The sequence below is a fragment of the Roseovarius sp. MBR-6 genome (assembly GCF_040547525.1).
GTDB lineage: Bacteria > Pseudomonadota > Alphaproteobacteria > Rhodobacterales > Rhodobacteraceae > Roseovarius.
This window is the reverse complement of sequence record NZ_JBEPPW010000002.1, coordinates 1-56,528: the sequence shown is the minus strand read 5'-3', so window position 1 is coordinate 56,528 and position 56,528 is coordinate 1. Positions and strand designations below refer to the sequence as shown.

Genomic DNA, 56,528 nt, shown 5'->3' with positions numbered 1-56,528 from the left:
GTGACTTCGTCCACCCACGGCGCGTGTTTAGCATATGTCACACAAGGGCCAGCGAAAAATCTTGCCGCGCGGGCAGGGGAAAGATCGCGCCGCGCTCACCCTCTTGCACGCGCCCCGACCCTCGCCTAGCGTGCGCACGGACGCCCTGACGGAGATCGCCATGCACCTTCCCCTGACCGAGACCGACGCGCTTTTCTACCTTCACCATGGGCCGTCGCGGGATGGGGCCGCCACCTTCGTTTTCGTCAACGCGCTGACGGGGTCCACCGATGCCTGGGAAGCGGCGGTAGCGCCCGCGCTGCGCGCGCAGGGCTTCGGCACGCTGAGCTACAATTTTCGCGGGCAGGCGGACTCGCCCTTCGATCCGGCGCTGGCGCTGACCGAAAGGGTGATCGTCGCGGATCTGGAGCGGTTGCTGGCCGAGGTTTCCCCCGCGCGGCCCATCCTTGTGGGCCTCTCCATCGGCGGGCTTTACGCCGCGCGCGCGGTGCTGAACGGTGCGCAGGTGCAGGGTCTCGTGCTGCTCAACACGTTGCGCGAGATCGGGCCGCGCATCGACTGGGTCAATACCGCCATGGCGCAAATCGTCGAACATGGTGGCGTGTCGCTCTTTCTTGACGCGCTCTTTCCGCTGCTGGTCAACGGCGATTTCGCCGCGAAGGCGCGGGGCAATTTTCTCAAGGGCGGCTATGCGCCGCTGCCACCCGAGCATGGCCACATGAACCTGATGCGCAACGCCGCCCATGCCGACTGGGCGCTCGATTACAGCACCCTCACCCTGCCGGTTCTGGTCATCACCGGGCTTCAGGACCGCGTCTTTCTGGACCGCGAGGTGGTGGACCGGCTCTACGCCACCCTGCCCGATGCACGGCGCGAGGACTGGGCCGAGGCGGGCCACCTGCTACCACAGGAAGCGCCCGACCGGCTGGCCGCAAGCCTTGCGCGCTTCGGCGCGGAGACCTGCCAATGAACATCCCCGAGAAATGGGCCTATCCGGCGGTGATGATCGGCGTCGCGGGGCATGCAAGCAGCGAGTTTTTCGCCAAGCTTTCGGGCGTGGCAGGGCCGGAAACAAGCGTCTGGCGTTACCTGCTGGGCGGCTTCGGCCTCATCCTCTGGGCGCTCTGGGGCCGGGACAGCCGCGACCTGATCACGCCGCTGCGCAAGGAGGGGCTCAATATCGTCTGGCTGTCGCTGATGGGCGTCACCGTCACCTATCTCTTCTTTCACTGGGCGCTCGATTACGCGACCGTCATTCAGGTGGCCACGGTCACCACCACGATCCCGATCTTTGTCGGCATCGCCAACTGGGTGGTGAACGGCGTGCATCCCGGCACGGTCAAGATGATCACCGGCCTGCTTGCGGTGCTGGGCATTGCGGTATTGCTGACCGATGGCGCGCTGGCCGCGCTGGCGGGCGAGGCGGGCACGCTGCCGGGCGTGCTTCTGGCCATGGGCTGCGCCGCGCTCGGCTCGTTTTACGCGGTGCTGATCAAGCCGGTGATGGGGCGCCACGGCGGGCTCAAGATCATCGCGCTCACGATGATGATCGGCGGCATCGGCCTGTGGTTTCTGGTGGGCGCGGCCTGGGGGACATGGGTCAACCCCCTCAGCATCGTCGAGAAACCGGCACTTGCGGCCTGGTCGCTGGTGGTGCTCGCGCTCTGGAACACCACGATCACGCAACTCATGTGGTTCGGCGGGCTGTCGGCGGCACCCGACATCACCCGCGCCTCCTATCTCTTCTTTCTCAAGCCGATCATCGCGGCGGCGCTGGCGATCCTGATCCTCGGCTCCTACCCGACGCTGTTGCAGGTGCTGGCCATCGTGCTCGTCACCGCCTGCGTGGTGGTCGAGCTTTACTGGCCACGCCTGCGCGCGCTCGGGCGGTCCTGATCGTCGCGTGACACAAGCTGCCCTGTGCTGTGCACTGGGCCGCTCTTGGGCTGAAGGGGAACGATGCGCGGCGGCGCGTTCCGCGCCTTTGTTCCGCGCGAAGGCAAGACGTCAACGACAGAAACAGGCTATTCACCCCGTCAGCACGCGCGCAAAACGCCTTGTCTCAGGCCGCCCGCGTCTCGATCACCGCGCTTTGCTCCAGCGTGCGGTGGACCGGGCAGCGGTCGGCGATCTCCATCAGGCGCGCGCGCTGTTCCTCGCTCAGGTCGCCCTCAAGCCGGATGGTGCGCACGAAACGGTCCACCTTGGCCTCGGCGCGGCTGTCGGCGTCCTGCGCATGAACCTTGTGGTGGCAGATATCGACGCTGACATGGGCAAGCGGCCAGTCCTTGCGCCGCGCATACATGCGGATGGTCATCGAGGTGCAGGCCCCCAGCCCCGCGGCGAGAAACCCGTAGGGCGACATGCCGCGATCGGTGCCGCCATAGGCCGCAGGTTCATCGGCCAGCATGTGATGCGAGGGGCCCGCGTTCACGTCCTGCAAGAAACCCTGCGCGTCGGCCTCGCTCACCCGAACGATCCCTTCGGGTGCGCCGGGCGGAGGGGCGGGCGGCGCAAGGTCGAGATACCGCGTGGCCCAGGCTGCGATCACCTTTGCTGCGTATTCGGCGTCACCGGCATCGGTGATGAGGTGGTCGGCATCGTCGAGGGTGACAAAGCTCTTGGGGTGTTTCGCGGCCTTGAAGATCTCGGCGGCGTTCTCGACGCCGACGGTTGCGTCGCGCGGCGCGTGCATCACCAGAAGGGCGCGGCCCAGCCCCGCGATCTTGTCGCGCAGGGTCTCGGCCTGCACATCGCGGACGAAATCCCGGCCAATGCGGATGGGCCGCCCGCCAAGCGTCACCTCGGCCGCGCCCTCCTCTTCGATCCGCTCAAGCGCGCCTGCGAAATTATGGGTGACATGGCCGGGATCGAAGGGCGCGCCGATGGTGACGACCGCGCGCACGCTCTTGATTCGTCCCGCCGCCGCCAGCGCCGCCGCGCCGCCAAGGCTGTGTCCGACAAGCAAGCCGGGGGCCATGCCGCGCGCCGAAAGTGCCTCGGCGGCGCGCTCCAGATCCTGCACGTTCGAGGTAAAGGACGTGTTCTCGAACTCGCCCCCAGAATGGCCCAGCCCGGTGAAGTCAAAGCGCAGCACGGCAATGCCCGCCCCCGCGAGCCGCGCCGCGATGCGCCGCGCGGCGGGGATGTCCTTGGAGCAGGTAAAGCAATGCGCGAAAAGCGCCGTTGCCAGATGCGGCCCCTCGGGCAGGTCGAGACGGGCCGCAAGTTCGTGGCCGTCATGGCCGGTGAAGGTCAGGCGTTCGGTGGGCATTGCGCATCCTTTGTCGCTTGTCGTCCGGGAGAGTAAGCAGCCCGCCCCGCGTCCGCCACCCTTGGCCCCCGAAGGTCACGCGATGGTGAGGGATGCCGGGGATTCGCTTCAAATACTTCGCATTTCGCGGGCGGCGCACCACCCGCTGTTAACCTGCTTCGGCCATCCTGTGAGCGGGGAACAGGAAAGGGCGGGTCATGTCCTGGCAGGTGCGCACGGGTGCCGATGTCTGGCGCTTTACGGCGGTGATCTCGGGGATCGTTCTTCTGGGCAGCATCGGGTTGCGCTTTACCGTGTTGCCGATGGATCTGGCGACGCGGACGCTTTTGCCCGGATCGGCCATGGCGCTTGTGCTCGCGGCCCCGATCGCGTGGTTCGTGGGCCAGCGGATGCGCGAGGTGGCCCGCCTGGGTGACCGGCTCGAACATGCGCTGCATCACGACATGCTGACCGGGGTTCACACAAGGCTCAGCTTTTATCAGCGGGCCGGGGCAATGAACGGCGGCACCTGTGCCGTGATCGTCACCGATATCGACAATTTCAAGGGGTTCAACGACCGCTATGGTCATTTCGCGGGCGATCAGGCGCTGCGACAGTTCGCGGCCATGCTGACCGCCAATTGCCGTGCCGCCGATCTTGTCGCGCGCTTCGGCGGTGAGGAATTCGTCATCGTCATCATGGGGGCCGGGGCCGATGAGGGGCTTGCCGTTGCCGAACGGCTGGCCGCGCGGGTGCGCGCCAGCCCGATCTTCTTCGGCGAGCATACGCTGCGCCTGACGGCGAGTTTCGGGGTCGCCACCCTGCCGCCCGGCGGCGACATGGACAGTGCCATCCAGCAGGCCGACCGCGCCCTTTACCGCGCCAAGCATGCGGGGCGCGACCGGGCCTTCATGTTCGATCCCGCGCAGGACGGCGCGGCGATCCCGATGGGCACGGCGGCGGAATAAGAGGATCAGCCACCATCAACCCCGGCCCATCAACACCTGATCGAACGGGTAGCGCGTCAGGTTCTCGTATCCTGTTTCGGTGATGAGGACCTGATCCTCCAGCTTGATCGAGAAATCGCCGCCGACCTCGCCCACCAGCGCCTCGACACAGAGCACCATGCCCGGCTCGAGCACGTAATCGAACGCCCCCGGCACGGCCATGTCGGGATAGGCCACCAGTGGCCACTCGTCGCACAGACCCACACCATGCATCATGCAGCCATATTTCTGCGCCTGGAATTTTTCGGCCAGTCGGTGACAGTTGGCGCTCAGCTCCGGGATGCCGATACCGGGGCGGAGCAGGTCCATATTCGCCATGATATGCTCATGTGCGTGCTGCATTGCCGCGACCATGTCGGGCCGGGGGGCGGCATCGCCGATCCACCATGTCCGGCTGATATCGACGCAGATCCCGTAGCTGCCGATCAGGTCGGTATCGAAGGCCACGATCTCGTTCATCTTCACCACGCGCGGCCCGCATTCCTGAAACCACGGATTGGTGCGCGGCCCCGAGGCCAGCAGCCGCGTCTCGATCCATTCGCCGCCGCGCCGGATGTTCTCGGCATGGAGCACGGCCCAGATATCGTCTTCGCAGGTCCTGCCGTCGCCGACAGTCGCGCGGGCAAAATCCTCCATCACGCGCACGGCGGCCTCGCAGGCATGGACCGCGCAGCGCATCGCCCGGATCTCGTCGGGACCCTTGACGGCGCGGGTCTTTTCGGTGACCTCCTCGCCCTCCATGATCATGAGCCCCTGCGCCTCGAGCGCGCGCAGCCCGTGCAGCATCACCTTGTCCACCGCCAGCCGCCGGTTGCCGGGGCTATGCTCGGCCAAGAGCGCGGCAACCTCGCGGGCAAAGACATCGGCGGCCACATCCACCTTGTCGCCCCGGTCGAAATAGAAAAGATCCGCGCCCGAGCGCACCTCGGCCACGAGCGGGTTGAAGGACGAAAGAAACGGCGCGTTCTTGTAATCCCAGAGCACCATATGCCCGTCGGCGCACAGGAGCAGCGCGCGAAACGGGTTGTGCGTGTTCCAAAGCTGCATGTTGGTCGAATCGGTGGCATAGCGGATGTTGAGCGGATCAAAGAGCAGGAGGCCGGCATAGTCGCGCGCCACAACCGCCGCCGTCAGCCGCGCCCAGCGGTGCCGGCGCATCGCCTGCAAATCGGGCAACTCCAGTCCTGCCGCCGCCCATTCGTCATAGGCCAGCCGCGTCGGCCCGATCTCGACCCGGTCGGGATCGTCAGGCGTGTTGTCGCCCCGGCGCGGGCCGCAGGTCGGGTCGATCTTGCGCGTATCGCGGTAAGGGGTGTTCATGACAGGGCCTCCCCCGGCCATGGTCGGACGGTCGCGCGCGGCCCGCACCCTCGGTTGCGACATGGCGCGGGGTCGTTTTCGGCGCAGGTGACGCAGGGTCGCGCTTGTGCCGCGGCGCGGCGCGGAGATGATCGCGGCCGAGACCCGAAGGGAGAGGACCATGACCACCATCATCGAGGACTATGTGACGCGCCTCACCCCGCTCGCGCGCGGGCGCATCAAGGGGGTGGCGCGGCTCGACATCGCGGGTCACGGCAGCGTTCTTCTGACCGAGGCAGGCGCAGAGGCCGGGGACGGCCCCGCCGATGTGGTGCTGAGCGCGCGCGACGAGGTGTTCCGCGCGATCCTTGCGGGCGAACAGAACCCGGTGATGGCCTACATGTCCGGCAAGCTCAAGGTCGAGGGCAACGTGCAGCGCGCGCTCAAGGTATCGGGCATCCTGACGGCGGGCTGATCCGTCGCAACACCGGCCCTTGCCATCATCCGCGCCGCTTGAGGTCGCGCCCGTCCGGCACCGGGACGCGATATCGTTTCAAGGCGGCGGCCACTCTGACCGCGCGCGGATCGCGCCTGTTTCGGTTTGCCGAGACGGGGACGCGCAAGGCTTGCCCTTCTGCCCTGCACACGCGACACTATCGCCGAAGAGGCAAGAGGTGACACATGGCCGGGCTGGAAGAACGGATCGCGCAAGCGCGGGGCGACGTGCCCGCCGATCTGGTGTTGCGCGGCGGCACGGTCTTTGACCTTGTCACCGGGGCGATGATCGCGGGGGATGTGGCGATTTGCGACGACACGATCGTGGGCATCGGCGCGGACTATGACGGTCTGCGCGTGATCGACGTGGCGGGCCTCATCCTTGTGCCGGGTTTCATCGACACGCATCTGCATGTGGAAAGCTCATTGGTCACGCCGCTGGAGTTTGACCGCTGCGTGACGCCCCATGGCGTGACCACGGCGATCTGTGACCCGCACGAGATTGCCAATGTGCTGGGCGTGGACGGCATCCGCTATTTTCAGGAGGCAAGCACGCGGACGGTGATGGATCTGCGGGTGCAGCTATCGTCCTGCGTGCCCTCGACGGATATGGAAACCTCCGGCGCGGCGATCGGGGCCGAGGATCTGCGCGCCCTGATGGGGCATCCGTCGGGTATCGGGCTGGCGGAGGTGATGAACTATCCCGGTGTGATCCACCGCGATCCCGGCATGATGGCCAAGCTGCGGCTCTTCGAGGGGGGGCATGTGGACGGCCATTGTCCGCAGCTTTCGGGGCGCGATCTCAACGCCTATTGCGCGGCCGGCATCCGGACGGAACATGAGGCGACCACCGAAGCCGAGGCGCGCGAGAAGCTGCAAAAGGGGATGCGCGTGCTGATCCGGGAGGGCTCGGTCAGCAAGGATCTGGATGCGCTGAGCGGTCTGCTCACGGAGGTGACGGCACCCTACATGTGCCTGTGCACCGATGACCGCAATCCGCTCGATATCGCCGAGGAGGGGCATCTCGACCACATGATCCGGGCGCTCATCGCGCGTGGTGCAAGCCCGCTGGCCGCCTATCGCGCGGCGTCCTTGTCGGGCGCGGAGGCGTTCGGGCTGCGCGACCGGGGGCTCATTGCGCCGGGGCGGCGGGCGGATATCGTGGCCGTGGGGTCGCTTGCGGCCTGCGACGTGCGGCGGGTGATCTGCGGCGGCGTGGTAGCGGATGCGGCGGCTTTTGCCGCGCGCGGGGACGTGGCCCCGGTGGGGCGGCACTCGGTGCGCGCGCCGCGCGTGACCGCAGAGGCGTTCCGGGCGGCGGGCAACCGCGAGGCGACGGATGTGATCGGCATTCTCGAGGGCAAGATCCTCACCGCGCATCTGCACGAGGATGTGCCGATCAGCGATGGCGACAAGCGGCCGGACCCGGCCCGCGATCTGGCGCGCATCACCGTGATCGAGCGGCATGGCAAGAACGGCAACATCGCCAACGGCTTTGTGCGTGGCTTCGGGTTGCAGGCGGGGGCGATAGCCTCGACCGTCTGTCACGATCACCACAACATCGCCTGCGTCGGCGTCGATTACGCCGACATGGCGCTGGCGGCCAATCGCCTGTCAGAGATCGAGGGCGGTTTCGTGGTGGTGCGGGACGGTGCGGTGCTGGCGGAATTGCCGCTGCCGGTGGCGGGGCTGATGAGCCTCGCGCCGTTTGAGGAGGTGCGCGACCGGCTGGTGGACCTGCGCGCGGCCGCGGTGTCGCTGGGCGTCACGCTGCGCGAGCCATTCCTGCAACTGGCCTTTCTCGCGCTGCCGGTGATTCCCGCGCTCAAGATCACCGACCGGGGGCTGGTCGATGTGGCGCGGTTCGAGTTGATCGGGTAGCCCCCGCCGCGCATGACACGGCGGGGCTGATGCCTCAATTCGGGATCTGCCCGGTGATCCCCTCGACATAGAAATCCATGCCCAGAAGCGTGCCGTCATCGGCCACTTCGCCCTCGGCGAGCCAGACGCTGCCATCCTGTTTGTTGAGCGGGCCGGTGAAGGGGTGATACGCGCCGCTCGCCATGGCGTCTTTCAATGCCAGCGCCTCGGCTTTCACCTCGGCGGGCACGGCATCGGATATCTCGCCGATGCCGACCATGCCGGGGCCGATCCCGTCCCAGGTCTCGGTCGTCTCCCAGGTGCCGTCGATCACCGCCTGGGTGCGGGCGATATAGTAGGGGGCCCAGTTGTCGATGATCGAGGAGACGCGCGGGAAGGGCGCGTATTCGGCCATGTCCGAGGCCTGCCCGAAGGTCACGACATTGCCGGCCTTCTCAGCGGCGGCCTGCGGGGCGGTCGAATCGGTATGTTGCAGGATCACATCCGCGCCCTGCTCGATCAGCGCCTGCGCGGCGTCGGCCTCTTTCGCCGGATCGAACCACGTGTAGGCCCAGATGATCTTGAACTCGACATCGGGGTTGGCCTTTTTCGCGTGGATATAGGCCGAGTTGATGCCGCGAATGACCTCGGGGATGGGGTAGGAGGCGATATAGCCGATGATGTTGGATTTGGTCATCTTGCCCGCGATATGGCCCTGCACCGCGCGCCCCTCGTAGAACCGCGCCGAATAGGTGCTGACATTGGGCGCGGTCTTGTAGCCGGTGGCGTGCTCGAATTTCACATTGGGGAATTTCGCGGCCGCAGCCAGCGTCGGCTCCATGAAACCGAACGAGGTGGTAAAGATCAGGTCTGCCCCCTGAAGAGCCATCTGCGTGATCGCGCGTTCGGCATCGGCGCCCTCGGGCACGCTCTCCTGGTAGACGGTTTCGACCCGGTCGCCGAAATGCGCCTCGACGGCGAGGCGGCCCTTGTCGTGCTCGTAGGTCCAGCCGCCATCGCCGATGGGGCCGACATAGATAAAGCCCACCTTGGTCTTGTCCTGCGCGACCGCCCCGGTCGCAAGGCCGAGCGCAAGCGTGGCTGTGGTCAACAGATGTCTGAGGTTCATTCTGGGTCTCCCTGTTGTGATATTATTGCGAGGCGTGAAAGACGCGGCCCAAGGATGCGGGCGCGCGGGATTTGTCGCGCGCCATGATGACCAGCACGAGGATGGTGATCAAGTAGGGCGACATCGAAAGATATTCGACCGGGATGGCAAGCCCCGCCGCCTGAAGGTTGAGCTGCAACACCGTGACCCCGCCGAAGAGCCACGCCCCCAGCAGCACGCGGCCCGCCTTCCACGACGCGAACACCACCAGCGCCAGCGCGATCCAGCCCGCGCCCGAGGTCATGCCCTCCGTCCATTGCGGCACGCGGATGAGGCTGATATAGGCCCCGCCCAGCCCCGCGCAGGCCCCGCCGAAGAGGATCGCCAGCACCCGCACCCGCACCACGCGATAGCCAAGCGCATGGGCGGCGTCGTGGTTCTCGCCCACCGCGCGCAGGATCAGCCCGGCGCGGGTATATTTCAGCACCGCCCAGACCACCGCGACCAGCGCCAGCGCCAGATAGACCATCAGATCGTGGGAAAAGAGCACCCGCCCCAGAAAGGGCAGGTCGCTGAGCGGCCCGAAATCGAGCCGGGGCACTGGCGGCGGCTTGATGCCCTGATAGCCCTGCCCCAGAAGCGACGACAGCCCCAACCCGAAGAGCGTCAGCGCCAGACCGCTCGCCACCTGGTTGGCCAGCGCCAGTTGCGTGAGCGCCGTGAACAGCAGCGCCAACACCGCGCCGCCCGCCGCCGCCGCCACGAAGCCCATCAGCGGCGAGCCGGAATTGACCGCCACGGCAAAGCCGCAGATCGCGCCGGTGATCATCATCCCCTCGACGCCGAGATTGAGCACGCCCGCGCGCTCCACCACCAACTCGCCAAGCGCGGCGAGCAGAATGGGCGTCGCCGCCACGATGATCGCTGCCAACAAAAGGGACGGGTCGATCGCGCCCATCACGCCGCCTCCCTCTTGTGCACACGGATGCGGTAATTCGTCAGCAGGTCCACCGCCAGCAGGAAAAACAAGAGCATCCCCTGGAAAAGCTGGATCGCGGCAGCGGGCAGGCCCAGCGTCGATTGCGCCATTTCGCCACCGATATAGGTAAGCGCCATCAGAAGGCCCGCCAGCGCGATCCCCACCGGGTGCAAGCGGCCCAGAAAGGCCACGATGATCGCGGTAAAGCCATAGCCCACGTTGAAATCAATGCTGATCTGGCCTGCGGGGCCTGCCACTTCGAACATGCCCGCCAGCCCCGCGAACGCCCCCGCGGTGCCAAGGCAGAACACCACCAGCCGACCGGGGCGCACACCTGCAAAGCGCGCCGCGCGCGGGGCCTGCCCGGCCAGGCGGATGTGAAAGCCAAGGCTGTGACGCGAGAGCAGGATATAGGCCGCGATCACCGCGATAAGCGCCGCGGCCACCCCCCAATGCATCCCCGTTCCGGCGATCAACTCGGCATTATGGGCGCTATCGTATTGGCGCAGGTTGCGCGAACCGGGAAAGCCGCGCCCCTCGGGGTTTTTCATCAGCCCGAGCGCCATGGCGGCCAGCAATTGTTCGGCCACGTAGACGAGCATCAACGACACGAGGATTTCGTTGGTGCCAAAGCGCAGCTTGAGCAGGGCCGGGATCATCGCCCAGGCCCAGCCGCCGAGCGCGCCCGCCAGCACCATCAGGGGAAAAATCAGCGCGCTTTCATACGGATAAAAAGCCAGCGCCACGCCCGCGCCCGCCAGCGCGCCGACGATGTATTGCCCTTCAGCGCCGATATTCCAGATGCCCGCCCGAAACCCGAGGCTGAGACCGATGGCGATGAGGATGAGGGGGGCGGCCTTGATCAGGAGTTGCGGGCGGTAATAGAACGAGAACTCGCCGAAGAGCGGCTGCCAGAAGATCGTGGCGATGGCCTCGACCGGGTCCTTGCCCAGCGCGGCAAAAAGTGCGCCGCCCGCGATCATGGTGATCAGCACCGCCAGCGGCGGGGTGGCGAAGGTCCAGAGCCGCGAGGGCTGCGGGCGTTTCTCCAGCCTCAGCATGGCGCGGGCCTCGTCGTCGCAGGGGGGCGCTGCCCCCGTCGCCCTGCGGGCGCCTCCCCCGGGATATTTCGGGCCAGAAGAATCCGGGCGCGGGCATGGCGTTTCTTCTGGCGGCAAATATCCCCGCCGGAGGCCCCGGTCTCTTTGTGCAAGAGCTCAGACACGCGCCACCTCCATGCCATGCGCGCCGCCCATCATCAGGCCGATCTCGTCGAGGCTCAGGCTGGCGGTGGGCCGCGCCTCCGACAGGCGCCCCTCGTTGAGCGCGGCAAAGCGGTCGGTGATTTCCAGAAGTTCGTCGAGATCCTGGCTGATGCACAGGATCGCAGCCCCTTGCACCGCGAGGTCGATCAATGCCTGACGGATGGCAGCGGCGGCGGCGGCATCGACGCCCCAGGTGGGCTGATTGACCACCAGCACGCGGGGGCGTTGCAGCACCTCGCGCCCGATCACGAATTTCTGGAGGTTGCCCCCCGACAGCGCCCGCGCCGCCGTTTCCGGCCCCGGCGTGCGCACATCGAAGTCCGCGATCACGCGGGCGGCAAAGGCGCGCGCCGCCCCCCAGCGGATAAAGCCGTGGCGTGTGAGCCCCTCGCGCGTGGCGGCGCTGAGCAAGGCGTTTTCCGTCAGGCTCATGTCCGGGGCGGCGGCGTGGCCGAGGCGTTCCTCGGGTGCCGCGAGCAGGCCCCGCGCCCGACGCGCGTTGGGACCAAGCCGCCCGACGGGCGCGCCGTCAAGCCGGATCGTGTCCGGATCGGTCAGCCGTTCGCCCGAGAGCGCGGCCAGAACCTCGTCCTGGCCGTTGCCTGCCACCCCGCCGATGCCGAGGATCTCGCCCTGCCGCAGGGTGAAGGAGACGTCGCGCAGCGCGGTGCCGAAGGCCGAGGGGGCAGGCAGCGAGAGCGCGGTCACCTCCAGTGCGATCTCGCCCGTGCTCTGCCCGGCGCGGCGCGGCGCGGCGAAACTTGCGCCCACCATCGCCTCGGCCATCTCGCGCGCCGAGGTCTCCTGCGGCACGCAGGTGCCGACATTGCGACCATGGCGCAGGATGGTGGCGGCGTCGCAGAGCGTGCGGATTTCCTCGAGCTTGTGCGAGATGTAGAGGATCGCGACCCCCTCGGCTGTCAGTTTGCGCAGGGTGGCAAAGAGGATCTCCACCTCCTGCGGGGTCAGGACCGAGGTGGGCTCGTCCATGATCAGAAGACGCGGGTCTTGCAGCAGGCAGCGGATGATCTCGACCCGCTGCCGTTCGCCCGCCGACAGATCGCCGGTGAGGCGCGCGGGATCGAGCGGCAGCCCGTAGGTCTGCGACACTGCGCGGATACGCGCGGCAAGGGTGCGCATCGGCGGTGGCGCTTCCATGCCGAGCGCCACGTTCTCGGCCACGCTGAGCGCGTCGAAGAGCGAGAAATGCTGGAACACCATCGCCACCCCCGCCGCCCGCGCCGCCGAAGGATTGGCGGGCGCATAGGGCGCGCCGCGCAAGGACATCGTGCCGCTGTCGGGCTTCACCAGCCCGTAGATCATCTTGACCAGAGTGGATTTGCCCGCCCCGTTCTCGCCCAGAAGCGCGTGCACCTCGCCTGCGCGGATATCGAAGGACACCGCGTCATTGGCGATGACACCCGGATAGGCCTTGGTGAGGCCATTGATGCTGAGCAAAGGCGTGGTCACGCGCGTCTGTCCCCGCCCCTTGGCGGGGCCGCTCCCTGTGTTTGGCAGACCCTAGACCAGCCTTTGGGGGTTCGGCAATGGATTGTGGTGCAGGCAGGCTTTCGTTCCCGCAAGGCTGCGGCTAGTCTGCCCATATGTCCGGCAACCCCCGATTCATTCACCTCCGGGTGCATACCGAATATTCGCTCCTCGAAGGGGCGGTGCGGCTCAAGAAACTGCCGGGTCTTTGCGAAAAGGCGGGGATGCCCGCCGTCGCCGTCACCGACACCAACAACATGTTCGCCGCATTGGAATTTTCCGTCGCGGCGCAGGGTGCGGGCGTGCAGCCGATCATGGGCTGTCAGGTCGATCTGGCCTATCAGGAGGCGGCACCGGGCGAGCGCGCCAAGCCGCCTGCGCCGGTGGTCCTGCTGGCGCAGAACGAGGCGGGTTACGGCAACCTGATGAAGCTCAATTCCCGCCTCTACCTGCGCGGCGATGGCAGCCTGCCGCATGTGACGGCGGAAGAGCTTGCCACCCATGCCGAGGGGGTGATCTGCCTGACGGGCGGCCCCGATGGCCCGGTGGGGCGGCTCTTGCAGGGCGGGCAGCGTCCGGCGGCGGAAGCGCTCATGGCGCGGCTCAAGGCGGCGTTCGGCGACCGTCTTTACGTGGAGGTGCAGCGCCATCCCGGCGAGGGCGGCGCGCCGGAGGCGGAGCGGCTGAGCGAGCGGGGCCTGATCGAGATGGCCTATGCCATGGACCTGCCGCTTGTCGCCACCAACGATGTCCATTTCCCCGAGGCGCGCATGTATGAGGCGCATGATGCGCTCTTGTGCGTGGCCGAGGGGGCCTATGTCGACCAGAGCGCGCCGCGCCGCCGCCTCACGCCGCAGCATTATTTCAAAAGCCAGGAGGAGATGGCCGCGCTTTTCGCCGACCTGCCCGAGGCGCTGGAAAACACGGTCGAGATCGCGCGGCGCTGTGCCTTCGGTGCGTATAAGCGCGATCCGATCCTGCCGCGCTTCGCCGATGACGAGGTGGACGAATTGCGCCGTCAGGCGCGCGAGGGGCTGGCGGCGCGGCTCTCTGTCATCCCCCATGCCGCGCCGGTGGAAGACTATGAAAAACGGCTCGAATTCGAGCTGGGGGTCATCGAGGGGATGGGCTTTCCGGGCTATTTCCTGATCGTCGCCGATTTCATCAAATGGGCCAAGGAGCAGGATATTCCCGTGGGTCCCGGGCGCGGCTCGGGCGCGGGCAGCCTCGTGGCCTATGCGCTGACCATCACGGACCTTGACCCGCTGCGCTACAGCCTGCTCTTCGAGCGGTTCCTGAACCCCGAGCGCGTGTCGATGCCCGATTTCGACATCGATTTCTGCATGGACCGCCGCGAGGAAGTGATCCGCTATGTGCAGGAGAAATACGGCCAGGACCGGGTGGGGCAGATCATCACCTTCGGCGCGCTTTTGTCCAAGGCGGCGGTGCGCGATCTGGGGCGGGTCTTGCAGATGCCTTACGGCCAGGTGGACCGGCTGTCGAAGATGATCCCCGTCGAAGGGGTCAAGCCCGTTTCCATCGAGAAGGCCTTGGCCGACGAGCCGCGCCTGCGCGACGCGGCGCAGGCCGAGGAGGTGGTCAAACGGCTTCTGGACTATGGCCAGCAGGTCGAGGGGCTGCTCAGGAACGCCTCGACCCATGCCGCGGGCGTGGTGATCGGGGATCGCCCGCTCGATGAGCTGGTGCCGCTCTACCGCGATCCGCGCTCGGACATGCCCGCGACGCAATTCAACATGAAATGGGTGGAGCAGGCGGGGCTCGTGAAGTTCGACTTTCTCGGTCTCAAGACGCTGACCGTCATTCAGAACGCCATTGCGCAGATCCGCGCCGGGGGGCGTGACCTGCATATGGCCGCCGACGGCAGCACGATCTATCAGCCCGCGCCGGGGGCCGAGAACGATATCGGGCAGATCCCGCTCGATGATGCAAAGACCTACGAGATGTATGCCCGCGCGCGCACGGTCGCGGTGTTCCAGGTGGAAAGCTCGGGCATGATGGACGCACTCAAACGGATGCGCCCGACCTGCATCGAGGATATCGTGGCGCTTGTCGCGCTCTACCGGCCCGGACCGATGGAGAACATACCGACCTATTGCGAGGTCAAGAACGGGCTGCGCGAGATCGAAAGCATCCATCCGCTGATCGACGATATCCTCGAAGAGACCCAGGGCATCATCGTCTATCAGGAACAGGTGATGCAGATCGCGCAGGTCATGGCGGGCTACAGCCTTGGCGGCGCGGACCTGTTGCGCCGCGCCATGGGCAAGAAGATCAAGGAGGCGATGGACGCCGAGCGGCCCAAGTTCGAGGCCGGTGCCATGGCCAATGGCGTGGACAAGCGCAAGGCGCGCGAGGTCTTTGACCTGCTGGAGAAATTCGCCAATTACGGCTTCAACAAGTCGCACGCCGCGGCCTATGCGGTGGTGAGCTATCAGACCGCGTGGCTCAAGGCCAATCACCCGGTCGAGTTCATGGCCGGCGTGATGAATTGCGACATTCACCTCACCGACAAGCTGGCGGTCTATTTCGAGGAGGTGAAGAAGGGGCTGGGCCTGCCCTGGGCGCCGCCTTGCGTGAACCGCTCCGAGGCCGTTTTCGTGGTGCGCGCGGGTGTGCTGCACTATGCGCTCGGCGCGCTCAAGAATGTCGGTGTCGAGGCGATGCGCCTCATTGTCGAGGGGCGGGGCGAGAGCGCCTTTGCCACGCTGTACGATGTCGCGCGGCGCGTCGATCTCAAGCGGGTGGGCAAGCGCCCGCTGGAAATGCTGGCGCGGGCAGGGGCGTTCGATGTGCTCGACCGCAATCGCCGCCGCGTGTTCGAGAGCATCGAGGCGCTGATGAGCTATTCGGCGGCGATCCATGAGCAGAAGGCATCCGATCAGGTCTCGCTCTTCGGCGAGGCGGGGGACGATCTGCCCGAGCCGCGTCTGGCCCCCGTCGAGGACTGGCTGCCCGCCGAGCGTCTGACCGAGGAGTTCAAGGCGGTGGGCTTTTACCTCTCGGGTCATCCGCTCGACGATTACATGACCGTGCTCAGGCGGCAGGACGTGCGCGCGCTCGACGAGGTTCTGGCGCGGGCGGCGCAGGGGCCGTGCATCGTCAAGATGGCCGGTGTCGTGGCCGGTCGGCAGGAGCGCAAATCGGCGCGCGGCAACCGCTTTGCCTTTGCGCAACTGAGCGACCCGACCGGCGGCTACGAGATCACGCTCTTCTCCGAAGTGCTGGAGAAGTCGCGCGACTATCTGGAAGCCGGCGCGCAGGTGGTGATTCAGGCCGAGGCGACGATGGAGGCGGAACAGCTCAAACTGCTCTGTCGCTCGGTGATGCCGGTGGACGGGATGGTGCAGGATGCGGGCGCCGTGGGCCTGCGCATCTTTGTCGATCAGGCCGAGGCGATTGCCTCGGTCGCGGCGGTGCTGAACGGCGCGGTGCGGGCCGTGCGCGGCACGCGCCCCGGCCCGATCCATTTCCGCCTTCTGGGCGCGGGCCTGCCCGGCGAGGTGGAGATCGACAGCGGCACCGAGTTTCCCGTCACCCCGCAGGTCAAGGGCGCGATCCGAAGCCTCTCCGGCGTGGTCATGGTCGAGGAAATCTGAACGCGGTTAAGCCGGTGTTAACCGGGTTTGTGCCTCAGTCGGGCGATGCGCTGGATTGTCGTTTTCCTTCTCGTGGCTGCCTGCAACGTGCCAAGCCCCGCCTTTCGCGGGTTGGCCCCCGAGCGGGTGAGCGTGGGCGGCAGCGTGTTCGATATCCGCATCAAGGGACGGCACGCGCAGGCGATCCGGATCAACCGGGAATGGGCACCGCGCACGGGTTCGGTGGCCCCTCGCGCGGCGGCGGCCATCGCGGCGCTGAGCGGCTGTGACGCACCCCGCCTCTGGGGCGATCAGGCGATGATCGAGGCGGTGCTCATCTGCACGGCAGAGGCGCGCGCCCATCGTGGCGTCGCGCGGCCCCATGTCTGCCGCGCGGTGCCCACGCAGCGGCGGCTGACCGAAATGGCCTGTCAGCCGGTGGCGAGCGGCTTTTCCATGAAAAGCGAACTTGGCGCGTCCGGGTAATTACCGAACGGCCCGCGCAGGGCAAAGCCGTGGCGGGCATAGAGCCGCTGCGCGTCGAGGAGCAGATTGCCCGTCTCGAGCCGCAGGCAGGGCAGGCCGTGTGCGCGCGCCTCGGCCTCGATCCGGGTCAGCAGCGCGCCCGCGACGCCCTGCCCGCGCGCCTCCTCGGCCACGAACATGGATTTCACCTCGCCATAGCCCTCGCGCAGCGCAAGTGCGCCGGTGCCGAGCGTCTCCGCGCCCCGCCTTGCCACGAAAAAGCGGATGTCGGGGGCGGCGAGCGCGTTGACATCGAGAAAGAAATTGTCCTCGGGCGGGAAGAGCGCCCGCATCAGGGCATGGGACCGGTGCAAAAGCGCGGTGGCCCCCGCGTCGTGCGGGTCGGCTGGAGACACGGTCAGGGCGGGCTGGGTCATGGCGGCTTTCCGACGGGGTGGCGGCAGGCTAGGGCCACCCGTGTGCTTGCACAACCCCGCAATATGCTGTGTATAAGGGCGCGATCCCGCCCATATGCTGTGGTTGTGTGTTGACACCCCAGCCCCTCGCCCTGCACTCTGACGAGTCAACGGAATCACCTAACCCGGACCCGCGCGCGTGCAGTTCACCAAGCTCAGACTGACCGGCTTCAAGAGCTTCGTCGATCCCACCGACCTTGTCATCTCGGGCGGGCTGACGGGGGTTGTGGGGCCCAATGGCTGTGGCAAGTCGAACCTTCTGGAGGCGCTGCGCTGGGTCATGGGCGAGAACCGCGCCTCTGCCATGCGCGGCGACGGCATGGAGGACGTGATCTTTGCCGGGGCGGCGACGCGGCCTGCGCGCAATTTCGCCGAAGTGGTCATGCACATCGACAATTCCGAGCGTCTGGCTCCGGCCGGGTTCAACGAGGCCGACCATCTCGAGATCACCCGCCGGATCACCCGCGATGTCGGCAGTGCCTACAAGGTCAACGGCAAGGAGGTGCGCGCGCGCGATGTGCAGATGCTTTTCGCCGATGCGTCCACGGGCGCGCATTCGCCCGCGCTGGTGCGGCAAGGGCAGATATCGGAACTGATCAACGCGCGACCCAAGGCGCGGCGGCGGATTCTGGAAGAGGCGGCGGGCATTTCCGGCCTCTACCAGCGACGGCATGAGGCGGAGCTGAAGCTGCGCGGCGCGGAGACGAACCTGACCCGCGTCGATGATGTGGTCGAGCAGATGGCGGCGCAACTGGCGCAACTTGCGCGGCAGGCGAAACAGGCGGCACGCTATCGCCAGATCGGCGAGGATTTGCGGCTGGCCGAGGGCCTCTTGCTCTGGCGGCGCTGGCGCGAGGCGGAAGAGGCGCGCAGTCAGGCCGCCGAGGCGCTGCGTGCCCGCACGGTCGATGCCTCGCGCGCCGAAGGTGCTGCGCGAGAGGCCACGCGCGCCCGTGTCGCCGCCGACGATGCCCTGCCCGCCAAGCGCGAAGAAGAGGCCATCGCGGGTGCGATCCTGCAACGGCTGACGGTGCAGCGTGACACATTGGCCCAGCAGGAGGCGGGCGCGCGCGAGCGCATCGCCACGCTGAGCGCGCGCATCGCGCAGCTTGAGCGCGACATGGAGCGCGAGGCGGGCCTCAACCGCGATGCCCATGACACCATCGCGCGGCTTGACTGGGAGGCGGGCGAGCTTGCCAAGGGGGCCGAAGGGCACGAGGCGCGGCTGGCGGCGGCGCAGGACGAGGCGCGCGATGCGGCGCGCGTGTTGCAAGAGCGCGAGAGCGATCTGGGCCAGGTAACCGAGGACATGGCGCGGCTCTCGGCGCGGCACCAATCGGCGCAGCGCCTGATCGAGGATCACCGCAAGACGCTGGCGCGCAGCGAGGCCGAGGCCGAACGCGCCCGCGCCGCGCGCGCGCAGGCGCAGGAGGCGCTGACGCGCGCCGAGGCGGATCACGCCGGGGCATTGCGGGCCGAGACCGAGGCGCACGAGGCGGCAGAGGCCGCCGAGGCGGCGCTGGCGGCAGCGGACGAGGCGCGCAGCTTGACCGCCGCGCGCGAGGCCGAGGCGCGCGCCGCCCGATCCGAGGCCGACGGCGAACTGGGCGCGCTGCGCGCCGAGGCGAACGCGCTGTTGCGGCTTGTCGAGCGCGACACCGCCGAAGGCGGGCAGATCATGGACCGGCTTCAGGTGCAGCACGGCTTTGAAAAGGCGCTGGGCGCGGCGCTGGCCGACGATCTGCGCGCGCCCGAGGTGGCGGCGGACGGGCCGTCGGGCTGGGCGCTTCTGCCCGGCTATGGTGTGCCGCAGCCGCTGCCCGAGGGGGTTACGGCGCTGAGCAATCATGTCTCGGTGCCCGAGGTGCTGGCGCGGCGCATGGCGCAGATCGGCCTTGTCGAGCCGGAGGATGCCGCGCGGCTGCAACCGCTCCTGAAACCCGGTCAGCGGCTGGTGAGCCGCGCGGGCGACCTGTGGCGCTGGGACGGGTTCCGCGCCTGGGCCGAGGATGCGCCGAGCGCGGCCGCCCTGCGGCTCGAACAGATCAACCGGCTGGAGGCGCTCAAGCAGCAGCTTGAAGACGCGAGCGCACGGGCGGACGGGGCGACGCGCGCGCATGAGGCGTTGCGCGCCGATCTGAGCGCCCGCACCGAGGCCGACCGCGCCGCCCGCGCCGCGCGCCGCGAGGCCGATGCGGCGGTCAATGCCGCGAGCCGTGCGCTGAGCCGGGCCGAGGCCGACCGCAACCTTGCCGCGTCCCGGCTCGACTCCTCTGGCCTTGCCGTCACCCGCCACGAGGATGAGGCGATGGCCGCGCGCACCGCGCTGTCGGAGTCCGAGGCGGTTCTGACGGGTTTGGATGATCTGACGGCGGCGCGGGCTGAGCTCGAAGATATCCGCATCACCGTCGAGGCCGCGCGCATGACGATGATGACGCGGCGCTCGGCGGCGGAGGAATTGCGCCGCGAGGGCGAGCGGCGCACCGCGCGGCGGCAGGAAATCGCCAAGGAGGTCAGCGGCTGGCGGCACCGGCTGGAGACGGCGGAAAAGCGCAGCGCGGAACTGGCCGAACGCAAGGCGGCCTCGGAAGCGGAGTTGAGCGCGGCGCGCGACGCGCCCGACCTGCTCGCGGCCAAGCGTGCGGAGTTGTCCGATGAAATCGCCCGCGCCGAAGCACGGCGCGCGGCGGCCGCCGATGCTCTCTCGACGGCCGAGGGCGTGGCACGGCAGGCGGCGGTAACCGAACGCGAGGCCGAGCGGCTGGCATCAGAAGCGCGCGAGGCGCGGGCGCGCGCCGAGGCGCGGGCAGAGGCCGCCCGCGAGACCCGCGATCTGGCCGCCGAACGCATCTCCGAAGCGGTCGAGATGACACCCGACGCGCTGCTTGAAAGCCTTGGGGCCGATCCCGACACCCTGCCCGCCTCGGAGGCGATCGAGGCCGATGTGGCGCGGCTCCGGCGGCAACGCGAGGCGCTTGGCGCGGTCAACCTGCGCGCCGAGGAGGATGCCCGCGAGGTCGAGGCCGAGCATAGCGCGCTGGTCAAGGAAAAGACCGATCTGGAAGAGGCGATCCGCACGCTGCGCAACGGGATTGCCAGCCTCAACCGCGAGGGGCGCGAGCGGCTCTTGACCGCGTTCGAGCAGGTCAATTCCAATTTCACGCTGCTGTTTCGCCATCTCTTCGGCGGCGGCGAGGCCAATCTGGTGCTGGTCGAGAGCGACGATCCATTGGAGGCGGGGCTGGAGATCCTGTGCCAGCCGCCGGGCAAGAAGCTCTCGACGCTGAGCCTCTTGTCGGGGGGCGAGCAGACGCTGACGGCGCTGGCGCTGATCTTCGCGGTGTTTCTGGCCAATCCCGCGCCGATCTGCGTGCTGGATGAGGTGGACGCGCCGCTTGACGATGCCAACGTGACGCGGTTCTGCGACCTTCTGGACGAGATGTGCCGCCGCACCGCGACGCGGTTCCTCATCATCACCCACCATGCCGTGACGATGAGCCGGATGGACCGGCTTTTCGGTGTGACCATGGCCGAGCAGGGGGTGAGCCAGCTTGTCTCGGTCGATCTGCGCAAGGCCGAACAAATGGTCGCCTGAGGTGGCGGGCGGGCCGGATTTCAGCCACGAGCAGGCCGCGCGCGCGCTTGGTCATCTTCGCATCGCCGGTGTGGACGAGGTCGGGCGCGGGCCGCTGGCGGGGCCGGTGACGGCGGCGGCGGTGATCCTCGATCCTGACAACATTCCCGAGGGGCTGAACGATTCCAAGGCGTTGAGCGCGGCGCGGCGCGCCGTGCTTGCCGCGCGGATCCGCGCCGTGGCGGAGGTATCGGTCGCCCATGCCTCGGTCGAGGAGGTTGACCGCCTCAACATCCTGCGCGCCGCGCATCTGGCGATGGAGCGGGCCATCGCGGGCCTCGATCCGGCGGCGGATTTCGCGCTGATCGACGGCAATCTTGTCCCGCGTAGCCTCATGCTTCCGGCGCGGGCAATCGTGAAGGGCGACGCGCTCTGCCTCTCGATCGCGGCGGCCTCGATCGTGGCCAAGGAGGTGCGCGATGCGCTGATGCGGGATTTGGCGCAACAGTGTCCCGGCTATGGCTGGGAGAAGAACGCCGGTTACCCGTCAAAGGCGCATAAGCAGGCCCTCCTAGATTTGGGGGCGACCCCCCATCATAGGCGTTCGTTCCGGCCCGTCCACAATATCTTGTATCAAGAAAAATAACTAACCATCTGATTCAAAAAAGAAATTGACCGCGAATCAGGTTTGACTCATTCTCTGACCCAACGACCAGAGCGCCAAAGCGCCGGGACAGAGGCAGAGAATGACAATCATGACGAGACCCAAGGGCGCGCCCGCGCTCCCCCTCAACACGATCCTTTCCGGCGATTGCATCGAGGCGATGAACGGCCTTCCCGAGGCCAGCATCGACCTGATCTTTGCCGATCCCCCCTATAATCTTCAGCTCAAGGGCGATCTTCACCGGCCCGACAACAGCGCGGTGGACGCGGTGGATGACGCCTGGGACCGGTTCGACAGTTTCGCCACCTATGACCGGTTCACGCGTGACTGGCTGGCGGCGGCGCGGCGGCTGCTCAAGCCCAATGGCGCGCTCTGGGTGATCGGGTCTTATCACAATATCTACCGCGTGGGGGCCGCATTGCAGGATGCGGGGTTCTGGATCCTCAACGATGTCGTGTGGCGCAAGGCCAACCCGATGCCGAACTTTCGCGGCAAGCGGCTGACCAATGCGCATGAGACGCTGATCTGGGCCAGCCGCGAGGAGGGGGCGAAATACACCTTCAACTACGAGGCACTGAAATCGCTCAACGAGGGGGTGCAGATGCGCAGCGACTGGGTGCTGCCCATTTGCACCGGGCACGAACGGCTGAAGGACGCGCAGGGCGACAAGGCGCATCCGACGCAAAAGCCCGAGAGCCTGTTGCACCGGGTGATCGTGGGCACGACCAATCCGGGCGATGTGGTGCTCGATCCGTTCTTCGGAACCGGCACCACCGGCGCGGTCGCCAAGATGCTGGGGCGCGATTATATCGGGATCGAGCGCGAGGCGTCCTATCGCGCCGTGGCCGAGAAGCGGCTGGCGGCTGTGCGCCGCTATGACCGCGAGGCGCTTTTGGTGTCCGCCTCGAAGCGGTCGGAACCGCGCGTGCCCTTCGGCACGCTGGTCGAGCGCGGGATGCTGCGCCCCGGCGAGGTGCTGACCTCGGTCAATGGCAAGGCGGCGGCCAAGGTCCGCGCCGATGGCACGCTCGTGGCCGATGGCGTCAACGGCTCGATCCATCAGGTCGGCGCGCATCTCGAGGGTGCGCCCTCGTGCAACGGCTGGACCTATTGGTGTTTTCGCCGCGACGGCAAGAGCGTGCCCATCGACGTGCTGCGCCAGCAGATCCGCTCGGAGATGGGCGAGCGGCCCAACTGATCCGGAAACACCGCCGATGTCCGGGGCCTGACTTTCCCGGACATCCTTACCTCACCCCGTCGCGCCGGTCGTGACGGGGCTTTTTCGTGGCCTCAGACCGCCGCCAGCCGTCGCGCGGCCAGCCAGCTTGCCAGCGCCATGACCCCGGCCGTGGCAAGGCAGAGCGGCAGGCCGCCCGCCTGATAGCTCAGGCCCGACAGGAGCGTGCCGATGAGCCGACCGGCGGCGTTGGCCATGTAGTAGAAGCCCACATCGCGGGTGATCCGGTCCGCCGCGCCGAAGGCGAGGATCAGATAGGAATGGACCGAGGAATTGATGGCAAAGACAAAGCCGAAAAGGAGAAGCCCGGCCACCAGCGTGCCCGTGAGCCACGGTGCCGGACCACCCGCGAAGAGCGCGCCAAGCGCCAACGCAAAGGGGATCGGCACCAGCCACCCCGCCCAGCGGATCGCGCGCGCGGTGATCGCGCTCTCGGGTTGTGATCTCGCCCCCAGAAGGCGGGGGGCAAGCGCCTGCACCCCGCCATAGGCGATGATCCAGAGCGCCATGAAGCCGCCCACCAGAAAGAACGCCTCGCGCCGCCCCGCGTCGGTGCCGTCCGACAGCACCATCTGGAAATAGACCGGCACGCCCACCACGAACCACACGTCGCGCGCGCCGAAAAGGAACATCCGCGCAAGGCTGAGCCGGTTGACGCGCGGATCGGCAGAGCGCCAGCCGCCCCAGGCCTCGGCGGATTTCATGCGTCCCGGCAGACCGGCGGGCAGGAAGAGCACCACCGCCGCAAGGATGACCGCGAGAAGAGCGGCCATGCCCCAGACGGCCGCGTTGAACCCCGCAAGGCCGAGGAGCGCCGCGCCAAGGAAAAAGCCCGCGCCCTTGACCGCGTTCTTGGAGCCGGTGAGCCAGGCCACCCAACGGAACAGCCCGCCGTCGCCCGAAGGTGCCAGCAGCTTGACGGCGGATTTCGAGGACATCTTGGCCAGATCCTTGGCCACGCCCGAGATGCCCTGCACCGCCATGACGAAGGCGACCGAGGCAGCGATGCTCCATGCCGGGTCAAGCTGTGCAAGGGCCACAAGCGCGCCGATCTGAAGCGCAAGCCCGCCATAGAGCGTCGCCGCCAGCCCGAAGCGCGCGGCAAGCCACCCCGCCGCAAGGTTGGTCACGATCCCCGCCACCTCGTAGAGCAGGAAGAGCCAGGCCAGTTGCACAGGCGTGAAGCCGAGCGTGTTGAAATGCAAGAGAACGAGCATCCGCAGCGCGCCATCCGACAGCATGAAGGCCCAATAGGCCGCCGTGACGGCCGCATAGGCGCGCAGCGGATTGGCGGTCTGCGTCACAGCGTGGCCGCGACCATGCGGGCGATGTCGCCCAGACGGCAGGCATAGCCCCATTCGTTGTCATACCACGCATAGACCTTCACCTGCGTGCCGTTCACGACCATGGTCGAGGGCCCGTCTATGACCGAGGAGCGCGGATCGTTGGTATAGTCGGACGACACGAGCGGGCGCGTCTCGAATCCGAGGATACCGGCAAGCGGCCCGTCGGCTGCGGCCCGGAAGAGCGCGTTGACCTCTTCCACGGTGGTTTCGCGGGCCATCTCGAACACGCAATCGGTCAGCGAGGCATTGAGCAGCGGCACGCGCACGGCATGGCCGTTCAGGCGCCCCTTGAGGTCGGGATAGATGAGCGTGATCGCCGTGGCGCTGCCGGTGGTGGTGGGAATGAGGTTGGTGAGCGCCGAGCGCGCGCGGCGCATGTCCTTCGCCGGGCGGTCGACGATGGTCTGGGTATTGGTCACGTCATGTATCGTGGTGATCGCGCCGTGACGGATGCCGATGGCCTCGTGCAGGACCTTGACCACCGGTGCCAGGCAATTGGTGGTGCAGGAGGCGGCGGTGATGACGCGCTGCGTGCCGTCGTAAAGGTGATGATTGACGCCATAGACAAGGTTGAGCGCGCCGCCGTCCTTGACCGGGGCGCTGACCACAACCTTCTTGACCCCGGCGTCGAAATAGGGGGCGAGTTTCGCCCCGGCCTTGAACACGCCGGTGCAGTCGATCACCAGATCGACGCCCATCTCGGCGAGCGGCAGGGCCGCGATGGCCCGCTCATGGGTGAGGCGGACGGTCCGGCCATCCAGCACCAGGGCACCGGGAGCATGGCCCACCGGGGTGCGCCAGCGGCCATGGACCGAGTCGAACTCCATCAGGAGGGCGTGCTGTTCGGCATCGCCCACGGGATCGTTCAGCAGCACGATCTCGCCACCGCTGCCGCTGTCGATCAGGTCGCGCAGAACAAGCTTTCCGATGCGGCCAAGGCCGTTGAGGGCAATCCGGGGCATGGGATGTCAGGCTTTCTCTTGGGTTGCGGCGTCGGTGCCGATCTCGTCCACGCGGGCCTGAAGCGCCAGGCGGCTCAGGCTCTCGAAGGGCAGTTCGACAAAGGCGGTGATCCGGCGGCGCAGCGCGGCATAGGTCTGGGCAAAGACCAGCGCCTTTTCCGCCTCGGTGCCGGTGGCCTTGACCGGGTCGGGCAGGCCCCAATGGCCGGTGATGGGCTGGCCGGGCCAGGGCGGGCATTCCTCGCCCGCTGCCGTGTCGCAGACGGTAAAGACGAAATCCATCACCGGCGCGCCTTCGGCCTGAAACTCGGAGACATGCTTGGAGCGCATGTCCTCCACGCGGTGCCCGTTGCGCCGCAGGATGTCGAGCGCCAAGGGGTTGAGCGTGGAGTTGGGGTTGTAGCCGGCGGAAAACGCCTGAAACCGACCCTTGCTCAGATCGCGCAGCAGCGCCTCGGCAAAGATCGAGCGGGCCGAATTGCCCGAGCAAATGAAGAGGACGTTGAACCTGTCGGTCATGGGGCTGTCCTTTGTGGCGAGGAGGGGGGCGATGAGATCGGGCCGCGCGCGTCCCACATCGAGCGCGAGATAGCCGATCAGCGCCTCGGTGGCGTCAAGATCGACCGAATAGAGCAGCGTGCGCCCCTGCCGTCTGGAACGGATCAACCCGCAGGCGGCAAGGTCGGAGAGGTGATGCGAGAGGGTGTTCTGTTTCAGGCCAAGCGCCGCGGCGATATCCGTGGGGCGCTGGCCGTGCGGCGCAAAGCGCATGAGTAGCCGGAACACCGCAAGGCGCGCCGGATGGCCAAGCGTGGCGAAGGCGAGAGAAGCATCATTTATTTCCATAATTCCCGATTAATGGAAATCAAACATGTTTCAAGTGAAGGTTTCGTGACATCACGCCCCTGGCGGCGGTCCGAGCGAGGCGCGGCAGGCGATGCTTGTCTCCAGTTTCACGCTCGGCCCCGGATCTTTGCCCGCGCAAAGCGTGATAAGCATCTGTGCCGCGCGGCGGCCCATCTGGCGGTGGGGCACATGCACCGTGGTAAGCGCGGGCGTGACGATCCCCGCCAGTTCGATATCGTCAAAGCCGGTGACCGAGACATCGCCGGGAACCGACAGCCCCATCTCGCGCGCGGCCATCAGCGCGCCCGCGGCAAAGACATCATTGCCGCAGAGCACGGCGGTGGGGCGCGGCCTGCGCGCCATCAGCCGACGAAACGCGGCGGCACCGTTCTCGATGGAATAGGCCATTTCCTCGACTGCGAGCGCGCCGGCATCCTGCCCCCTTGCGCGCATCGCCGCCCCGATCCCATCGAACCGGGCGCGGGCGCGGTCATTTTGCGCACGCGGCGCGGTGATCGCGGCCAGGTGGCGATGCCCCAGCCCCAGCACCTTTTCCGCCAACGCCTGCATGGCGGCCCGATTGTCGAACCCGATCGACAGGCGCGGCGAGGCCGGGTCATGCACCCAGGCGGCAAGATAGGGAATGCGCCGCCGGTCGAGCAGGTCATAGGCCGCTTCTGTGCGGTCATGGCCGATCAGCAGAAGCGCATCCGCCCCGCGTGCGACGAGGGCGCGGATCTGATCCTCTTCCAGCGCGGGATCGTAGGAGGAGGACGCCACCAGAAGGGTGATGCCGTTGCGGCCCAACTCCTCCTGAAAGGCCTGAAGCCCGCGCGCGAAGATCGCGTTCTCCATCGTCGGGATGATCGCGCCAAAGGTGTTGGTGCGCCTGGCGGCCATCACGCGGGCGCCGAAATTGGGGGCATACCCAAGCGCCTCGACCGCCGCCATGACGCGCGCGCGCGTGGCGGCGCTGACAAGGGTGGGGGAGTTGAGCGTGCGCGAGACGGTGGCGGTCGAGACGCGCGCGCGTGCGGCCACGTCTTCGAGCGTCGGCGCGGCGGTGGTGGCGTCGTCTCGCTGGCGTGGCACCTCGGGCCTCCATCGTTCAAGTCCTTGGCTGCACGATAATGTAAAGGCTTGCATGGTGCAATGTAAGCTCTTACATTTGACGGGACTCATGTCCGCATCGGGAGGAGACGACATGGTTCTTGCGATTGCCGCGCTGCTCTTTGCCGCGTTCGTGCTCGATGTGGCGCTGGGCGCGCTGGCGGGCGCCGCGCTCCTGAGCGACGTGCAGGCGATGCTGCTTTTGCTGGCCGCTTCGGTGGCCTTTGTGGTGGCGATCCTGCGCCGTGAGGCGGAGGCCAGAAAATAATCAAACGCTTATAATAATGACGCTCAACAGGGAGGAGCATGATGACACCGATTGAAAACGGGCTTGCGTCCGAGGAACGCCGGAATTTTCTCAAACTCGCGGCCAGCGGAGGCTTTACCGCCGCGATGGTGGCGGGTGCGGCGGGGGCGCTGTGGTCATCCGAGGCCGCCGCCCAGACCCAGCAGGAAGAGCGCGCGCGCGAACAGGCGGCCGAGCATGTGATGACGATTGCCACGGCCTATGTGCTGGGCACGTCGCGCAGCTATCCGATGATGCAGCTTGACCTCAAGGAGAACATCCAGAACGCCACGGCAGGCAAGGTCTATGTCAAGCTTGCCCCCGGCGGGCAGCTTGGTGCGGGCGGCGCGCTGGTGCAGGCGGTGCAGGGCGGCACGATTCAGGCGGCGCAGCATTCGCTGTCGAATTTCGCGCCCTTTGCGGCGGCGGTCGATCTCATCAACCTGCCCTATTTCTGCGGCTCCAACCAGCGGTTCACCAATCTGGTGTCATCGGATGTGTGGACATCCGAAGTGCATCCCAAGGTTGAGGCGGCGGGGTTCAAGCCGCTGTTCTACGTGGTGATCGACCCGCGCGTGGTGGCGATGCGCAAGGGCAGGGCCGGGCCGGTGCTGACGCCCGGCGATCTCAAGGGCGTCAAGTTCCGGGTGCCGGGCTCAAAGATGCTCCAGCAATATTACCGGATGGTGGGCGCCAACCCGACGCCCGTGGCCTGGGGCGAGACGCCTTCGGCGATCAAGCAGGGCGTGGCCGATGCGCTCGACCCGTCGGTGGGCGCGCTTTTTGTCTTTGGCTTCAAGGACATCCTGAGCCACATCACCTTTACCCAGGCCGTGCCTGACAGTCAGGTCTATTCGGTCAACCTTGAGTGGTTCAACGGCTTGCCGGGCGATGTGAAAGAGGGGATCGAATGGGCGGGCGAGATGACCGCGCATCAGAACCTTGCCAAGGTGCCCTCGGCGCGTGCCCATGCGATGGCCGAATTGACCGCTGCCGGGGTGCAATTCCACAGCCTCTCCGACGATCAACTGGCCGAATGGCAGGCGACCGGCGGCTATCAGCGCAGCGAATGGGACCCGTTCAAGCTGGAGCTTGCAGGCTCGATGGAGACCTTCGAGAAGCTGGCCGAGGCGGCGGGCACGCAGGGCAAATACTACGTCCACGACGCCTGAGCGAGGGGCGGGGCCGGAGCAAACCGGCCCTGCCTTTGCAAGAGACAGCACGACCGCAGCACGCCGCGCCCTGTCGCGCGGCCCCGATAGGAGCGTCGCCCATGAAACTGCTCAAGGTGCTTGACCGCAATGCCGAACGCTGGGCGCTTCTGGTGTTTTACGTGTTGCTGGTGGTGACGATGTTCATCGAGGTGCTGCGGCGCGAAGTGCTGTCCTATTCCTCGATCTGGGGCGAGGAGATCGTGCGCTATGCCTTCATCTACCTCGCCTGGATCGGGGCGGCGGCGGCGGTGCGCGAGCGTGCGCATATCCGCATCGACGTGATCCTTGAATATGTCGGGCGGCGGGTGAAGGCGGCGCTGTATATCTTCGGCGATCTGGTGATGTTCGTGGTCGCCATCGTGGCGTTTTACTGGTCGCTGGAGACGGTGCTTGTCTCGGCCAAGTTCGGCTCGGTCACGCATGGGCTTCGGATCAGCCAGGTCTGGTTTCTCGCCGCCGTCCCCATCGGGTTCGGCCTCATGATGCTTCGCCTCGTGCAGTCCTTCCTGCGCGACCTGCACGACCTTCGTCACGGGAACCCCGTCTACGAAGGCGGCAAGATGTTCGACTGAGGGGGCGCGTCATGCTTTGGAACCAGATGCAACAGACGGTCGAGCTTGGCTGGGATTTCTACGGTCCGGTTCTCTTGTTCGTGCTGCTGGTGGCGCTTGCCGTGCCGGTCTGGGCGGCGATCGGCGCGTCGGCGATCATCATGCTGATGTGGTCGGGCGCGCTGCCGCTCAGCCTTGTGGGCGAGAGCCTTTTCCACGGCATCGACCATTTCGCGCTCACCGCCGTGCCGCTTTTCATCCTGACGGGGGATGTGCTGGTGCGCACGGGGCTCAGCCGCAAGTTTCTCGACGTGGCCGAGGCGCTGACGCAATTTGCCAAGGGCGGGTTCGGCTCGGCCACGGTGCTCGTGTGCGGGATGTTCGCGGCCATTTCCGGCTCGGATGCGGCGGGGGCGGCGGCGGTGGGGCGGATGACCATCAACCGGCTGGTGGAGTCGGGCTATCCGCGCCCCTATGCCTGCGCGCTGGTGGCGGCGGGGGCCTGCACCGGCATCCTCATCCCGCCCTCCATCGCCTATATCGTCATCGGGCTGGTGCTGGGCATCTCGGCCTCGACGCTTTTTCTGGCGGCGGTCATTCCCGGCATCGCCATCCTGCTGTCGATCCTTGCCACCAATATCATCATGAACCGGCTTTACGGCTGGGAGGGCGGCGGCAACATGTCGTTCTCCGAGTGGGCGAGGCGGCTTGGCGTGGCGCTCAAATCCGGCTGGTATGCGTTCATCGTGCCGGGGATCATCTTCTACGGTATCTTCTCGGGCCAGATGACCCCGACCGAGGCGGGGGCCACGGCGGTGGTGGTGACGATCATCATGGGGTTCATCCTCGGCACGCTGAAGCTCAGCGATTTTCCGTCGATGCTGATCTCTTCGGCCAAGGTCAACGGGGTGATCCTGCCGATCATCGCCTTCTCGCTGCCGCTGGCGCAGGCGCTGGCGATCATGGGCGTGCCGCAGGGCTTTGTCGCGGCGGCCACCTCGGTCAGTGAGGAGCCATGGGTTTTGATCCTGATGATGGTGCTCATCCTGATCGCGGCAGGGCTGGTGATGGAGACGACGCCCAATATCGTCATCCTCGCGCCGATCCTGAAGCCATTGGCCGACAATATCGGCATGAACGAAATCCAGTTCTGCATCATGATGATCACCGCGCTGGGCGTGGGCTTCATCACGCCGCCCCTGGGCCTCAACCTCTTTGTTGTGGCCGGGCTGACGGGCGAATCGATCCTGCGGATCGCGTATCGCGCCATTCCCTTCGTGTTCTTCATGTTCGTGGTGACGCTTTTCATCGCCTATGTTCCGGCGATTTCCACCACGCTGCTTCCCGACATCTACAAATAGGAGTCATTCATGCCCCGCGACTATCTCAAGAAAGCCCCCCGCCATTCGCGCAGCGACGCCTCCGAGACGCGCGACATCGTGCGCGGCATTCTCGATGATATCGAGGCGCGCGGGGATGCCGCCGCGCTGGAATATGCCGCGAAATTCGACAAATACGACGGCGACCTGATCCTGACGCCCGAGGCGATTGCGGCAGCCACCGCGCTTGTGCCCGAAAAGCTGCGCCGCGATATCGACTTTGCCCATGCGAATGTGCGCAAATTCGCCGAGGCGCAGAAAGCCACCGTGGCCGATTTCGAGGTCGAGGTGGTGCCGGGGCTGATTGCCGGGCAAAAGGCGATCCCGGTGCAGGCGGCGGGCTGTTACGTGCCGGGCGGGCGCTATAGCCATATCGCCAGCGCCATCATGACCGTGACCACGGCCAAGGTGGCCGGATGCAGCAATATCGCCGCCTGTTCGCCGCCGCGCCCCGGCGTGGGCATCGCGCCCGCCATCGTCTATGCCGCGCATGTCTGCGGGGCCGATCAGATATTGGCGATGGGCGGCGTGCAGGGGGTGGCGGCGATGACCTTCGGCCTGTTCGGTCTGCCGAAGGCCAATATCCTTGTCGGTCCCGGCAACCAGTTCGTGGCCGAGGCCAAGCGGATGCTCTTTGGCCGTGTCGGCATCGACATGATCGCGGGCCCTACCGACAGCCTGATCCTTGCCGACGGCAGCGCCGATCCGATGATCGTCGCGACCGATCTGGTGGGTCAGGCCGAGCATGGCTACAACTCGCCCGTCTGGCTGGTGACCGATGATCGCGCGCTGGCCGAGGAGGTGATGCGCCTCGTGCCGCTCCTGATCGACGATCTGCCCGAGGTGAACCGCGACAACGCCTTTGCGGCGTGGCGCGACTATGCCGAGGTGATCGTTTGCGGGAACCGCGAGGAGATGGCCGCCACATCGGACGCCTACGCGCCCGAACATTTGACGGTGCAGGCCGCTGATCTGGATTGGTGGCTGGCGCGGCTCACCTGCTATGGTTCGCTGTTTCTGGGCGAGGAGACCACCGTGGCCTTTGGCGACAAGGCGGCGGGCACGAACCATGTGCTGCCCACCTCCGGCGCGGCGCATTATACCGGCGGCCTGTCGGTGCATAAATACATGAAGATCGTCACATGGCAGCGCGCCACCCGAGAAGGGGCGAAGCCCGTGGCAGAGGCCACCGCGCGCATCTCGCGGCTGGAGGGGATGGAGGGGCACGCGCGCACCGCCGATATCCGCCTGCGCAAGTATTTTCCGGGCGAGAATTTCGACCTTTCGGCAGAGGGCTGAGGTGGCGGACGATCTCTTTTCCGTCGCGGGGCGCGTGGCCTGCGTGACCGGCGCAAGCTCGGGCTTGGGTCGGCGCGCGGCGCTGGTGCTGGCGCGGGCGGGCGCGCGGGTGGTGGGCGTTGCGCGGCGGCGCGCGGCGCTCGATGACTGGTGCAATGAGGCGGGCGGCGAGGTGGCGGCGGTGGCGGGTGATGTCGCGGCGGGTGACATGGCCGATCTGGCGGCGCGCGTCGCCGCGCCCTTTGGTGCGCCCGATATCGTGGTGAACGCCGCCGGGCTGAACCTGCGCCAACCCGCCGATGATGTCACGCCAGAGGGCTGGGAGGCGACGCTGGCCGTCAACCTCACCGCGCCCTTCTTTCTGTCACAGGCCCTTGTGCCGGCGATGCAGGCCAAGGGCTGGGGCCGCATCGTCAATTTCGCCTCGCTGCAATCCTATCGCGCCTTTCCCGCGGGCATCGCCTATGGCGCGTCCAAGGGCGGGGTGGCGCAGATGACCCGCGCCATGGCCGAGGCGTGGTCGCCCCACGGCATCACCGCCAACGCGCTCGGGCCGGGGTTTTTCCCCACCGAACTCACGGCGGCGGTGTTCGACGATCCCGAACGCGCGGAGCGCAACGCGGCCCAAACCTGTATCGGGCGCAACGGGCGGGCAGAGGACATGGACGGGCCGCTGCTCTTCCTGTGCTCCGACGCGTCACGCTATGTCACGGGGCAGATATTGATGGTCGACGGGGGGTTTACGGCACGATGAAAGCATTGGTCTATACCGGCATCGAGACCCTCGATTTCCGCGATGTGCCCGACCCGGAGCCTGCGCCCGGCGAGGTGCTGATCGCGGTCGAGAGCGTGGGGATCTGCGGCTCGGACATGCACGCCTATGTCGGCCATGATGCGCGCCGTCCCGCGCCGCTGATCCTTGGCCACGAGGCGGCGGGGGTGATTATCGGCGGGGCGCGGGATGGCGAGCGGGTGACGGTCAACCCGCTGGTCACCTGCGGCACCTGTCCGGCCTGCACCTCGGGGCGCGAGAACCTGTGTCCTGCGCGGCAGATCATCTCCATGCCGCCGCGCGAGGGGGCCTTTGCGCAGGTGCTGGCCATGCCCGAGCGCAACCTTGTGCGCGTGCCCGATCATATCCCCTTTGAGATCGCCGCGCTGGCCGAGCCGCTGGCGGTGAGCTGGCACGCCGCGCGGCTGGCGCTTGGGGCGCTCCACGAGGCCGACGAGCGCCGCGCGCTGGTCATCGGTGGCGGGGCGATCGGGCTGGCGGCGGCGCTGGCGCTGCGGGCCATGGGCTGTGCCGAGGTGGTGGTGGCAGAGCCGAACGCCGCGCGGCGCAGCTATCTGGCGCTGCATTGCGATGTAACGGCGGTGGCGGCCCCCGAGGGCGCGTGGCCGCTGGTGGTGGATGCCGTGGGTTTTGCCGCCACCCGCGCCACCGCCTCGGCGCTGGCCGCACCCGGCGGTGTGATCGTGCATATCGGGTTGGGCGAGGATACAGGCGGGCTGGATATCCGCCGCATGACGTTGCAGGAAATCACCTTCATCGGCACCTATACCTACACGGGCCAGGATTTCCGCGACACGGCGCAGGCGATGTTTGCCGGTCGCCTCGGCCCGCTCGACTGGGCCGAGGCACGCCCGCTTTCCGACGGCGCTGCGGCCTTCGCCGATATCCGCGCGGGCCGCGTTGCCGCGCCCAAGATCGTGCTCAGGCCGTAGGGTTCGGGGCGGCCTTGCGCCTTGCCGCTTGATTTGCCCTGCATCCGCGGTTATACGGCCCCCTGTCAACAAGGCGGAATCGCCACGAAGCAGCAGAGATCGAGCAGGGTCGGCACCACCGGCCCTCTTTGTTTTGTGCCCCGCCCGACCAACGACGCACCCAAGACCGGCGGAGACAACCGCTCGGCCCGAAAACAGATGTAAAGGAAAACGACGCCACATGGCTCAGAACACATCCATGGAGGAATTCGAGGCCCTCCTTAATGAAAGCCTCGAAATGGACACGCCCGATGAGGGCTCTGTCGTCAAGGGTCGGGTTATCGCCATCGAGGCGGGCCAGGCCATCATCGATGTCGGCTACAAGATGGAAGGCCGCGTCGATCTCAAGGAATTTGCAAATCCCGGTGAGCAGCCCGACATCAAGGTCGGCGACGAGGTCGAGGTCTTCCTGCGCTCGGCAGAGAACTCCCGCGGCGAAGCCGTGATCAGCCGCGAGATGGCCCGCCGCGAAGAGGCATGGGACCGTCTCGAGAAGGCCTATGCTGACGAAGAGCGTGTCGAAGGCGCGATCTTTGGCCGCGTCAAGGGCGGCTTTACCGTCGACTTGGGCGGTGCCGTGGCCTTCCTGCCCGGCTCTCAGGTCGATGTGCGCCCCGTGCGCGACGCAGGCCCCCTCATGGGGCTCAAGCAGCCGTTCCAGATCCTCAAGATGGACCGTCGCCGCGGCAATATCGTCGTGTCGCGCCGCGCCATCCTGGAAGAGAGCCGCGCCGAGCAGCGCGCCGAAGTCATCGCCAACCTCACCGAGGGGCAGAATGTCGATGGCGTGGTCAAGAACATCACCGAATACGGGGCCTTCGTGGACTTGGGCGGTGTCGATGGCCTTCTGCACGTCACCGACATGGCCTGGCGGCGTGTCAACCACCCGTCCGAGATCCTGTCGATCGGCGAGACCGTCAAGGTTCAGGTCATCAAGATCAACAAGGACACCCACCGTATCAGCCTGGGCATGAAGCAGCTTCAGGAAGATCCGTGGGATGTGGTGGGCGCGAAATATCCGCTCAGCTCTGTCCATACCGGCCGCGTCACCAACATCACCGATTACGGCGCCTTCGTGGAGCTGGAACCGGGGGTCGAGGGCCTTGTGCACGTCTCGGAAATGTCCTGGACGAAGAAGAACGTGCATCCCGGCAAGATCGTCTCCACCTCTCAGGAGGTCGAGGTCATGGTGCTGGAGATCGACGGCGCGAAACGCCGCGTCTCGCTCGGTCTCAAGCAGTGCATGCGCAACCCGTGGGAAGTGTTCGCCGAACAGCATCCGCCGGGTTCCGAGGTTGAGGGTGAGGTCAAGAACATCACCGAATTCGGCCTCTTCATCGGCATGGATGGCGATATCGACGGCATGGTCCATCTCAGCGATCTGAGCTGGGACGAGCGTGGCGAGGACGCGATCCAGAACTACAAGAAGGGCGACGTGGTTCAGGCGGTCGTCTCCGAGGTCGATGTCGAGAAAGAGCGTATCTCGCTCTCGATCAAGGGGCTTGGCGGCGACAAGTTCGCCGAGGCGGTGGGCGGCGTGAAGCGCGGCTCGATCATCACCGTCACCGTGACCTCGATCGAGGATGGCGGCATCGAGGTGGAGTATGAAGGCGCGAAATCCTTCATCCGGCGCTCCGATCTGTCGCGCGACCGTTCCGAGCAGCGCCCCGAGCGGTTCTCGGTGGGCGACAAGGTGGATGTGCGCGTGACCAACGTGGACAGCAAGACCCGCCGTCTGGGCCTGTCGATCAAGGCGCGCGAGATTGCCGAAGAGCAGGAGGCCGTCGCACAATTCGGCTCGTCCGATTCGGGGGCGTCGCTGGGCGACATCCTCGGCGCGGCGCTCAAGGGCGACAAGTAAGCGAAACGGCTCCGTCAGGACCGGTGAGCGGCCCCGCCTTCGTGCGGGGCCGTTTTGCGTTCACCGCCTGCGCCGCGCGCCGGGGGTTTTCGAGTGGAAGTCGGACCGCCGCCTGGCCACCCAGTCGATGAAGCGCGCCAGACGCGGATGGGCGCGCAACGCCTCGATCGTGTCATAGTTCCGCGCCAGGTCCGTCTCGGTCAGGGTGGCGTGGATCTCGTTATGGCAGATCTGGTGCAGGCGCACGACGGGCCCGCCCTTGCCGCCCTTCAGCTTGGGCACAAGGTGGTGCAGGCTCTGCCGCGCCCCGGACGGGATGGGCCGTCCGCAAAGCGGGCAGATCGGGTCCGTGTCGGGTTTGGCTTGATCCATCGCCCACCTCCGGGCAAGAGAATGGCGCGCAAGGGTGGCCTGGCAAGGGGTGCGGCATGGGTGGGCAGTCGGAGATACTGGAGCAGGCGCTGGGCTACGCGCTTCAGGGCTGGGAGATGGCCAGGATCTGGTTGCTGAGCCCGGCCGCCTGGTCGCAATTCGCTGTTCTGGTCGCGGCCTTTCTGCTGGCGGTGGCGATCAACCGTCGCCTGTGTCCGGTGATCACCCGGCTGATGACGCCGCCCAAGGGGCAGGACAATGTCATCGCCACGGCGCGGCGCTTCGTGCTGATGTTCCTGCCCCTGCTCATGCCGCTGCTGGCCTACGGGCTGACCGGCATCGGCGAGGGGGTAACGCGACAGGTTTTCGGCACGGGCGATGTGATCGCCTTCGGCAAGCGGCTGTTCCTGTTCCTTGCCGTGCGGCTTTTCGTGCGCGACATCCTGCGAGATCCGTTCCTGCGGGTGCTGGGCCGCTTCGTGCTCATGCCGATGGCGCTGCTCTATCTCTTCGGCCTGCTCGGCCTTGCGCATGAGCGGCTGGCGGCGATTTCGGTCGATCTGGGCAATATCTCCTTCTCGCTTCTGGCGCTCATTCGCGGGGCGGTGGCCGGCGCGTTCCTGTTCTGGCTGGGGCGCTGGTCCAACAGCCAGTCCGAGGAGTTCATCCGCAAGCAGGAGGACCTGCGCCCCGCCACCCGCGAACTGGCAATGAAGGCCAGCCAGATCGTGATCTTCGGCGCGGCCTTTCTCTTGCTCATGTCGATCATGGGCATCGACCTTACGGCGATTGCCGTGCTGGGCGGGGCGCTTGGCGTGGGCATCGGCCTTGGCCTGCAACAGATCGCGGCGAATTTCGTGTCCGGCGTGATCCTGCTTCTGGAAGGTCAGACGACGGTGGGCGATTATGTCGTGCTCGATGACGGCTCCGAAGGCACCATCGTCAAGATGACCGCCCGCGCCGCGATCCTGGAAACCGTCGATGGCCGCTGGATCGTGGTGCCGAACGAGGATTTCATCACCTCGCGGGTGGTCAATTATTCCGATGCGGGCAAGCGGCACCGGTATGAGGCCGCTTTTTCGGTCAGTTACGACACCGATATCAACCGCATCCCCGACATGATCGAGGCCGCCGTCGGTGCGCTCGACTGCGTGCTGACCGAAGGCAGGCAGGCCCCGGAATGCGAGCTCAAGGCCTTTGCCGACAGCGGGGTGGAGTTCTCGGTGGAATATTGGGTCGAGGGGATCGAGGACGTCACCGGCAAGTATCAGTCGGACGTGCTTTTCGCGATCTGGAACGCGCTCAGGGCCGAGGGGGTCGAGATCCCGTTCCCGCAGCGGGTGCTGCATCACAAGGGTCTGTCGACGGCATCATGACCGAGGCGCTGGTGATCGGGGCCGGGCCTGCGGGCCTCATGGCGGCGGAGGCGATGGCCGGGGCGGGGCTGCGGGTGGTGGTGGCCGAGGCCAAGCCGTCCGTGGGCCGCAAGTTCCTGATGGCCGGGAAATCCGGCCTCAACCTGACCAAGGCCGAGCCCTTCGAGACATTCCTCAAAGCCTATGGCGACCGGGCGGAGCACCTGCGCCCGATGCTCGCGGCCTTTGGCCCGGAGGAGGTGCAGGGCTGGGCCGAGGGGCTGGGACAGCCGCTCTTCACCGGTTCGACAGGGCGGGTTTTCCCCAGTGCGATGAAGGCCTCGCCGCTCTTGCGGGCCTGGCTCGGGCGGCTTGACGGCATGGGCGTGCGTATCCGCACGCGCTGGCGCTGGCAGGGCTGGGACGGGGGCGCGGCGCTCTTCGACACGCCCGAGGGGGAACACCGGCTTTGGCCCGCCGTCACCGTGCTGGCCTGCGGCGGGGCAAGCTGGGCGCGGCTTGGCTCTGACGGGGCATGGGCGGCGCAGTTTGGCGCACAGATCGCCCCGTTCCGCCCCGCCAATATGGGCTTTCTGGTCGCATGGTCGGCGCATATGGCACCCCATTTCGGTCAGGCCGTGAAGGGTGTCGCGCTTCGGGCCGGTGCCACCGGCTCTCGCGGGGAATTCATCATTTCCGCCAGTGGGCTTGAGGGCGGAGGCATCTACGAGGTGAGCGCGTCATTGCGCGACGGCGCGGCGCTGACAATCGACTTGCTTCCCGACCTGAACCGCAAGGAGATCGCCACCCGGCTTGGCCGTGCGCGGCCCGGCGACAGCCTTGGCAACCGGCTGCGCAAGGCGCTGCGCCTCTCGCCGGTCAAACTCGCCCTGGCGATGGAATTCGCGCGGGGCGCGCCGGACATGGCGGGCGCGCTCAAGGCGTTGCCAGTGCCGCTCAAGGGCCCGCGTCCGATGGATCAGGCGATTTCCACGGCGGGCGGCCTGCGCTTTGCGGCACTTGACGCAGGGTTGATGCTGCGCGCGCGTCCCGGCAGTTTCGCGGCGGGCGAAATGCTTGACTGGGAGGCCCCGACGGGGGGCTACCTGCTGACCGCCTGTCTCGCCACCGGGCTCTGGGCCGGACGGCACGCGGCGGCCTGTCTGAGGAATGCCCGGGCGCCGTGATCCGAAGCGCGATGCACATATGGGGCGCGTGCACACCCGCCATGTCGGAAATTGCCCTCGAATGTCTCTGGCGGCGGCCCGGGCGGCGGGACTCATGCGATGATCCTCCCAGCGCGCGTAGCGTGTTTTCGATGAAACCGGAATTGACGGCGGGCGCCTGCGCCTGCCATGATCCGGTTTGATGAATGGCGAGGAGAGACAGGCATGGCCCAAACGATCCGGTTCACACTCGACGGCCGCAAGGTCGAGGCCGAAGAGGGGCAGACCATCTGGGAGGTGGCCAATGGCCGGGGCCTCAAGATCCCGCATCTGTGCCACAAGCCTAGCCCCGGATACCGCCCCGATGGCAACTGTCGTGCCTGCATGGTCGAGGTGGAGGGCGAGCGCACGCTCGTGGCCTCCTGCATCCGCGAGGCCCGCGACGGCATGGTGGTCACGACCAATTCGGCGCGGGCGGAAAGCGCGCGCAAGATGGTGGTCGAGATGCTTCTGGCCGACCAGCCCGCGCGTGATGCCGCGCGTGACGCCTCCAGCCATCTGTGGGACATGGCCGACGCGAACGGCGTCACCCACAGCCGCTTCCCGAAGCTCGAGCAGGGCCGCATCCCGCTTCTGGATGACAGCCACGTTGCCATGCGCGTCAATCTCGATGCGTGCATCCAGTGTGGCCTCTGCGTGCGCGCCTGCCGCGAAGTGCAGGTCAACGATGTGATCGGCATGGCCGGGCGCGGCCACGATGCCTATCCCGTCTTCGACTTCGCGGACCCGATGGGCGAGAGCACTTGCGTCGCCTGCGGCGAATGTGTGCAGGCCTGCCCCACCGGCGCGCTGATGCCTGCCACTGTGCTCGACGCGGCCCAGAAGGGCGACAGCGCCGATTTCGACAGCGAGGTGAACAGCATCTGCCCGTTCTGCGGGGTTGGCTGTCAGGTCTCGCTCAAGGTCAAGGATGGCCGCGTCAAATATGTCGAGGGGGTCAACGGCCCCGCCAATCAGGGGCGGCTTTGCGTCAAGGGGCGGTTCGGGTTCGACTATATCCACCACCCCCACCGTCTGACCAAGCCGCTGATACGTCGCACGGATGCGCCCCCGAAGGGCCTCAACGTGGATCCCGGCAACTGGCAGGCGTTTTTCCGCGAGGCGGAGTGGGACGAGGCGCTTGATTTTTCTGCGGATGGCCTCGCGCGCCTCAAGGAGGCGCATGGCGGTCCCTCCGTGGCGGGCTTTGGCAGCGCAAAGTGCACCAATGAAGAGGCTTATCTTTTCCAAAAACTCATCCGGCAGGGCTTTGGCCATAACAATGTCGATCACTGCACGCGGCTTTGCCATGCCTCATCCGTGGCGGCATTGATCGAGAATGTGGGTTCCGGTGCGGTCACTGCCACGTTCAACGAGATCGAAAATGCCGATGTGGCCATCGTGATCGGTGCCAACCCGGTCGAGAACCACCCGGTTGCTGCCACCTATTTCAAGCAGTTCACCAAGCGCGGCGGCAAGCTCATCGTGATGGATCCGCGCGGGCAGGGCCTGCGCCGCTTCGCCACCCACATGCTGCAATTCAAGCCGGGCATGGATGTGGCGATGCTCAACGCGATCTGCCATGTGATCGTGGAGGAAGGGCTTTACGACAAGCAGTATATTGCCGCCTTCACCGAGAACTGGGAGGCCGAAAAGGCGCATCTGGCGCAATTTCCGCCCGAGAAGATGGCGGCCATCTGCGGCATCCCCGCCGAGACGCTGCGCGCCGTGGCCCGCGATTTCGCCACCGCACAGGCCGGCATGATCTTCTGGGGGATGGGCATTTCCCAACATATCCACGGCACCGACAATTCGCGCTGCCTCATCAGCCTCGCGCTGATGTGCGGCCATGTCGGGCGCCCCGGCACCGGGCTGCATCCGCTGCGTGGCCAGAACAACGTGCAGGGCGCGTCCGACGCGGGCCTCGTCCCGATGTTCCTGCCCGACTACCAGACGGTGACTGACGACGCCATCCGCCGCGCCTTTACCGAGGTCTGGGGGACGGATGATTTCAGTGCCCAGAAGGGCCTCACCGTCACCGAGATCATGGACGCGGTGCACGCAGGCACGATCAGGGGCATGTATGTTCTGGGCGAGAACCCGGCGATGAGCGATCCGGATGTCGAGCACGCCCGCGACGCGCTCGCCAAGCTGGAGCATCTGGTCGTTCAGGACATCTTCCTGACCGAGACCGCGAACTATGCCGATGTGATCCTGCCCGCCTCGGCCTTCTACGAGAAGTCCGGCACCGTGACGAACACCAATCGGCAGGTGCAGATGGGTCGCCCCGCCGTGCCGCCGCCTGGGGAGGCGCGCGAGGATTGGGCGATCACCATGGCGCTTGCCAACCGGCTTGGCCTTGACTGGCGCTATGACAGCCCGGCGGATGTCTTCGCCGAGATGAAGCACAACATGCGTTCTCTTGACAACATCACATGGGAGCGGCTGGAGCGCGAGAGCGCCGTCACCTATCCCTGTCCCGCCCCCGATCATCCGGGCCATGCGGTCGTGTTCGGCGACGGCTTCCCGCGTCCGGAGGGGCGCGCGCGATTTACCCCCGCCACGATCATCCCGCCCGACGACGTGCCCGATGCCGAGTATCCGATGGTGCTGACCACCGGCCGCCAGCTTGAGCATTGGCATACCGGCTCGATGACCCGCCGCGCCAGCGTGCTTGACGCGGTGGAACCGGAGGCGAACTGCTCGCTGCACCCCTCGACGCTGCGCCGCCTCGGGGTAGAGCCGGGCGGCATGGTGCGCCTCACCACCAAGCGCGGCTCGATCATGGTGATGGCGCGCGCCGACCGGGCGGTTTCGCCCGACATGGTGTTTCTGCCCTTCGCCTATGTGGAGGCGGCGGCGAATATCCTCACCAATCCGGCGCTTGATCCCTACGGCAAGATCCCCGAGTTCAAATTCTCGGCGGTGCGCGTCGAGGCGGCAGAGGTGGCCGCCGAATGACAGGACGGGGGCGGCCCGCCTGTGACCGCCCCCGCTTCATCGTTCCAAAAATACTCATGGCCCCATCGAGGCCAGTGCCACCTCAGTTGGGCAGGATGACGATTTCCACCCGGCGGTTCTGGGCCCGGCCCTCGGGCGTGAGGTTCGAGGCCACGGGCTGATCCTCGCCGCGCCCGATGCTGCGCAGGCGCGAGGCGGGAACGCCGCCCTGCATCAGCACATCCGTCACCGCCGCCGCGCGGCGCTCCGAGAGCGTCTGGTTGTAGCTGGCCGATCCGGTGCTGTCGGTATGGCCCACGACCTGCACGGTGGTGTCGGGGTAGCGCTGAAGGCTCGAGGCCACGGTGAAGAGGTCTTGGCGCAGGCCCGGCGCGACGGTAAAGCTGCTGGTTGCGAAAAGGATATCCTGCGGCATCGTCACGATGAGCCGGTCGCCGGTATTGACCACCCCAACCTCGTTGCCGAGATCCCGGCGCAGCTCCGCCGCCTGCCGGTCCAGCGCATTGCCGATGGCCGCCCCGCCAAGCGCGCCGATCGCCCCGCCAAGCAGCGCACCCGTGGCGCGGTTGTCACTGACCGCAGCACCTGTGCCCGCGCCGATGATACCACCGATGATCGCGCCCTGACGGGTTCTCTGGTTGTCGGCTTGCCCGCCGACCTGATTGGGATCGGTGCAGGCCGTTACCAGCAGAAGTGCCGTGCCGGAGAGGGCGAGAAGGGTCTTGTTCGTTCGGATCATGGACATACCTCGTTGATGAACCTGCCCGATCACGTCGGGTATAACCACATGATATGCAATATCATGCCCGGCCCCAAGGCTATTCAAAGGGGAACTTCGCGCGGTTTCCCGCCTATCCCTCTGCCCGTGCGCTTTCCCATGCCAGCAAAGCGCGTTTGACGGGCAGGCCCCAGTGATACCCCCCAAGCGCCCCCGATTTGCGCAAGGCGCGGTGACAGGGAATGAGGTAACTCACCGGGTTGCGCCCCACGGCGGTGCCGACGGCGCGCACGGCGCGGGGGTGGCCGATGGCGCGGGCGATCTCGGAATAGGTGGTGACATGGCCCGAAGGGATCGTGAGCAGCGCCTCCCAGACCTTGATCTGAAAGGGCGCGCCGATCATGTGCAGCCGCGCCTCGCCCCGGCCCGAGAACGCCGCTGCGACCCAGGGGGCAATCGCCTCGGGGGCCTCCTCATAGCGCGCCTCGGGCCAGCGCGCGCGCATGTCCGCCATGGCCGCCGCGCGCCCCGTCTCGGCGACAAAGGCGAGGCCACAGAGGCCGCGCCCGGTGCCCATGGCGAGCGCCTCGCCAAAGGGCGTCTCGAACCAGCCATACCGGACCGTCAGCCCCGCGCCGCCGCGCGCGAACTCGCCCGGTCGCATCGCCTCCCACCGCAGGAAGAGATCGTGCAGCCGCCCCGTGCCCGACAGCCCCGCCGCCTCCGCCGCCTCCAGCGTGGTAAAGCGCTGCGCCAGCATTTCCTTGGCGTGGCCAAGGGCCAGATATTGTTGATACCGCTTCGGAGACACGCCCACCCAGGCCGAGAACAGCCGCTGGAAATGCGCCGCACTCATCCCCATCTCGCCCGCCAAGGCCTCAAGCGTCATCCCCTCGCCGCCCGCGTCAATGAGCGCGATGGCGCGGCGCATGACATTGTAGTGATAGCTCTCGGACATTGCGGCACCCCGGTGGTTTCGCCACAAGATACGCCGCGTCACAGGGGCACGCGACCCGAATGTTGCGCAATCCCCGGTTTCGCGTCATAGACGGACCATGGCCCGCCAACTCGATTACCACACGATCCGCGAGATATTCACCCGCTTTCAGGCCGCCCAGCCCGAACCCAAGGGCGAGCTTGATCATGTCAACGCTTTTACTCTGCTGGTCGCGGTCGCGCTCTCGGCACAGGCCACCGATGTGGGCGTGAACCGGGCCACGCGCGCGCTCTTCCAGATCGCCGACACGCCGGAAAAGATGCTGGCGCTTGGCGAAGAGGCGCTTATCGGTCATATCAAGACCATTGGCCTCTATCGCAACAAGGCCCGAAACGTGATGAAACTCAGCCGCATTCTTGTCGAGGACTATGGTGGTGAGGTGCCCAACAGCCGCGCCGCGCTGCAATCACTGCCCGGTGTCGGGCGCAAGACCGCCAATGTCGTGCTCAACATGTGGTGGGGGCATCCGGCGCAGGCGGTCGATACGCATATCTTTCGCATCGGCAACCGCACCGGCATCTGCCCCGGCAAGGATGTGGAGGCGGTCGAACGCGCCATCGAGGACCATATCCCCGTTGATTTCCAGCGCCATGCGCATCACTGGCTGATCCTGCATGGCCGCTATACCTGCAAGGCGCGCAAACCCGCCTGCGGCACTTGTCTCATCCGCGATCTCTGCCCCTATGAGGAAAAAACCCTATGACACAATATCAGGTTGTCGGCATCGGCAATGCCATCGTCGACGTGATCGGAGGGTGCGACGACGCCTTTCTTGCCCGCATGGGGATCGACAAGGGCGTGATGCAACTGATCGAGACCGAGCGCGCCGAATATCTCTACGAGCAGATGCCCGAGCGGCGGCAGATGCCCGGCGGATCGGTCGCCAATACCGTCGCCGGGATTGGCGCGCTCGGCCTCTCCACGGCCTTCATCGGTCGGGTGAGCGATGACGAACTGGGCCGCTATTACGCCGAGGCGATGCGCGCCGTCGGCACCGACTTCGTCAACCCGCCGCGCGCGGGCGCGCTGCCCACCTCGCGCTCGATGATCTTTGTCTCGCCCGATGGCGAGCGCTCGATGAACACCTTCCTCGGCATTTCGACCGATCTTGACGAGGCCGACGTGCCCGAGGCCGTGGCGGGAGGGGCGCAGATCCTCTTTCTCGAAGGCTATCTCTACGACAAGCCCAAGGGCAAGGCGGCGTTCGAGCGCGCAGCACGGGCCGCGCGCGCGGGCGGCGGTCGCGCGGGCATCACCCTGTCCGATCCGTTCTGCGTCGACCGTCATCGCGCGGATTTCCGGGAACTGGTCAAATCGCTCGATTTCGTCATCGGCAACGAACATGAATGGCGCTCGCTTTACGAGACCGACGATCTTGGCGCGGCGCTGGAACAGGCGGCGCGCGAAAGCGGTCTCATCGTGTGCACCCGTTCGGGTCACGATGTGGTGCTGGTCGAGGGCGACGAGACGGTGAGCGTGCCCGTCACCCGCGTCGACCCGGTCGATACCACCGGCGCGGGCGATCAATTCGCCGCTGGCCTGCTCTACGGGCTGGCCACGGGCAAGCCGCTGGCGGTCGCGGGCCGCATGGGGTGCATTGCCGCCGCAGAGGTGATCGGGCATTATGGCGCGCGCCCCGAACGGGACGTGGCGGCGCTCTTCGCCGCCGAGGGGCTGATCTGAAGGAGGTGGCCCCATGGCAGGCGGCTGGACACGCGACGGCGCGGTGAGCGAGCAGATCGAGGCATCCATCGCCGAAGAGCTTGCGCGGCTGCGCGCCCGGCCCGTGCCATCGGGTGAAAGCCGCACCCATTGCGCCGAGTGCGAGGAGCCCATCCCCGAGGCGCGCAGGCAGGCCATCCCCGGCGTCAAGCTCTGCCTCGACTGCGCCAACGAGCACAACCACGCAGCGCGCCCGCGCAGCGGCATCAACCGGCGCGGCTCCAAGGACAGTCAGTTGAAATAAGCAGGGGCGTTGCCCCTCTTGGCCTTCGGCCAATTCACCCCAGGATATTTGCAGCCAGAAGAAACAACGATTTCTTCATCATTTTCCGACACTGTCGGGGCGCGGTACAGGCGGGGACGCCGATGACCGCGCCAGGAGAAGCACAGTCGTGTTTCGCGCGGGGGGTGCTATGTCCCCCGCGTTTCTTCTGGCCTCAAATATCCCCGCCGGAGGCTCCGACGCCGGCCACATGCGCGACGTGCGATATGAAAAACCCCGCGCGATCTCTCGCACGGGGCCAAATCTCGGGGGTGGATATCACCCTACCGCCCTTACCAGTCCTCGCGGACCACGACGCGGGTCTTGATCGGCAGTTTCATCGCGGCAAGGCGCAGGGCTTCGACCGCAACCGCCTCGCCGACGCCGTCGATCTCGAACATGACGCGGCCGGGCTTGACCTTGCAGACCCAGCGGTCGACCGAGCCTTTGCCCTTGCCCATGCGAACCTCGATGGGCTTGGCCGAGACCGGCACATCCGGGAAGATGCGGATCCAGACGCGGCCCTGACGCTTCATGTGGCGGGTCATGGCGCGGCGGGCGGCCTCGATCTGGCGCGCGGTGACGCGCTCCGGCTCGGTCGCCTTGAGGCCAAAGGTGCCGAAGTTCAGGTCCGAGCCGCCCTTGGCCTCGCCCTTGATGCGGCCTTTGAACTGCTTGCGGAATTTCGTGCGCTTAGGTTGAAGCATTTTTCAGTCCTCCTCAGCGACGGCCGCCGGCGCCACGCGGGGCCGGGCCATCCTGGAGTTCCTGGGCCTTGCGATCACGCGCACCGGGATCGTGCTCGAGGATCTCGCCCTTGAAAATCCACACCTTGATGCCGATGATCCCGTAAGGGGTCGAGGCTTCGGCAAGGGCGTAGTCGATGTCGGCGCGCAGCGTGTGCAGCGGCACCCGGCCTTCGCGATACCACTCGGTGCGCGCGATCTCGGCACCGCCGAGGCGGCCCGACACGTTCACCCGGATCCCGAGCGAGCCCATCCGCATGGCGTTCTGCACAGACCGCTTCATGGCCCGGCGGAAGGACACCCGGCGTTCAAGCTGCTGCGCGATGCTCTCGGCCACGAGGGCTGCGTCAAGTTCGGGCTTGCGCACCTCGACGATGTTGAGATGCAGCTCGCTTGCGGTCATCGCGGCCAGTTTCTTGCGCAGGGTCTCGATATCGGCGCCTTTCTTGCCGATGATCACGCCGGGGCGCGCGGTGTGGATCGTGACGCGGCACTTCTTGTGCGGGCGCTCGATGATCACACGGCTGACGCCGGCCTGCTTGCACTCTTCCTTGATGAACTCGCGCATGGCGAGATCCTCGAGCAGAAGATTGCCATAGTCCTTGGTATCGGCATACCAGCGGCTGTCCCAGGTGCGGTTGACCTGAAGGCGCATACCGATCGGATTGACTTTGTTACCCATCAGGCTTGCTCCTCGAGTTGACGCACCTTGATCGTGAGTTCCGAGAACGGCTTGCGCAGCGCGCCGAACCGGCCGCGTGCGCGCGGGCGTCCGCGCTTGAGCACCAGGTTCTTGCCGACCCAGGCCTCGGCGACGATCAGCTCGTCCACGTCAAGCCCGTGGTTGTTCTCGGCGTTTGCTATCGCCGATTGCAGGCATTTCTTGACGTCCTGCGCGATCCGCTTGTTCGAGAAGGTCAGATCGGTCAGTGCCTTGTCGACCTTCTTGCCCCGGATCATCGCCGCGACGAGGTTGAGTTTCTGCGGGCTGGTGCGCAACATGCGCAGCTTGGCCATCGCCTCATTGTCCGCCACGCGGCGGGGATTCTTATCCTTGCCCATGGCTTACTTCCTCTTCGCTTTCTTGTCGGCCGCGTGCCCGTAATAGGTGCGGGTGGGGGAGTATTCCCCGAATTTCTGGCCGATCATGTCCTCGGAGACGTTCACCGGCACATGCTTGCGCCCGTTGTAGACGCCAAAGGTGAGGCCCACGAATTGCGGCAGGATCGTCGAGCGCCGCGACCAGATCTTGATGACTTCGTTACGCCCCGATTCGCGCACTGCCTCGGCCTTTTTCAGGACATAGGCATCGACGAAGGGGCCTTTCCATACAGAACGTGCCATGTGTTAACGGCCCTTCTTCTTGGCGTGACGCGAGCGCACGATGAGCTTTTGCGACGCCTTGTTCGTGTTGCGGGTGCGCGCGCCCTTGGTGGGCTTGCCCCAGGGCGTGACCGGGTGACGGCCACCGGAGGTGCGGCCCTCGCCACCACCATGGGGGTGGTCGATCGGGTTCATGACAACGCCGCGAACGCTCGGGCGAATGCCCTTGTGGCGCATCCGGCCGGCCTTGCCGTAGTTCTGGTTGCTGTTGTCGGGGTTCGAGACCGCGCCAACCGTGGCCATGCATTCCTGACGTACGAGGCGAAGCTCACCCGACGAAAGCCGGATCTGCGCATAGCCACCGTCGCGGCCGACGAATTGCGCATAGGTGCCTGCCGCGCGGGCGATCTGCCCGCCCTTACCGGCCTTGAGCTCGATATTGTGGATGATCGTGCCGATGGGCATGCCCGAAAACGGCATCGCGTTGCCCGGCTTGATGTCGGCCTTGGCGCTGGCGATGACCTGATCGCCGATGGCCAGGCGCTGTGGTGCCAGGATATAGGCCTGCTCGTCGTCCTGATAGCGGATGAGCGCGATGAAGGCGGTGCGGTTGGGATCGTATTCGATCCGCTCGACGGTTGCCGGGATGTCGAACTTGGTGCGTTTGAAATCAACGATCCGATAGAGGCGTTTCGCCCCGCCGCCCTTGCGGCGCATCGTGATTCGTCCGGTGTTGTTGCGGCCACCGTTCTTGGTCAGACCCTCTGTGAGGGACTTGACCGGACGGCCTTTCCACAGCTCCGAACGGTCGATCAGCACCAGCCCGCGCTGGCCCGGCGTCGTCGGCTTATACGACTTGAGTGCCATGCTTTCTGTCTTCCGTTAGCTAGCGGCGGGTTGCCCCGCCTGTATGCAGGGTGGGAAAACCCACCCTTGGTTATAGGGCCCCGAAGGTCCCCGGCTCGGATTGCTCTTGCGAACAACAGCGAAGCCCCGGACGAATCCGGGGCTTTGCGGATGGGCTCTGTTAGGGGAGCGCGCCCCCGGCGTCAAGGGTATTGGCCGGTTTTCGGCGCAATCGCGTCTATTCCTCGCCCTCCACCTTGCCGCGCAGCGACTTGACCTCGCCGCGCACCTTCTTGGCCTTGAGGCGGCGCTTTTTCGCGCCAAGCGTGGGGCGGGTCGGGATGCGCCGTTTCGGGGCGACCAGCGCCTGCCGGATCAGATCGGCCAGCCGGTCGCGGACGATCTCGCGGTTGCGCACCTGGCTGCGGGTCTCGTCGCACTGGAGCACGATCGCCCCCTCGCCGGTCCAGCGCCGCCCGGCGAGGCGCTTGAGCCGCGTCTTGACCGGCGCGGAAAGGTGGGGCGAGCGCGCGGCCTCGAAGCGCAACTCCACCGCACTTGCCACCTTGTTGACATTCTGGCCGCCGGGGCCAGAGGCGCGGATGAACTGCTCGGAGAGTTCCCAATCCTCGATGGCGATTTCGTCGGTGATCCTCAGCATCGTTCCTGCCGGTTCAGTCCCTGCCCGATTGAAAAGGCCGCCCCTTGCGGAGCGGCCTTCCTGAAGTCGCGGAGGTGGGCCGGTCAGGCGCACCAATCCGGGTGGGGCCAATGCGCCCCGAGGCTGCTCTAGGCGCGCGCCCCCCGAACTGTTCCGACATCACGCTCCAATCCCTTCATAGACACTGGACCACCTCCTTTCGCTTGGTTGACGTTGCCCTGATGGTGCCACGGATCGCGCGGATTTCAAAACGAAATCTGTCACTGCGACTGAAGCACCGCGACACATTGTTGTGGCAGGTCGTGCATGGTCAGGTCGCGCTTGGGTTTGGGCTTGGGCGCATTGGGGTCGGGCGGGGCGGGCCGCAGGATGTTGCGCACCCACTGATCGGCCTCGGCGCAGCCATCGCCCTGCGGCGGGGCCTCCTGCGCTTCGCATCCTCTTGTTCCCTCGGGGCAATTCAGCCTGACATGGAAATGATAGTGATGCCCCCACCACGGCCGCACCTTGCGCAGCCAGGCGCGGTCGCCGGTCTCGTCGCGGCACATCTGCGCCTTGGCCCCGGCAAAGATGAAGATGCGCGCCGTGCGCGGATCGCTGGCCGCCGCCTTGACGATCTCGTGATGGGCGCGGGTCCACTGGCTGTTGGTATAGGCACCGTCCGCGCGCTGCATCGACACCGAGGAGATGTTTTCGCGCGCCGTGCGGCTGAGGGTCAGATCGGTGGCGGGCCTGAGCCAGATGTCGATATCGAGCCCCATCTGGTGGCTCGAGTGCCCCGAGAGCATCGGCCCGCCGCGCGGCTGGCTGATGTCGCCCACATAAAGCCCGGTCCAGCCCGGTTGCGTCGCGGCAAAGCGCGAGAGGTCCTGCACGAAACCGATTGCCTTGGGATGGCCCCAGTTGCGGTTGCGGCTGAGCCGCATCGCCTGCCAGGTGGGGCCGGTTTCCGGCAGTTGCATCGCCCCGGCCAGACAGCCGCGCGCATAGCTGCCATGGGGGGCCGGCCCCTGTGCCGAGGCCTTGGCATGGCCTCCGAAAAGCTGTTTCGCGGGCACGCCGCGCATCGCGGCGGGAATGTTCTGCGATGACACGACCGCCGCGGCCGGCACCGTCTCCTTGGTTTCCATGCAGCCCGCCAGGGCCAGAACCAGAGCACCGATTAACGTGACACGTCCCATGGCCCGCGATCTCCTTCTGCCTTGACATAGCGTAGCAGAAAAAGCCCGATCAGGAAAAGCACGATGACCGGCGAAATGCCGATCCGGGCATTGCCCGAAAGCGCCGTCACCAGCCCGATGAGCGCGGGCGCAAGAAACGAGGTCGCGCGCCCCGACAGGCCGTAAAGCCCGAAGTTTTCCGTGGGATGCTCCGGGTCGGTATGGCGCACCATCAATGTGCGGCTTGCGGCCTGAAGCGTGCCGCCAAGCCCGCCGATCAGCACACCGCAGCCGAAAAAGATCATGTCGGGCAGGCGAGAGCCCTCGGCGAGCGGGACGCCGAACAATTGCGTTCGGTCCATGCTGACCACCGTCACGCAGACTGCGATCAACCCCCAGACCGCCACTCTGATCACCGGCTTGGGGCCAAAGCGTGCATCGAGCCTGCCGCCTGCCCAACTGAACAGCGCGGCGGAGATTGCCCCGATGATGCCGAAGATCCCGACCGAGACGATGGACCATTTCAGCACCAGCACCGCATAGGTCCCGCCGAAGCCATACAGCCCGTTGAGCGCGTCGCGGTAGAACATCGACGAGCCGAGATAGGCGCTGAGGCTGAGCCGGTGCCGCAGCCCCTTGACCGTGCGCCAGAGCGAGCCGAGTGCTTCGCCGACCCGTGCGCCGCGCGTCGCCGGGCCGCTTTCGCGCACCCAGAGGAAATAGGGGATCATGAAGAGCGCATACCAGAGCGCGGTGAAGGGGCCGACAAGACGCGTGCCCTCGCGCGCGCCCGCGTCCAGACCAAAGAGCGGATCGAACCCGATCAGCGTCTTGCCCGAGGGCTGTTCGACAAAGAGCAGCAGCATCAGAAAGAGCGACGTGACCCCGCCCGCATAGCCGAAGGCAAAGCCAGACCCCGAGATCGCGCCCACCTCCTCTTCGGTGCCGAGCGAGGGTAGTTGCGCGTTGATGAAGATGAGCGCGTATTCCGCCCCGATGAAGCCGAAGGCAAAGGCCATCAGCCCCCACCACAGGTTCGATCCATCGGGCAGCATCCCCCAGATCGCAGCCGCCCCCACCACATACATGACGGAAAACACGGCAATCCACGGCCTGCGCCGCCCGGTCCGGTCGGCAAAGGCCCCCATGATCGGCGCGCCAAGCCCGATGATCAGCCCTGAAATGGTCAGCGCCTGAGACCACATGGTCTGCGCCTGCGCCGCCGCCGCCTCTGGCCCCAGGCCCATGGTCAGGAAATACTCGGAGGCGACCGAGGCGAAATAGGGCCCGAAGATGAAGGTGACGAGCAGGGTATGATAGGGCTGGCTTGCCCAGTCGAAGAAATACCAGCCCCAGATGCGCTTGCGCTGCGAGATATCCGCCATGCCTGCCCCTCGTTTTGTCGGGATAAGACAGGCTGGGGTCGGGTCTGGCAAGCTATTCCTGCATGGGTGGCCAGGGGCGGGTTTCCTCGGCGGCGATCCAGGCGCGCACCCAGTCGGGCAGGGGTGGTGTCACCGCCTGACCCTGCCCGAGTGCCGCCAGCACCTCGGCGGTCGGCACGATGCCCGCCCGTCCCGTCACCGCAGCGCGATAGAGGATATGGCTGGCACATTCGCCGCGCGCGTTCCACATCGACTGTTCCAGATACATGAAGCGCGCATCCCAGCCAATGAGCCGCGAGCGCATCTCGACCCGTTCGAACGCCCGCACGCGCCGCCGGTAGCGCACGCTCGCGCCCGCCATGGTCAGCCCCCAGCGGTTGCGCCTGAGCCCCCCGAAAAGGCCCACGCGCCCCGCCAGCGGGATGCGCCCCAGATCGTAGAGCGTAAGGGTGCGCCCGTTATTGAGTTCGCGCCACATGTCGATATCCCAAGGCAGGCAGTAGTGGTAGGAGACATGGGTTCCGGTGAGCGGCAGCGGTGGTGATTTGCGGTGCAGGTAAAGCTGCCAGAACATGCGGGCAAAGGGATACATGGGCAAACTCCGTGGCGGTGCGGGAAGGGCGTGACAGGCGCGCCACGCCCCGTCAACCGCGACCGCGCGTCAGGCTTGCGCTCGGGGCGCGGCCCGCTTAGGTCTGAACCCGACCCGGACCAAAGGACCCGCGCCCATGCAATCGCTTTTCCAGATCCTGATGCTGATCCTCGATGTGGTATGGTTCTTCATCATCGCGCATGTGATCATGTCATGGCTGATCAACTTCCAGGTGCTCAACACCCGTCAGCAATTCGTGGCGCAGATCTGGTATGGTCTGAACCGCATACTGGAGCCGCTCTATGCCCCGGTGCGGCGCATCCTGCCGCCCATGTCCGGCATCGACCTTGCCCCGCTGGCGGTTCTGATCGGGGTCTACGCGCTGCGGATCATCCTGGTGAACAACGCGGCGGCGTTTTACTGAGACAGGGGCTTGTTCACCGAATCTTAGTATGAAAATGTCCCTGCCAGAGCAGATATAGCCAATCCTCACAGGGAATCCCATGTCCGGCGCTGCCACGCTTCTGCGCGATATATTTGGATTCGATGCCTTCCGCCCCGGTCAGGAAGAGATCGTCCACACCGTCGCTGCGGGCTGCAACACGCTGGCGATCATGCCCACGGGGGGCGGCAAGTCGCTCTGCTTCCAACTGCCCGCGCTGATGCGCGACGGCGTGACGGTGGTGGTCTCGCCGCTCATCGCGCTGATGCGCGATCAGGTGCGCGCGCTGCGCGCGGCGGGCGTCGCGGCGGGCGCGCTCACCTCCGGCAATACCGAGGAAGAGACGGCCGAGGTCTGGCGCGCGCTCGACGAGGGGCGGCTGAAGCTGCTCTATCTTGCCCCCGAACGGCTGGCCTCCTCGGGCACCACCGCGATGCTGCGGCGTGTGGGCGTCAGCCTTATCGCCGTGGACGAGGCCCATTGCGTCAGCCAGTGGGGCCATGATTTCCGCCCCGACTATTTGCGCATCGGAGAGCTGAGGCGCGCGCTCGATGTGCCGCTTGCCGCCTTCACCGCCACCGCCGATGCCGAGACACAGGCCGAGATCATCGAGAAACTCTTTGACGGCACTGCGCCGCAAAGCTTTCTCTACGGGTTCGACCGGCCCAATATCCACCTCGCCTTTGCCCCCAAGGACAATCCGCGCCGCCAGGTCCTCGATTTCGCCACCGCGCGGCGCGGGCAATCGGGCATCGTCTATTGCGGCACCCGCGCCAAGACCGAGACGCTGGCGCAGGCGCTTGGCACGGCCGGACACGCCGCCTGCGCCTATCACGGCGGGATGGAGGCGGGCGCGCGCCGCGAGGTCGAAGAGCGGTTCAACACCGAGGACGGGCTCATCGTGGTGGCCACGGTCGCCTTCGGCATGGGGGTGGACAAGCCCGATATCCGCTGGGTCGCCCATGCCGACCTGCCCAAATCCATCGAAAGCTACTATCAGGAGATCGGGCGCGCGGGCCGCGACGGCGCGCCCGCCGAGACGCTGACGCTTTATGGCCCCGACGACATCCGCCTGCGTCGCAGCCAGATCGACGAGGGGCTGGCCCCACCCGAGCGCCGAAATGCCGATCACGGGCGGCTCAACGCGCTTCTGGGGCTGGCCGAGGCGATCGAGTGCCGCCGGGTGAGCCTCTTGCGCTATTTCGGCGAGGACCCCGCGCCCTGCGGCAATTGTGATCTGTGCGACGCCCCGCCCGAGGGCTTTGACGGCACAGAGGCCGTGCGCATGGCGCTCTCGGCGATGCTGCGCACCGGCGAGAGCTTTGGCGCGGGGCATCTCATCGACATCCTGACCGGGACCTTGACGGACAAGGTGCGCACGCGCGGCCATGATGCGCTGCCGACCTTCGGCGTGGGCCGCGCCCATGACAAGCGGCTTTGGCAGGGGGTATTTCGGCAGATGATGGGGCATGACCTCGTTCGCCCGGACGCCGAGCGCCACGGCGCGCTGGTGATGCAGGAGGGCGCCCGCCCGATCCTGCGCGGCGAGGCCACGATCCGGCTGCGACGTGATACGCTGAAGGCCGCCGCCCGTCCTGCGCCGCGCGCGCTTGTCGCCGACGAGGACGCGCCGCTTCTGTCCGCGCTCAAGGCCAAGCGCCGCGCGCTCGCAGAGGCCGCAGGCGTGCCCGCCTATATCGTTTTCACCGACCGCACGCTGATCGAGATGGCCGAGACGCGCCCCGCCACGCTCGACGCAATGGCGCGCATCGGCGGCGTCGGCGCGACCAAGCTGGAGCGGTATGGCTCGGCCTTTCTCGAGGTGATCACAGGTGCCGGGACAGAGGCCATGCACCCCACCCGGCGCAAGCTGGCGGGGCGGCCCGAGGGCGCGCTTTACGACCGGCTGACCGAGGTGAGCCGCAGCCTCGCGCGCGGGGAGTGCGGCACGCTGCGGCCGCTGTCATGCACCAATTCGACGCTGCGCCAGATCGCAGAACGTCGTCCCGCGACACTCGACGCCCTTGAGCGGCTGCCGGGGATGGGCCCGCAAAAGACCGAGCGTTTCGGCGCGGCCTTTCTGGACGTTCTGCACGGGGCGGACTAAATCCCCGGCCAACCCGGTAAAGGAAACAAAGATGCTGGTTGTCGTCTCGCCCGCCAAGAAACTTGACATGACCCCCGCCCCGGGCATCACCGCCACCCGGCCCGCCTTTGCCGCCGAGGCCCGGGAACTGGCACAGGTGGCGCGCGGGCTGGATGCCGGAGGGCTGCAAAAGCTCATGAAGATCTCGCTGAACCTCGCGCAGATCAACGCCGGGCGGTTCGCGGATTTCGGCACGATGGACGAAAAACCCGCCGCACTCGCCTTTGCGGGCGACACCTATCAGGGGTTGGAGGCCGGATCGCTCGATCCCGATGAGATGGCTTTCGCGCAGGATCACCTGCGCATCCTTTCGGGGCTTTACGGCCTCTTGCGCCCGCTTGATGCGATCGAGCCTTACCGGCTCGAAATGGGCAGCAGGCTGGCCACCGCGCGGGGCCGCACGCTCTATGATTTCTGGGGCGACCGGATCGCGAAGGCGCTGAAGGATCAGGCGGCAGAGGTCGGCACCGAAACGCTCGTGAACTGCGCCAGCCTGGAATATTTCGGCGCGGTCGACGAGGCCGCGCTTGGCCTTCGTGTGATCACACCCGTCTTCATGGAAGAGCGTGGCGGCGAGGCCAGGATCGTGAGTTTTTACGCCAAGCGCGCGCGGGGCGCGATGGCGCGGTTCATCATCCAGAACCGGCTGGGCGATCCGGCAAGCCTGCTCGACTTCGACACCGGCGGCTATGCCCATGCGCCGGATCTGTCCACGCCGGACCGGCCTGTCTTCCTGCGCGCTCAGCCCGCCGCCTGAATCGCCGCTTCCGGTGGGCGCACACCGGGCGGCACCGCCGCGACCATCCGTTCGACAATGGCCGCGCGCTTGAGCGGCTTCGTGAGGTAGTGATCGAGTCCGGCGTCAAGGATCTCGGTCTCGTCGCCGCTCATGGCGTGAGCGGTCATGGCGACGATGGGCACATGCCCGCCCTGCCGCGCCTCGATGGCGCGGATGGCGCGGGTGGCCTCCTTGCCGTCCATCTCGGGCATGGAGATATCCATGAAGACGATATCGGGCGCGACGCTCTGGAACAGCGCGACGGCCTCGCGCCCGTTCTCGGCGAAGGTGAGGTCGATATCGAGCGCCTGAACCATCTTGGAAAAGACCAGCCGGTTTGTCTTGTTGTCCTCGGCGGCAAGCACGCGCAACGCGCGCGGGGCGGCTTCGGGCGCGGGCACGGCGGGGGCCAGCGCGGCCAGGGCCGAGATGAGGTCGCGCCGCGCCACCGGCCTTTGCAGCACCGCCTGCACGACGTCGCGGGCGGGGTCATGGGCCAGGCTGGCGGGGCTGCTGCTGAGCAGGACAATCGGCATGGTGTGACCGGCGGAGCGCAAGGCCTGCGCCAGCTCGGTCCCGTCCATGCCGGTCATCGCATGGGCCGCCACCACCAGATCGGCCCCGGCGGCCAGACCCAGCGCGCTGGCCCCGTCGCGGCAGGTCGTCACCGTCAGCCCGAGTGCAGCCAACTGTCGCTCCAGCAGCGCGCGGCAGGTATCGTGCGGCTCGACCACCAGCGCGCGCGAGAGGCCGCCCGCAAGCGACAGAACATCCGGCGCGCCCGCCTCGGCCACCGGCAGGACCAGAGACAGGCCGAAGGTCGAACCCTGCCCCGGCGCGGATTCCACCCAGATATCGCCCCCCATCAGCCGCACCAGCCGCTGCGTGATCGCAAGGCCAAGACCGGTGCCCTCGAACTTGCGGCTTTGCGCGTCGTCCACCTGATTGAATTCGCCGAAGATGTGGCCGATCTTGTCGGCGGGGATGCCGATGCCGGTGTCCTCGATGCTGATGCGGATATCGGCTTGCGACCCTTCGCCCGCCTGCACGCCGGTCACGCGGATCAGGACATGGCCCGCCTCGGTGAACTTGACCGCATTGCCCATGAGATTGGTGAGAATCTGCCGGATGCGACCCGGATCGCCGATCAGCTGCGTCGGCAGGAAAAGGTCGTAATCCACCAGCAGATCAATCCCCTTGTCACGGGCATGGGCCTGCATCAGCGTCACAAGCTCGTGGATGCAGCGTTCCAGATCGAAGGGCTCGGGGTGCAGCACAAGCCTGTCCGCCTCGATCTTGGAATAGTCGAGCACATCGTTGATGATGACCAGAAGCGCCTCGGCGGAATGCTTGATCGTGGTGACATAAAGGTGCTGTTTGTAGCGTGACGATCTATTCCGAAGTAAATTACAGTCTATATTGTAGCATCCAATTTTCGCAAAACGGGGCGTTAAACACGCCTATAATGCCCTC

Annotated in this window: 51 protein-coding genes; 27 read left to right on the top strand and 24 right to left on the bottom strand. The window is 66.7% G+C overall.

Annotated elements, in window-relative coordinates:
• Nucleotides 1-160 precede the first annotated feature (160 nt).
• Nucleotides 161-970 carry an alpha/beta fold hydrolase gene (locus ABIE57_RS02555; protein ID WP_354537430.1) on the top strand — a complete coding sequence of 270 codons (810 nt, stop codon included), beginning with the start codon at nt 161-163 and terminating at the stop codon, nt 968-970.
• Nucleotides 967-1,896 carry a DMT family transporter gene (locus tag ABIE57_RS02550; protein WP_354537429.1) on the top strand — a complete coding sequence of 310 codons (930 nt, stop codon included), beginning with the start codon at nt 967-969 and terminating at the stop codon, nt 1,894-1,896. Before ABIE57_RS02555 ends, ABIE57_RS02550 begins: the two co-directional genes overlap by 4 nt.
• A gap of 166 nt (nt 1,897-2,062) precedes the next feature.
• On the opposite strand, the gene ABIE57_RS02545 is transcribed toward ABIE57_RS02550, so the two are convergent.
• Nucleotides 2,063-3,274, bottom strand: a complete 1,212-nt coding sequence (locus tag ABIE57_RS02545; protein ID WP_354537428.1) for a bifunctional alpha/beta hydrolase/OsmC family protein — start codon at nt 3,272-3,274, stop codon at nt 2,063-2,065.
• Between the two features lie 197 nt (nt 3,275-3,471).
• Between ABIE57_RS02545 and ABIE57_RS02540 the strand changes: the two genes are divergently transcribed.
• Nucleotides 3,472-4,221, top strand: a complete 750-nt coding sequence (locus ABIE57_RS02540) for a GGDEF domain-containing protein (protein WP_354537427.1) — start codon at nt 3,472-3,474, stop codon at nt 4,219-4,221.
• A 15-nt stretch (nt 4,222-4,236) separates the two neighbouring features.
• On the opposite strand, the gene dddP is transcribed toward ABIE57_RS02540, so the two are convergent.
• Nucleotides 4,237-5,580, bottom strand: a complete 1,344-nt coding sequence (gene dddP, locus ABIE57_RS02535) for a dimethylsulfonioproprionate lyase DddP (RefSeq protein ID WP_354537426.1) — start codon at nt 5,578-5,580, stop codon at nt 4,237-4,239.
• 160 nt (nt 5,581-5,740) lie between these two features.
• Between dddP and ABIE57_RS02530 the strand changes: the two genes are divergently transcribed.
• On the top strand, nt 5,741-6,034 hold the full coding sequence (locus ABIE57_RS02530) for an SCP2 sterol-binding domain-containing protein (protein WP_354537425.1): 294 nt from the start codon (nt 5,741-5,743) through the stop codon (nt 6,032-6,034).
• Nucleotides 6,035-6,240: 206 nt separating this feature from the next.
• The gene (ade, locus tag ABIE57_RS02525; protein ID WP_354537424.1) at nt 6,241-7,935 is read left to right on the top strand and encodes an adenine deaminase; all 1,695 of its coding nucleotides are present in this window, start codon (nt 6,241-6,243) and stop codon (nt 7,933-7,935) included.
• A gap of 34 nt (nt 7,936-7,969) precedes the next feature.
• Here ade and ABIE57_RS02520 read toward each other — a convergent pair whose 3' ends face one another.
• The 4 genes from ABIE57_RS02520 to ABIE57_RS02505 form a co-directional block, all read right to left on the bottom strand.
• Entirely contained in the window at nt 7,970-9,043 is a 1,074-nt protein-coding gene (locus tag ABIE57_RS02520; RefSeq protein WP_354537423.1) for a BMP family ABC transporter substrate-binding protein, read from the bottom strand.
• A gap of 22 nt (nt 9,044-9,065) precedes the next feature.
• Nucleotides 9,066-9,980, bottom strand: coding sequence for an ABC transporter permease (locus ABIE57_RS02515; protein WP_354537422.1), 915 nt, complete (start codon nt 9,978-9,980; stop codon nt 9,066-9,068).
• Complete coding sequence (locus ABIE57_RS02510) at nt 9,980-11,062, bottom strand: ABC transporter permease (RefSeq protein ID WP_354537421.1); 1,083 nt, start codon at nt 11,060-11,062, stop codon at nt 9,980-9,982. Before ABIE57_RS02510 ends, ABIE57_RS02515 begins: the two co-directional genes overlap by 1 nt.
• A gap of 156 nt (nt 11,063-11,218) precedes the next feature.
• Nucleotides 11,219-12,736, bottom strand: coding sequence for an ABC transporter ATP-binding protein (locus ABIE57_RS02505; RefSeq protein WP_354537420.1), 1,518 nt, complete (start codon nt 12,734-12,736; stop codon nt 11,219-11,221).
• Between the two features lie 134 nt (nt 12,737-12,870).
• Between ABIE57_RS02505 and dnaE the strand changes: the two genes are divergently transcribed.
• Both dnaE and ABIE57_RS02495 read left to right on the top strand, forming a co-directional pair.
• A complete protein-coding gene (gene dnaE / locus ABIE57_RS02500; protein WP_354537419.1) occupies nt 12,871-16,371 on the top strand; it encodes a DNA polymerase III subunit alpha in 3,501 nt (1,166 codons plus the stop codon).
• Nucleotides 16,372-16,416: 45 nt separating this feature from the next.
• A complete protein-coding gene (locus ABIE57_RS02495; RefSeq protein WP_354537418.1) occupies nt 16,417-16,836 on the top strand; it encodes a hypothetical protein in 420 nt (139 codons plus the stop codon).
• Here the strand turns inward: ABIE57_RS02495 and ABIE57_RS02490 are convergent.
• Nucleotides 16,782-17,252 (bottom strand): GNAT family N-acetyltransferase, encoded by a 471-nt coding sequence (locus ABIE57_RS02490; RefSeq protein WP_354537417.1) that lies wholly within the window; start codon nt 17,250-17,252, stop codon nt 16,782-16,784. The genes ABIE57_RS02495 and ABIE57_RS02490 overlap by 55 nt on opposite strands.
• A gap of 178 nt (nt 17,253-17,430) precedes the next feature.
• On the opposite strand from ABIE57_RS02490, the gene ABIE57_RS02485 reads away from it, so the two are divergent.
• The 3 genes from ABIE57_RS02485 (at nt 17,431) to ABIE57_RS02475 (ending at nt 22,727) form a co-directional block, all read left to right on the top strand.
• Nucleotides 17,431-20,886 carry a chromosome segregation SMC family protein gene (locus tag ABIE57_RS02485; protein ID WP_354537416.1) on the top strand — a complete coding sequence of 1,152 codons (3,456 nt, stop codon included), beginning with the start codon at nt 17,431-17,433 and terminating at the stop codon, nt 20,884-20,886.
• 1 nt (nt 20,887) lies between these two features.
• The gene (rnhB, locus tag ABIE57_RS02480) at nt 20,888-21,511 is read left to right on the top strand and encodes a ribonuclease HII (protein WP_354537415.1); all 624 of its coding nucleotides are present in this window, start codon (nt 20,888-20,890) and stop codon (nt 21,509-21,511) included.
• A gap of 100 nt (nt 21,512-21,611) precedes the next feature.
• Entirely contained in the window at nt 21,612-22,727 is a 1,116-nt protein-coding gene (locus tag ABIE57_RS02475; RefSeq protein ID WP_354537414.1) for a site-specific DNA-methyltransferase, read from the top strand.
• Between the two features lie 92 nt (nt 22,728-22,819).
• Here ABIE57_RS02475 and arsJ read toward each other — a convergent pair whose 3' ends face one another.
• The 4 genes from arsJ to ABIE57_RS02455 are packed head-to-tail and all read right to left on the bottom strand — an operon-like array spanning nt 22,820 to nt 27,012.
• Entirely contained in the window at nt 22,820-24,070 is a 1,251-nt protein-coding gene (gene arsJ / locus ABIE57_RS02470) for an organoarsenical effux MFS transporter ArsJ (RefSeq protein WP_354537413.1), read from the bottom strand.
• Nucleotides 24,067-25,074: an ArsJ-associated glyceraldehyde-3-phosphate dehydrogenase gene (locus tag ABIE57_RS02465; protein WP_354537412.1), complete on the bottom strand. Its 1,008-nt coding sequence runs from the start codon at nt 25,072-25,074 to the stop codon at nt 24,067-24,069. The genes arsJ and ABIE57_RS02465 overlap by 4 nt, the downstream gene beginning before the upstream one ends.
• 6 nt (nt 25,075-25,080) lie before the next feature.
• Nucleotides 25,081-25,920, bottom strand: a complete 840-nt coding sequence (locus tag ABIE57_RS02460) for a metalloregulator ArsR/SmtB family transcription factor (RefSeq protein WP_354537411.1) — start codon at nt 25,918-25,920, stop codon at nt 25,081-25,083.
• 51 nt (nt 25,921-25,971) lie between these two features.
• On the bottom strand, nt 25,972-27,012 hold the full coding sequence (locus ABIE57_RS02455; RefSeq protein ID WP_354537410.1) for a LacI family DNA-binding transcriptional regulator: 1,041 nt from the start codon (nt 27,010-27,012) through the stop codon (nt 25,972-25,974).
• Nucleotides 27,013-27,124: 112 nt separating this feature from the next.
• Here ABIE57_RS02455 and ABIE57_RS02450 point away from each other — a divergent pair, with 112 nt between their 5' ends.
• The 8 genes from ABIE57_RS02450 (at nt 27,125) to rpsA (ending at nt 35,384) form a co-directional block, all read left to right on the top strand.
• Nucleotides 27,125-27,298, top strand: a complete 174-nt coding sequence (locus ABIE57_RS02450; RefSeq protein WP_354537409.1) for a hypothetical protein — start codon at nt 27,125-27,127, stop codon at nt 27,296-27,298.
• A 41-nt stretch (nt 27,299-27,339) separates the two neighbouring features.
• Entirely contained in the window at nt 27,340-28,488 is a 1,149-nt protein-coding gene (locus ABIE57_RS02445) for a TRAP transporter substrate-binding protein (RefSeq protein WP_354537408.1), read from the top strand.
• 101 nt (nt 28,489-28,589) lie between these two features.
• A complete protein-coding gene (locus ABIE57_RS02440) occupies nt 28,590-29,102 on the top strand; it encodes a TRAP transporter small permease (RefSeq protein WP_354537407.1) in 513 nt (170 codons plus the stop codon).
• Nucleotides 29,103-29,113: 11 nt separating this feature from the next.
• Entirely contained in the window at nt 29,114-30,442 is a 1,329-nt protein-coding gene (locus ABIE57_RS02435) for a TRAP transporter large permease (protein WP_354537406.1), read from the top strand.
• 9 nt (nt 30,443-30,451) lie between these two features.
• Nucleotides 30,452-31,759: a histidinol dehydrogenase gene (gene hisD, locus ABIE57_RS02430; RefSeq protein ID WP_354537405.1), complete on the top strand. Its 1,308-nt coding sequence runs from the start codon at nt 30,452-30,454 to the stop codon at nt 31,757-31,759.
• A 1-nt stretch (nt 31,760) separates the two neighbouring features.
• Nucleotides 31,761-32,513 (top strand): SDR family NAD(P)-dependent oxidoreductase, encoded by a 753-nt coding sequence (locus tag ABIE57_RS02425; RefSeq protein ID WP_354537404.1) that lies wholly within the window; start codon nt 31,761-31,763, stop codon nt 32,511-32,513.
• Nucleotides 32,510-33,484, top strand: coding sequence for an alcohol dehydrogenase catalytic domain-containing protein (locus tag ABIE57_RS02420; protein WP_354537403.1), 975 nt, complete (start codon nt 32,510-32,512; stop codon nt 33,482-33,484). The genes ABIE57_RS02425 and ABIE57_RS02420 overlap by 4 nt, the downstream gene beginning before the upstream one ends.
• Nucleotides 33,485-33,704: 220 nt before the next feature.
• Entirely contained in the window at nt 33,705-35,384 is a 1,680-nt protein-coding gene (gene rpsA / locus ABIE57_RS02415; protein ID WP_354537402.1) for a 30S ribosomal protein S1, read from the top strand.
• A 60-nt stretch (nt 35,385-35,444) separates the two neighbouring features.
• Here the strand turns inward: rpsA and ABIE57_RS02410 are convergent, their stop codons facing one another.
• Nucleotides 35,445-35,756 (bottom strand): HNH endonuclease family protein, encoded by a 312-nt coding sequence (locus tag ABIE57_RS02410; RefSeq protein ID WP_354537401.1) that lies wholly within the window; start codon nt 35,754-35,756, stop codon nt 35,445-35,447.
• Nucleotides 35,757-35,812: 56 nt separating this feature from the next.
• Here ABIE57_RS02410 and ABIE57_RS02405 point away from each other — a divergent pair, with 56 nt between their 5' ends.
• The 3 genes from ABIE57_RS02405 (at nt 35,813) to fdhF (ending at nt 41,277) form a co-directional block, all read left to right on the top strand.
• The gene (locus ABIE57_RS02405) at nt 35,813-37,132 is read left to right on the top strand and encodes a mechanosensitive ion channel family protein (protein WP_354537400.1); all 1,320 of its coding nucleotides are present in this window, start codon (nt 35,813-35,815) and stop codon (nt 37,130-37,132) included.
• Nucleotides 37,129-38,298: a TIGR03862 family flavoprotein gene (locus ABIE57_RS02400; RefSeq protein WP_354537399.1), complete on the top strand. Its 1,170-nt coding sequence runs from the start codon at nt 37,129-37,131 to the stop codon at nt 38,296-38,298. Before ABIE57_RS02405 ends, ABIE57_RS02400 begins: the two co-directional genes overlap by 4 nt.
• A 204-nt stretch (nt 38,299-38,502) precedes the next feature.
• Nucleotides 38,503-41,277 carry a formate dehydrogenase subunit alpha gene (fdhF, locus tag ABIE57_RS02395; protein WP_354537398.1) on the top strand — a complete coding sequence of 925 codons (2,775 nt, stop codon included), beginning with the start codon at nt 38,503-38,505 and terminating at the stop codon, nt 41,275-41,277.
• 82 nt (nt 41,278-41,359) lie between these two features.
• On the opposite strand, the gene ABIE57_RS02390 is transcribed toward fdhF, so the two are convergent.
• Nucleotides 41,360-42,016 (bottom strand): YiaD family glycine zipper/OmpA-like lipoprotein, encoded by a 657-nt coding sequence (locus ABIE57_RS02390; protein ID WP_354537397.1) that lies wholly within the window; start codon nt 42,014-42,016, stop codon nt 41,360-41,362.
• Between the two features lie 112 nt (nt 42,017-42,128).
• Nucleotides 42,129-42,953 carry a methylated-DNA--[protein]-cysteine S-methyltransferase gene (locus tag ABIE57_RS02385; protein WP_354537396.1) on the bottom strand — a complete coding sequence of 275 codons (825 nt, stop codon included), beginning with the start codon at nt 42,951-42,953 and terminating at the stop codon, nt 42,129-42,131.
• 97 nt (nt 42,954-43,050) lie between these two features.
• Between ABIE57_RS02385 and nth the strand changes: the two genes are divergently transcribed.
• From nth to ABIE57_RS02370, 3 genes are read left to right on the top strand one after another with little or no spacing between them, the layout of a single operon-like run.
• Entirely contained in the window at nt 43,051-43,695 is a 645-nt protein-coding gene (gene nth / locus ABIE57_RS02380; protein WP_354537395.1) for an endonuclease III, read from the top strand.
• Nucleotides 43,692-44,675, top strand: a complete 984-nt coding sequence (locus ABIE57_RS02375) for an adenosine kinase (RefSeq protein ID WP_354537394.1) — start codon at nt 43,692-43,694, stop codon at nt 44,673-44,675. Before nth ends, ABIE57_RS02375 begins: the two co-directional genes overlap by 4 nt.
• A gap of 13 nt (nt 44,676-44,688) precedes the next feature.
• Complete coding sequence (locus tag ABIE57_RS02370) at nt 44,689-44,958, top strand: DksA/TraR family C4-type zinc finger protein (RefSeq protein ID WP_354537393.1); 270 nt, start codon at nt 44,689-44,691, stop codon at nt 44,956-44,958.
• Between the two features lie 311 nt (nt 44,959-45,269).
• On the opposite strand, the gene rplP is transcribed toward ABIE57_RS02370, so the two are convergent.
• The 9 genes from rplP to ABIE57_RS02325 all read right to left on the bottom strand — a co-directional run bounded on the left by rplP (nt 45,270) and on the right by ABIE57_RS02325 (nt 51,689).
• On the bottom strand, nt 45,270-45,683 hold the full coding sequence (rplP, locus tag ABIE57_RS02365) for a 50S ribosomal protein L16 (RefSeq protein ID WP_354537392.1): 414 nt from the start codon (nt 45,681-45,683) through the stop codon (nt 45,270-45,272).
• 13 nt (nt 45,684-45,696) lie between these two features.
• Nucleotides 45,697-46,404 (bottom strand): 30S ribosomal protein S3, encoded by a 708-nt coding sequence (gene rpsC, locus ABIE57_RS02360; protein ID WP_354537391.1) that lies wholly within the window; start codon nt 46,402-46,404, stop codon nt 45,697-45,699.
• Nucleotides 46,404-46,784, bottom strand: coding sequence for a 50S ribosomal protein L22 (rplV, locus tag ABIE57_RS02355; RefSeq protein ID WP_354537390.1), 381 nt, complete (start codon nt 46,782-46,784; stop codon nt 46,404-46,406). The genes rpsC and rplV overlap by 1 nt, the downstream gene beginning before the upstream one ends.
• Before the next feature lie 3 nt (nt 46,785-46,787).
• On the bottom strand, nt 46,788-47,066 hold the full coding sequence (rpsS, locus tag ABIE57_RS02350) for a 30S ribosomal protein S19 (RefSeq protein WP_354537389.1): 279 nt from the start codon (nt 47,064-47,066) through the stop codon (nt 46,788-46,790).
• Between the two features lie 3 nt (nt 47,067-47,069).
• A complete protein-coding gene (gene rplB, locus ABIE57_RS02345; protein WP_354537388.1) occupies nt 47,070-47,912 on the bottom strand; it encodes a 50S ribosomal protein L2 in 843 nt (280 codons plus the stop codon).
• A gap of 217 nt (nt 47,913-48,129) precedes the next feature.
• Entirely contained in the window at nt 48,130-48,552 is a 423-nt protein-coding gene (gene arfB, locus ABIE57_RS02340) for an alternative ribosome rescue aminoacyl-tRNA hydrolase ArfB (protein ID WP_354537387.1), read from the bottom strand.
• A gap of 260 nt (nt 48,553-48,812) precedes the next feature.
• A complete protein-coding gene (gene mepA, locus ABIE57_RS02335) occupies nt 48,813-49,733 on the bottom strand; it encodes a penicillin-insensitive murein endopeptidase (RefSeq protein ID WP_354537386.1) in 921 nt (306 codons plus the stop codon).
• Nucleotides 49,715-51,097: an MFS transporter gene (locus ABIE57_RS02330; protein WP_354537385.1), complete on the bottom strand. Its 1,383-nt coding sequence runs from the start codon at nt 51,095-51,097 to the stop codon at nt 49,715-49,717. The genes mepA and ABIE57_RS02330 overlap by 19 nt, the downstream gene beginning before the upstream one ends.
• Nucleotides 51,098-51,149: 52 nt before the next feature.
• Nucleotides 51,150-51,689, bottom strand: a complete 540-nt coding sequence (locus ABIE57_RS02325) for an acyl-CoA thioesterase (protein ID WP_354537384.1) — start codon at nt 51,687-51,689, stop codon at nt 51,150-51,152.
• Between the two features lie 136 nt (nt 51,690-51,825).
• On the opposite strand from ABIE57_RS02325, the gene ABIE57_RS02320 reads away from it, so the two are divergent.
• From ABIE57_RS02320 to yaaA, 3 genes are all read left to right on the top strand, one after another.
• A complete protein-coding gene (locus ABIE57_RS02320; protein ID WP_354537383.1) occupies nt 51,826-52,113 on the top strand; it encodes a YggT family protein in 288 nt (95 codons plus the stop codon).
• A 79-nt stretch (nt 52,114-52,192) separates the two neighbouring features.
• A complete protein-coding gene (recQ, locus tag ABIE57_RS02315; RefSeq protein WP_354537382.1) occupies nt 52,193-54,238 on the top strand; it encodes a DNA helicase RecQ in 2,046 nt (681 codons plus the stop codon).
• A 31-nt stretch (nt 54,239-54,269) separates the two neighbouring features.
• Complete coding sequence (gene yaaA / locus ABIE57_RS02310) at nt 54,270-55,034, top strand: peroxide stress protein YaaA (protein ID WP_354537381.1); 765 nt, start codon at nt 54,270-54,272, stop codon at nt 55,032-55,034.
• On the opposite strand, the gene ABIE57_RS02305 is transcribed toward yaaA, so the two are convergent.
• Nucleotides 55,019-56,368, bottom strand: coding sequence for a response regulator (locus ABIE57_RS02305; protein WP_354537380.1), 1,350 nt, complete (start codon nt 56,366-56,368; stop codon nt 55,019-55,021). The genes yaaA and ABIE57_RS02305 overlap by 16 nt on opposite strands.
• Nucleotides 56,369-56,528 lie beyond the last annotated feature (160 nt).

Bases quoted from the DNA above. Each gene is read 5' to 3' on its own strand.
- ABIE57_RS02555 (WP_354537430.1), top strand. From the start codon at position 161: ATGCACCTTCCCCTGACCGAGACCGACGCGCTTTTCTACCTTCACCAT.
- ABIE57_RS02550 (WP_354537429.1), top strand. From the start codon at position 967: ATGAACATCCCCGAGAAATGGGCCTATCCGGCGGTGATGATCGGCGTC.
- ABIE57_RS02545 (WP_354537428.1), bottom strand. From the start codon at position 3,274: ATGCCCACCGAACGCCTGACCTTCACCGGCCATGACGGCCACGAACTT.
- ABIE57_RS02540 (WP_354537427.1), top strand. From the start codon at position 3,472: ATGTCCTGGCAGGTGCGCACGGGTGCCGATGTCTGGCGCTTTACGGCG.
- dddP (WP_354537426.1), bottom strand. From the start codon at position 5,580: ATGAACACCCCTTACCGCGATACGCGCAAGATCGACCCGACCTGCGGC.
- ABIE57_RS02530 (WP_354537425.1), top strand. From the start codon at position 5,741: ATGACCACCATCATCGAGGACTATGTGACGCGCCTCACCCCGCTCGCG.
- ade (WP_354537424.1), top strand. From the start codon at position 6,241: ATGGCCGGGCTGGAAGAACGGATCGCGCAAGCGCGGGGCGACGTGCCC.
- ABIE57_RS02520 (WP_354537423.1), bottom strand. From the start codon at position 9,043: ATGAACCTCAGACATCTGTTGACCACAGCCACGCTTGCGCTCGGCCTT.
- ABIE57_RS02515 (WP_354537422.1), bottom strand. From the start codon at position 9,980: ATGGGCGCGATCGACCCGTCCCTTTTGTTGGCAGCGATCATCGTGGCG.
- ABIE57_RS02510 (WP_354537421.1), bottom strand. From the start codon at position 11,062: ATGCTGAGGCTGGAGAAACGCCCGCAGCCCTCGCGGCTCTGGACCTTC.
- dnaE (WP_354537419.1), top strand. From the start codon at position 12,871: ATGTCCGGCAACCCCCGATTCATTCACCTCCGGGTGCATACCGAATAT.
- ABIE57_RS02495 (WP_354537418.1), top strand. From the start codon at position 16,417: ATGCGCTGGATTGTCGTTTTCCTTCTCGTGGCTGCCTGCAACGTGCCA.
- ABIE57_RS02490 (WP_354537417.1), bottom strand. From the start codon at position 17,252: ATGACCCAGCCCGCCCTGACCGTGTCTCCAGCCGACCCGCACGACGCG.
- ABIE57_RS02475 (WP_354537414.1), top strand. From the start codon at position 21,612: ATGACAATCATGACGAGACCCAAGGGCGCGCCCGCGCTCCCCCTCAAC.
- ABIE57_RS02465 (WP_354537412.1), bottom strand. From the start codon at position 25,074: ATGCCCCGGATTGCCCTCAACGGCCTTGGCCGCATCGGAAAGCTTGTT.
- ABIE57_RS02460 (WP_354537411.1), bottom strand. From the start codon at position 25,920: ATGGAAATAAATGATGCTTCTCTCGCCTTCGCCACGCTTGGCCATCCG.
- ABIE57_RS02450 (WP_354537409.1), top strand. From the start codon at position 27,125: ATGGTTCTTGCGATTGCCGCGCTGCTCTTTGCCGCGTTCGTGCTCGAT.
- ABIE57_RS02445 (WP_354537408.1), top strand. From the start codon at position 27,340: ATGACACCGATTGAAAACGGGCTTGCGTCCGAGGAACGCCGGAATTTT.
- ABIE57_RS02440 (WP_354537407.1), top strand. From the start codon at position 28,590: ATGAAACTGCTCAAGGTGCTTGACCGCAATGCCGAACGCTGGGCGCTT.
- ABIE57_RS02435 (WP_354537406.1), top strand. From the start codon at position 29,114: ATGCTTTGGAACCAGATGCAACAGACGGTCGAGCTTGGCTGGGATTTC.
- hisD (WP_354537405.1), top strand. From the start codon at position 30,452: ATGCCCCGCGACTATCTCAAGAAAGCCCCCCGCCATTCGCGCAGCGAC.
- ABIE57_RS02420 (WP_354537403.1), top strand. From the start codon at position 32,510: ATGAAAGCATTGGTCTATACCGGCATCGAGACCCTCGATTTCCGCGAT.
- rpsA (WP_354537402.1), top strand. From the start codon at position 33,705: ATGGCTCAGAACACATCCATGGAGGAATTCGAGGCCCTCCTTAATGAA.
- ABIE57_RS02410 (WP_354537401.1), bottom strand. From the start codon at position 35,756: ATGGATCAAGCCAAACCCGACACGGACCCGATCTGCCCGCTTTGCGGA.
- ABIE57_RS02405 (WP_354537400.1), top strand. From the start codon at position 35,813: ATGGGTGGGCAGTCGGAGATACTGGAGCAGGCGCTGGGCTACGCGCTT.
- ABIE57_RS02400 (WP_354537399.1), top strand. From the start codon at position 37,129: ATGACCGAGGCGCTGGTGATCGGGGCCGGGCCTGCGGGCCTCATGGCG.
- fdhF (WP_354537398.1), top strand. From the start codon at position 38,503: ATGGCCCAAACGATCCGGTTCACACTCGACGGCCGCAAGGTCGAGGCC.
- ABIE57_RS02390 (WP_354537397.1), bottom strand. From the start codon at position 42,016: ATGATCCGAACGAACAAGACCCTTCTCGCCCTCTCCGGCACGGCACTT.
- ABIE57_RS02385 (WP_354537396.1), bottom strand. From the start codon at position 42,953: ATGTCCGAGAGCTATCACTACAATGTCATGCGCCGCGCCATCGCGCTC.
- nth (WP_354537395.1), top strand. From the start codon at position 43,051: ATGGCCCGCCAACTCGATTACCACACGATCCGCGAGATATTCACCCGC.
- ABIE57_RS02375 (WP_354537394.1), top strand. From the start codon at position 43,692: ATGACACAATATCAGGTTGTCGGCATCGGCAATGCCATCGTCGACGTG.
- ABIE57_RS02370 (WP_354537393.1), top strand. From the start codon at position 44,689: ATGGCAGGCGGCTGGACACGCGACGGCGCGGTGAGCGAGCAGATCGAG.
- rplP (WP_354537392.1), bottom strand. From the start codon at position 45,683: ATGCTTCAACCTAAGCGCACGAAATTCCGCAAGCAGTTCAAAGGCCGC.
- rpsC (WP_354537391.1), bottom strand. From the start codon at position 46,404: ATGGGTAACAAAGTCAATCCGATCGGTATGCGCCTTCAGGTCAACCGC.
- rplV (WP_354537390.1), bottom strand. From the start codon at position 46,784: ATGGGCAAGGATAAGAATCCCCGCCGCGTGGCGGACAATGAGGCGATG.
- rpsS (WP_354537389.1), bottom strand. From the start codon at position 47,066: ATGGCACGTTCTGTATGGAAAGGCCCCTTCGTCGATGCCTATGTCCTG.
- rplB (WP_354537388.1), bottom strand. From the start codon at position 47,912: ATGGCACTCAAGTCGTATAAGCCGACGACGCCGGGCCAGCGCGGGCTG.
- arfB (WP_354537387.1), bottom strand. From the start codon at position 48,552: ATGCTGAGGATCACCGACGAAATCGCCATCGAGGATTGGGAACTCTCC.
- mepA (WP_354537386.1), bottom strand. From the start codon at position 49,733: ATGGGACGTGTCACGTTAATCGGTGCTCTGGTTCTGGCCCTGGCGGGC.
- ABIE57_RS02330 (WP_354537385.1), bottom strand. From the start codon at position 51,097: ATGGCGGATATCTCGCAGCGCAAGCGCATCTGGGGCTGGTATTTCTTC.
- ABIE57_RS02325 (WP_354537384.1), bottom strand. From the start codon at position 51,689: ATGTATCCCTTTGCCCGCATGTTCTGGCAGCTTTACCTGCACCGCAAA.
- ABIE57_RS02320 (WP_354537383.1), top strand. From the start codon at position 51,826: ATGCAATCGCTTTTCCAGATCCTGATGCTGATCCTCGATGTGGTATGG.
- recQ (WP_354537382.1), top strand. From the start codon at position 52,193: ATGTCCGGCGCTGCCACGCTTCTGCGCGATATATTTGGATTCGATGCC.
- yaaA (WP_354537381.1), top strand. From the start codon at position 54,270: ATGCTGGTTGTCGTCTCGCCCGCCAAGAAACTTGACATGACCCCCGCC.